Source organism: Thermoanaerobacterales bacterium (genome assembly GCA_030019475.1).
In the GTDB taxonomy this organism is placed as follows: Bacteria; Bacillota; Desulfotomaculia; order Desulfotomaculales; family JASEER01; genus JASEER01.
This window is the reverse complement of the sequence record JASEER010000018.1, coordinates 1-47,842: the sequence shown is the minus strand read 5'-3', so window position 1 is coordinate 47,842 and position 47,842 is coordinate 1. Positions and strand designations below refer to the sequence as shown.

At 64.5% G+C, this 47,842-nt stretch carries 43 protein-coding genes, 2 pseudogenes and 3 riboswitches; of the genes and pseudogenes, 7 read left to right on the top strand and 38 right to left on the bottom strand.

The window, feature by feature from the left end:
* The 16 genes and pseudogenes from QMC81_06480 to QMC81_06405 form a co-directional block, all read right to left on the bottom strand.
* Positions 1–593, bottom strand: a 593-nt coding sequence (locus tag QMC81_06480; GenBank protein MDI6907114.1) for a DUF4198 domain-containing protein, incomplete at its 3' end; no start/stop codon positions are given.
* A 2-nt stretch (positions 594–595) separates the two neighbouring features.
* A complete protein-coding gene (locus QMC81_06475; protein ID MDI6907113.1) occupies positions 596–1,249 on the bottom strand; it encodes a class I SAM-dependent methyltransferase in 654 nt (217 codons plus the stop codon).
* Positions 1,250–1,525: 276 nt separating this feature from the next.
* Positions 1,526–1,963, bottom strand: coding sequence for a universal stress protein (locus QMC81_06470; GenBank protein ID MDI6907112.1), 438 nt, complete (start codon positions 1,961–1,963; stop codon positions 1,526–1,528).
* A gap of 4 nt (positions 1,964–1,967) precedes the next feature.
* The gene (locus QMC81_06465; protein ID MDI6907111.1) at positions 1,968–3,158 is read right to left on the bottom strand and encodes a cation:proton antiporter; all 1,191 of its coding nucleotides are present in this window, start codon (positions 3,156–3,158) and stop codon (positions 1,968–1,970) included.
* Positions 3,159–3,215: 57 nt separating this feature from the next.
* A riboswitch (Fluoride riboswitch) is annotated at positions 3,216–3,275 on the bottom strand.
* Positions 3,276–3,348: 73 nt separating this feature from the next.
* Entirely contained in the window at positions 3,349–4,569 is a 1,221-nt protein-coding gene (locus QMC81_06460; protein MDI6907110.1) for an MFS transporter, read from the bottom strand.
* Between the two features lie 86 nt (positions 4,570–4,655).
* Positions 4,656–5,702 carry an inorganic phosphate transporter gene (locus QMC81_06455; protein ID MDI6907109.1) on the bottom strand — a complete coding sequence of 349 codons (1,047 nt, stop codon included), beginning with the start codon at positions 5,700–5,702 and terminating at the stop codon, positions 4,656–4,658.
* Positions 5,703–5,880: 178 nt separating this feature from the next.
* Positions 5,881–6,423, bottom strand: coding sequence for a hypothetical protein (locus QMC81_06450; protein MDI6907108.1), 543 nt, complete (start codon positions 6,421–6,423; stop codon positions 5,881–5,883).
* Between the two features lie 176 nt (positions 6,424–6,599).
* Positions 6,600–6,989 carry a HEAT repeat domain-containing protein gene (locus tag QMC81_06445; protein ID MDI6907107.1) on the bottom strand — a complete coding sequence of 130 codons (390 nt, stop codon included), beginning with the start codon at positions 6,987–6,989 and terminating at the stop codon, positions 6,600–6,602.
* Positions 6,982–7,701, bottom strand: a complete 720-nt coding sequence (locus QMC81_06440) for a DUF6062 family protein (GenBank protein MDI6907106.1) — start codon at positions 7,699–7,701, stop codon at positions 6,982–6,984. Before QMC81_06440 ends, QMC81_06445 begins: the two co-directional genes overlap by 8 nt.
* Positions 7,702–7,722: 21 nt before the next feature.
* Entirely contained in the window at positions 7,723–9,489 is a 1,767-nt protein-coding gene (locus QMC81_06435) for a dynamin family protein (GenBank protein ID MDI6907105.1), read from the bottom strand.
* 74 nt (positions 9,490–9,563) lie between these two features.
* Positions 9,564–9,626, bottom strand: a riboswitch (Fluoride riboswitch).
* Positions 9,627–9,807: 181 nt separating this feature from the next.
* Entirely contained in the window at positions 9,808–11,550 is a 1,743-nt protein-coding gene (locus tag QMC81_06430) for an NADH-dependent [FeFe] hydrogenase, group A6 (GenBank protein ID MDI6907104.1), read from the bottom strand.
* A 30-nt stretch (positions 11,551–11,580) separates the two neighbouring features.
* A complete protein-coding gene (locus tag QMC81_06425; protein MDI6907103.1) occupies positions 11,581–11,883 on the bottom strand; it encodes an NADH-ubiquinone oxidoreductase-F iron-sulfur binding region domain-containing protein in 303 nt (100 codons plus the stop codon).
* 37 nt (positions 11,884–11,920) lie between these two features.
* A complete protein-coding gene (locus QMC81_06420; GenBank protein MDI6907102.1) occupies positions 11,921–13,669 on the bottom strand; it encodes an NADH-dependent [FeFe] hydrogenase, group A6 in 1,749 nt (582 codons plus the stop codon).
* Between the two features lie 12 nt (positions 13,670–13,681).
* Positions 13,682–14,068: an NADH-ubiquinone oxidoreductase-F iron-sulfur binding region domain-containing protein gene (locus QMC81_06415; GenBank protein ID MDI6907101.1), complete on the bottom strand. Its 387-nt coding sequence runs from the start codon at positions 14,066–14,068 to the stop codon at positions 13,682–13,684.
* Positions 14,069–14,127: 59 nt separating this feature from the next.
* Positions 14,128–14,451: an NADH-ubiquinone oxidoreductase-F iron-sulfur binding region domain-containing protein gene (locus QMC81_06410; protein MDI6907100.1), complete on the bottom strand. Its 324-nt coding sequence runs from the start codon at positions 14,449–14,451 to the stop codon at positions 14,128–14,130.
* A gap of 108 nt (positions 14,452–14,559) precedes the next feature.
* Positions 14,560–14,961 (bottom strand): annotated as a pseudogene (locus QMC81_06405) (hydrogenase iron-sulfur subunit).
* A 525-nt stretch (positions 14,962–15,486) separates the two neighbouring features.
* On the opposite strand from QMC81_06405, the gene QMC81_06400 reads away from it, so the two are divergent.
* From QMC81_06400 to metE, 7 genes are all read left to right on the top strand, one after another.
* On the top strand, positions 15,487–15,741 hold the full coding sequence (locus tag QMC81_06400) for an iron-only hydrogenase system regulator (protein MDI6907099.1): 255 nt from the start codon (positions 15,487–15,489) through the stop codon (positions 15,739–15,741).
* Positions 15,741–17,201 (top strand): aspartate ammonia-lyase, encoded by a 1,461-nt coding sequence (locus tag QMC81_06395; GenBank protein ID MDI6907098.1) that lies wholly within the window; start codon positions 15,741–15,743, stop codon positions 17,199–17,201. Before QMC81_06400 ends, QMC81_06395 begins: the two co-directional genes overlap by 1 nt.
* 104 nt (positions 17,202–17,305) lie before the next feature.
* On the top strand, positions 17,306–18,736 hold the full coding sequence (gene hydG / locus QMC81_06390; GenBank protein ID MDI6907097.1) for a [FeFe] hydrogenase H-cluster radical SAM maturase HydG: 1,431 nt from the start codon (positions 17,306–17,308) through the stop codon (positions 18,734–18,736).
* Entirely contained in the window at positions 18,720–19,067 is a 348-nt protein-coding gene (locus QMC81_06385; protein ID MDI6907096.1) for a hypothetical protein, read from the top strand. Before hydG ends, QMC81_06385 begins: the two co-directional genes overlap by 17 nt.
* Positions 19,064–20,356: a [FeFe] hydrogenase H-cluster maturation GTPase HydF gene (hydF, locus tag QMC81_06380; protein ID MDI6907095.1), complete on the top strand. Its 1,293-nt coding sequence runs from the start codon at positions 19,064–19,066 to the stop codon at positions 20,354–20,356. The genes QMC81_06385 and hydF overlap by 4 nt, the downstream gene beginning before the upstream one ends.
* Positions 20,357–20,360: 4 nt before the next feature.
* Positions 20,361–21,485, top strand: a complete 1,125-nt coding sequence (gene hydE, locus QMC81_06375) for a [FeFe] hydrogenase H-cluster radical SAM maturase HydE (protein ID MDI6907094.1) — start codon at positions 20,361–20,363, stop codon at positions 21,483–21,485.
* Positions 21,486–21,492: 7 nt separating this feature from the next.
* Positions 21,493–21,776, top strand: a riboswitch (cobalamin riboswitch).
* A 166-nt stretch (positions 21,777–21,942) separates the two neighbouring features.
* Positions 21,943–24,207 (top strand): 5-methyltetrahydropteroyltriglutamate--homocysteine S-methyltransferase, encoded by a 2,265-nt coding sequence (gene metE / locus QMC81_06370; protein MDI6907093.1) that lies wholly within the window; start codon positions 21,943–21,945, stop codon positions 24,205–24,207.
* Positions 24,208–24,297: 90 nt separating this feature from the next.
* Here metE and QMC81_06365 read toward each other — a convergent pair whose 3' ends face one another.
* The 22 genes and pseudogenes from QMC81_06365 to QMC81_06260 form a co-directional block, all read right to left on the bottom strand.
* A complete protein-coding gene (locus tag QMC81_06365; protein MDI6907092.1) occupies positions 24,298–25,386 on the bottom strand; it encodes a 4Fe-4S dicluster domain-containing protein in 1,089 nt (362 codons plus the stop codon).
* A complete protein-coding gene (locus tag QMC81_06360) occupies positions 25,383–25,673 on the bottom strand; it encodes an ArsR family transcriptional regulator (protein ID MDI6907091.1) in 291 nt (96 codons plus the stop codon). The genes QMC81_06365 and QMC81_06360 overlap by 4 nt, the downstream gene beginning before the upstream one ends.
* Positions 25,674–27,641, bottom strand: a complete 1,968-nt coding sequence (locus QMC81_06355; GenBank protein MDI6907090.1) for a CoB--CoM heterodisulfide reductase iron-sulfur subunit A family protein — start codon at positions 27,639–27,641, stop codon at positions 25,674–25,676.
* On the bottom strand, positions 27,628–28,944 hold the full coding sequence (locus QMC81_06350) for a CoB--CoM heterodisulfide reductase iron-sulfur subunit A family protein (protein MDI6907089.1): 1,317 nt from the start codon (positions 28,942–28,944) through the stop codon (positions 27,628–27,630). The genes QMC81_06355 and QMC81_06350 overlap by 14 nt, the downstream gene beginning before the upstream one ends.
* Before the next feature lie 9 nt (positions 28,945–28,953).
* The gene (locus tag QMC81_06345) at positions 28,954–29,436 is read right to left on the bottom strand and encodes a hydrogenase iron-sulfur subunit (GenBank protein ID MDI6907088.1); all 483 of its coding nucleotides are present in this window, start codon (positions 29,434–29,436) and stop codon (positions 28,954–28,956) included.
* Positions 29,437–29,758: 322 nt separating this feature from the next.
* A complete protein-coding gene (gene hybB / locus QMC81_06340) occupies positions 29,759–30,943 on the bottom strand; it encodes a Ni/Fe-hydrogenase cytochrome b subunit (GenBank protein ID MDI6907087.1) in 1,185 nt (394 codons plus the stop codon).
* 33 nt (positions 30,944–30,976) lie between these two features.
* A complete protein-coding gene (locus QMC81_06335; protein ID MDI6907086.1) occupies positions 30,977–31,744 on the bottom strand; it encodes a 4Fe-4S dicluster domain-containing protein in 768 nt (255 codons plus the stop codon).
* Positions 31,737–32,042, bottom strand: coding sequence for an iron hydrogenase small subunit (locus tag QMC81_06330; GenBank protein MDI6907085.1), 306 nt, complete (start codon positions 32,040–32,042; stop codon positions 31,737–31,739). Before QMC81_06330 ends, QMC81_06335 begins: the two co-directional genes overlap by 8 nt.
* A pseudogene (locus QMC81_06325) lies at positions 32,022–33,260 on the bottom strand ([FeFe] hydrogenase, group A). The gene QMC81_06330 and the pseudogene QMC81_06325 overlap by 21 nt, the downstream one beginning before the upstream one ends.
* A 179-nt stretch (positions 33,261–33,439) precedes the next feature.
* Positions 33,440–33,955 carry a hydrogenase maturation protease gene (locus tag QMC81_06320; protein MDI6907084.1) on the bottom strand — a complete coding sequence of 172 codons (516 nt, stop codon included), beginning with the start codon at positions 33,953–33,955 and terminating at the stop codon, positions 33,440–33,442.
* Between the two features lie 79 nt (positions 33,956–34,034).
* Complete coding sequence (locus QMC81_06315; GenBank protein ID MDI6907083.1) at positions 34,035–34,469, bottom strand: DUF3842 family protein; 435 nt, start codon at positions 34,467–34,469, stop codon at positions 34,035–34,037.
* A 288-nt stretch (positions 34,470–34,757) separates the two neighbouring features.
* Entirely contained in the window at positions 34,758–36,782 is a 2,025-nt protein-coding gene (locus QMC81_06310; GenBank protein ID MDI6907082.1) for a sodium-translocating pyrophosphatase, read from the bottom strand.
* Between the two features lie 115 nt (positions 36,783–36,897).
* Positions 36,898–37,125 carry a preprotein translocase subunit SecG gene (gene secG, locus QMC81_06305; protein MDI6907081.1) on the bottom strand — a complete coding sequence of 76 codons (228 nt, stop codon included), beginning with the start codon at positions 37,123–37,125 and terminating at the stop codon, positions 36,898–36,900.
* A 78-nt stretch (positions 37,126–37,203) separates the two neighbouring features.
* Positions 37,204–38,478 (bottom strand): phosphopyruvate hydratase, encoded by a 1,275-nt coding sequence (gene eno, locus QMC81_06300; protein ID MDI6907080.1) that lies wholly within the window; start codon positions 38,476–38,478, stop codon positions 37,204–37,206.
* Between the two features lie 2 nt (positions 38,479–38,480).
* Positions 38,481–40,016: a 2,3-bisphosphoglycerate-independent phosphoglycerate mutase gene (gpmI, locus tag QMC81_06295; GenBank protein ID MDI6907079.1), complete on the bottom strand. Its 1,536-nt coding sequence runs from the start codon at positions 40,014–40,016 to the stop codon at positions 38,481–38,483.
* A complete protein-coding gene (tpiA, locus tag QMC81_06290) occupies positions 40,013–40,786 on the bottom strand; it encodes a triose-phosphate isomerase (GenBank protein MDI6907078.1) in 774 nt (257 codons plus the stop codon). Before tpiA ends, gpmI begins: the two co-directional genes overlap by 4 nt.
* Before the next feature lie 46 nt (positions 40,787–40,832).
* On the bottom strand, positions 40,833–42,014 hold the full coding sequence (locus QMC81_06285) for a phosphoglycerate kinase (protein MDI6907077.1): 1,182 nt from the start codon (positions 42,012–42,014) through the stop codon (positions 40,833–40,835).
* A gap of 104 nt (positions 42,015–42,118) precedes the next feature.
* Positions 42,119–43,156: a type I glyceraldehyde-3-phosphate dehydrogenase gene (gap, locus tag QMC81_06280; protein ID MDI6907076.1), complete on the bottom strand. Its 1,038-nt coding sequence runs from the start codon at positions 43,154–43,156 to the stop codon at positions 42,119–42,121.
* 54 nt (positions 43,157–43,210) lie between these two features.
* On the bottom strand, positions 43,211–44,638 hold the full coding sequence (rpoN, locus tag QMC81_06275) for an RNA polymerase factor sigma-54 (GenBank protein MDI6907075.1): 1,428 nt from the start codon (positions 44,636–44,638) through the stop codon (positions 43,211–43,213).
* On the bottom strand, positions 44,638–45,576 hold the full coding sequence (whiA, locus tag QMC81_06270; protein MDI6907074.1) for a DNA-binding protein WhiA: 939 nt from the start codon (positions 45,574–45,576) through the stop codon (positions 44,638–44,640). The genes rpoN and whiA overlap by 1 nt, the downstream gene beginning before the upstream one ends.
* A gap of 107 nt (positions 45,577–45,683) precedes the next feature.
* The gene (gene rapZ / locus QMC81_06265) at positions 45,684–46,550 is read right to left on the bottom strand and encodes an RNase adapter RapZ (GenBank protein ID MDI6907073.1); all 867 of its coding nucleotides are present in this window, start codon (positions 46,548–46,550) and stop codon (positions 45,684–45,686) included.
* Positions 46,551–46,648: 98 nt separating this feature from the next.
* Positions 46,649–47,713: a bifunctional phosphoglucose/phosphomannose isomerase gene (locus QMC81_06260; GenBank protein ID MDI6907072.1), complete on the bottom strand. Its 1,065-nt coding sequence runs from the start codon at positions 47,711–47,713 to the stop codon at positions 46,649–46,651.
* Positions 47,714–47,842: the final 129 nt, after the last annotated feature.

The window sequence follows — 47,842 nt, the reverse complement described above, 5'->3', positions numbered from 1 at the left end:
ATCATCCAGTTCCCGTCCCTGAACGGAAAGCTTACCACCCCCTCCGCGTCCGTGCCAGCGGTACGGGGAAATGAGCTGCCGGAACAAAAGGCTTGCACCCTGGCCCCACCCAAGGGACGGCCCTCGTAGAGAACCGCCAGCTCCAGCCGCTCCTCCGCGGGAGGCCGCGGCACGATCTCAAACTCCGCGCCCGACGGCCCCGGCCAGGGACCGTCCCGTTCCACGACGACCAAAGCCTTGGCGTACTGGTAATAATAGACCGATTTCACGATCGTTACGTCCGGATGGTCGGCGCGGGGACCGCGCAGGTGGCGGCCGTCCGAACCGATACTCCAGATCTTCCCGTCATACTCGGCCAGAAGAGTGTGCACGCCGATTTCGGCAGGCCTAAAAACGGCAGTCAGGTCCGCCTCCCCGGCCTCCACGGCCAGCGGGATTCTGTTGCCTGCCGGGGAAATCAACCAGGTCCTGGTGCGTAACGGGTCCGCTTTCCCCTGCACGACAAAATCGTGGCCGAACCTGATGCGGGCGGTTAACTCCTCTCCGGGACGCGCCCGGTACGGGCACTTGATCCAGATGTTGTGCGGCGCCACCCTTACACCTCCCGGGGCCTGAACCCGCTGATGAGACAGGTGACTCTATCGCTGCCGGGATCACGCGGGAGAGGCTCGACATCCACACCGGCAAACCCGGCGTTCACAAAAAGCGCGGCCACTTCCCCCGGACTGACATCTCTGTTCAGGGGCAGCCTCTCTTCGATTTCCGGAGGGTAATGATGGCCCTTCTCCCCCGGCCGGCGGGGGGAGAAGTCGGCCAGCACCCGCCCGCCCGGCCTGAGCACCCGGTACCACTCGGCGATGGCCCGCTCCGGTTCCGGCAGCGTCCAGAGCACGTGCCGGGCCGTCACGGCATCAAAAGACGCGTCCGGAAAAGGAAGCGCCTCTATTTCCCCCTCGATGAAGGCCGTCTCCAGGCCCGCCTCCCGGGCCTTCGCCCTGGCCTGGTCGAGCATGGTCACGGACCAGTCGACTCCCGTTGTGCGGTGTCCCAGCTCGGCCAGGATCAACGCCACGAATCCGGTGCCCGTTCCGATATCCAGCACATCCAGCGAACCGGGTCCCATCCGTGCCAGGATGTTCCGCCAACGTTCCTTCTCGGCGGGGCTTTTCGTACCGTGAGCGTCGGCATGTTCGTAATGACGGCCCTTGGCGTTCCATCGCGCCCGCATCGTCTCCCGTAAGTCGTTCATCCGACTGCATCCCTGCCTCCCGTGAGATGAAATTAAAAGACCACGGAGCCTTTGACCCCCGCTTCTGCGGGGTTAAGGTCTCCGTGGCCTTAATTGTTTACGCGATGCCTTTTCAGAGTGCCTTACGCTCTACAGCGTAACTACCTGTATATCCACCACGGCGGCTTCGGCCGCCATTTCCGGGCTTTATTCGACGCTTCCTCCAATAGTTCCTGCCGCTCGTCAAAAAACTTCCCTGTTTCGGCTGCCGCGACACATTATGACTGGATGGCCGGGCTACGATTGATGCGGCTTCTCCTTGACCACCAGCACCGCGCAGGGGGCGTGGCGGGAAACGAACTGGGAAACGCTGCCCATAAGCAGTTGCTGCAGGCGGCTCAGCCCCCGCGCTCCGACAACCACCAGGTCCATCTTCTCTTCCTCGGCGTGGCGGACCAGGATCTGGCCGACGTGACCGAAGAGGAGGTGCGTCCGCACCTGGACCTCGCTCTTGCGCGCGAGCCATCTGACCTGCTCGATGCTCTTTTCGTAGAAGGCCTGGGCCTGCGCCTTATGGTCCTCGACCTCCCCCACGGTGCCGGCGTAGTCCGGCAGGTCGGCGACCATCACCGCGTCCAGCGTCGCGCCGTACCTTTCCGCCAGGTTCAGGCCGGCGGCGAAGGCCCGCCGGGCGTGCTCCGAACCGTCGTAGGCGACCATAATCTTCTTGAACACGTTCCTACTCTCCTTCTGCAATTTTCTGTAACGGCTCCGCGGAAGTCCGGGTAACCGTTCGGGATCCGTTCTCCTCTTCGCTCTCCGGTTGCGGCCGGAAGAAGGCCTGGGCGATCAGCGTCGGCACCACGGCGCTGCCGATGACCACCGTGACCAGGACCGTGTACTGGCTCTGGTTAATAATGCCGTGCGACAGGCCGAACAATGAGGAAATCGTCCCGAACGTTAACCCGGTGGACATCAGCAGGGTGGTGTACATCCCGTCGCGGGGCGTAAACCAGAAAGCCCGGGTCAGCGGCCAGACGCCGAAGAACTTGGTCACCATTTTGACCCCCAGGAGGATCGTAATAAGAAGCAGGCCGGAGACCACCGCCGGCAGGGAGACGAAGAGCCCGGCCTTCAGGAAGTAGAAGGGCGTGAGCACGGCGAAGGCGATCGCCCGCAGCCGGGAGAGAAACTCCTTCTGCTCCATGAAAAACCCCGCCGCCGCCAGCCCGATCAGGTAGGCCGGCAGGACCGGCTCGCTGTTGGCCTTCAGGGCCAGCCCGCCGAGCAGGAACAGCAGGAAGAAAAAGTACTTCGCCTCCATCTGGCTGACCCGGTTCCCGTAGCGCCCGGTGAACCAGCGGGTCAGCTTCGGGGTCGCCGCCAGGACGACGGCCGACACGCCGATGAAAACCCCCAGCCAGACGTTGAAGTTGGCGAAGAAGACGCCGAGGGCCAGGACGGTCCCCAGGTCGGTCACGAAGCAGGCCGCCAGGATGATCTTCCCCAGTTCCGTTTCGTTCAGGCCGGTCTCGACCATCACCGCGTAGACCACGGCCACCGAAGTCGTGGAAAGGGCGATGCCGGCGATCAGCGAGGCGTCCATCGTCCAGCCGGCCACCCAGTAGGCGTAGGCGAAGGCACCGGCGAACGGGAAGAGGAAGGACGCCGTGCCGATAGACACGCTCTCCTTGAATTTGTCGCGCAGCACGACCGGGTCGACCTCCGCGCCGGCCAGGAAGGTCAGGAAGACGCTGCCGAACCCGGCCAGCATCTGCACCCAGGGCACGACCTCCAGGTGCAGGAAGTTGCCCCCGATAACCCCGAACATGATCTCGGTAAGTGCCACGGAGATCCCCAGGCGCACCGAGACCAGGCCGGCCGCCAGGGCCAGGCCGATCCAGACCGAGGCCGTCAACCACTCGTTCATTACTTCCCCTCCCGCGATGCTCAGGCAGGACCGCGACAAAAAATGGCCCCACCCATGGATTGGGTAGGAGCCATTAGCGTCGTCGCGTTTAAGGCGAGCTCCATCGCCGAGCACTATTGTATCCAGACAGGCCACCGGGCGTCAAGACAAAACTCAACACTCCCGCCGTTTACCACCACGTCCGCCAGTGTTACCCCTGACCAGCCAGTAGATTCCGGCGCACCATCAAAATAAGGGGCAGGGATAATATTTCCAGGGCCACGGCAAACGCTATGGCGTAGGGAATGGCGATACCGTACAGGACGCCCATCAGGCTGCTGCCGAGAAACCAGGCGGCCCCGTAGCCGGTGTTGAAGATTCCGTAGGCCAGGCCGCGCCGCCCCGGAGGGATGATGGCGGCGATGGCCGCCCGCATGATCGTCTCCTGGATACCCATGGCCGCGCCCCAGAGGACGACGCCCAGGAGAACCGGGTAATAGGCCTTTGAAAAAGCCAGGAAGGGGATCGGGATCGTAAGCAGGGGCAGGACGGTCAACGTGAGGAGGCCCTTATTGTCGAACAGGCGGCCGACGGGCAGGGCCACCAGGGCGTCCACCCCCATGGCCACGGCGAAAAACACGGGAATGTGGGCGTCGGGCACAATTCCCTGACCCTTTAAATGGTAGGATATGAGCTGGAAGTGCGCGAAGCCCCCGATACTGGTTACCGTAAACAGGATGTAGAGCCAGAAAACCCGGGGCAGTTTTTGTCCTTCGTGATAGGACCGCACATCGCCGTGGGTGACCTCCAGCGATTGCGGATCGGGGTAAAGGTACCTGGCGGTCAGCAGGATGACGATAGCGATCAGGGCCGGGATAAGGAGAACGGCGAAACCAGCCCGGTAAGACTCGTTACGGAAAAGTAAGGCGGCGGCGACGATCAGCGGGCCGGTGACGGCGCCGATCTGGTCGAGGGCCTCGTGCAGGCCGAAGGCCCAGCCCCGCCCGACGCGCGCCGCGGCGTGGGAGAGCATGGCGTCCCGGGCGGGGGTACGGATGGCCTTGCCGAAGCGCTCGGCCACGATCAGGAAGGCGGCCGCCTCCCAGCGGCCGGTCACGGCGAGGAGGGGCACGGCCAGCAGGTTGATGCCGTACCCGGCGATGGTGATCAGCCAGTAGCGCTGGGTGCGGTCGGCCAGGTAGCCCGAAACCAGGCGCAGGGCGTAGCCCACCAGTTCCCCGAAGCCGCCGACGAAGCCCACGACAGCGGCGCTCGCCCCCAAGAGAGACAGGTACGGGCCAGTGATACTGTGGGCGCCCTCGTAGGTCATGTCGGCGAAGAGGCTCACCACGCCCATCAGGACGATAAAGCGTAGAGCATTCTTTGTCCGAGCTTGACGTTCGCTTTGAGTCTCACGCTTGCTTTCCGGCAATGTTACTTACGACCCCTTTCTCTTGTCTTCCTTGGCCCTAAAAAGCCCTAAACATCCTTTAGGTTTAAAATGCAGAACCTGTCACGTTATTTTACCCCCAGCAGCCAGCTCAGCAGGGAATATAAACAAAAAGCCACGATACCACCAACAACAGGCGTAAGGAACCAGGAAATGACAATCTCTTTAATTGCTTTTAGATCGATAGCCTTGATACCCCGGGCCAGTCCGGCGCCTGCTATGCCCCCTATCATCGCCTGGTTCATGGAGGTGGGATAGCCGAGAAAAGCCGCGACGTGGGCGGTAATTCCCTGGGCCAATTGGGCGCCTATGGCGCTGTTGAGGTCCAGAGAGACAATGTGGAGGCCGACTTTCTCTAAAAGGGGTCGCCCCCACGTAAGGGCGCCAATGGCTATGACAATTCCGCCAACGAAACCCGCCATCATTTCGGACTTGAATGCTCCCGTGCCAAAGAAGACTCCCACGGCGTTGCCCGTGTTGTTGCACCCCAAAGTGTAGGCGGCATAGCAGCATACAAGGATTAAGAAATAACCCCAATATCTCTGTCTCTTTTCACTAGTTTTGTCTGAACCGGACTTATCGACCATTGTGGTCCCGTTGCTGGTTTGATATACTGCTGCAACTTCAGACGCCTTAAGCGCATTAAGTCTATCCATCATTTTGGTTAAGATGAAGCCGAGGATGACCCCAAGGATCGGGGTTCCTACCCAGGTGATGGCCAGGGCTAAAATGGTGGTTTCCCAGGATACCTTGACCTGCATTGCCAGGCCAGCGCCAACGACGGAAAAAACGGCCAACTGAGAAGTGGAAACCGGTAGCTTGAGCCAGGTATTGGCGGCGGTAACCAGCGCAGCGGTAAGCATCATGATCATGGCGCTGAAGACCGTCATATCCTTGGCTTCAATGATGCCAGTACCTATAGTCTTGACAACGTTGTGACTTTCCAGTGTGGCCCCCAGAATTACGGAAAAGGCAATGAGAAGGGTGGCGTTTCTTGCGGTGATCAGTTTCGCCCCGAATGCTGTGCCCATAACCGCCCCGGTATAATGGGAACCGATTGTCCAGCCGAAAAAAAGCCCGGCGATGATCATTCCGACCAGGTATGCAGTCTCCATAATCCTCACCCTTTCGTTAAATAATGAATTGACAAGTAATAATGTTGGGGTCTGCCTATGCAGGCCCCAACATCTTCTTGGCCTGCATCATCAATGGAATCGCCGCTGGGCCCCGGATTGGGAGTATTGTCTGCCGTTTCTCCGGCAATTCAGAGTGACTAAAAGGGATAATAGCCCACTATTCTTTGTTCCCTTCGCTGGCCGCAAACACCCGGGCCGCGAAACCATCCAGGGCATCCCGGCATTCCGCCAGGCGCGCCTGGGCTTCTCCCGCCCTGGCGGCGCCGAAAAAGTCCCGGTTCTGTACCTTTTCAAGCCAGCCGACCAGCCTTTGCAGGCCTTCGTCGTTCTCCTCCAGTTCGGCAAACATGAAATTCTTCCGCTCCGTCTCCTGGCGTATTTCTTCCAAGAACGCCGCACACTGCTCAACAATCTCCCCGTATTCGACATCGCGCTCGGCGTTGAACCGCTCGACCACCTTTTCCTGCTCCGCCGGGTTGAAAGCCCGCGCCAAGAGCAACAGGCTTTCGCCGCCGGCCTCCCCGATCTCCCCGGCCAGGCCTTCAAAGAGATCACGGTTGACCGGAGAATCCGGCAGAATACAGACCGAGTTCTGCAGGTAAACGGCTCCCGCCCCTTTCAGGCGCCGCCAGGTGGCGACCCGGTAGCGCGAAGGTTCAGGCGGGATTTTATAGATCAGGAGCAGCCAGGCGTCAGCCATAATCACCACCTCTTGTAACAGCCGTTACGCCGAGTATATCATGTAACAGTAGTTACATCAAGGGCAAAATAAAAGAGAGAGCCATATTTGTACTCAGGCTCTCTCTCTTTCTCGGGTCGGGTATGTATTTATATTACTTTACCGTCAGTACTTCTTAGATGTCCCCCGCCGTCTTTTTATAATCCTGCTTCCCCCAGCGCCGCGGCGGCCGCCTCGCGCACCACCGCGCTGGGATCGGCCCGGGCGGCCTCGCGCAGCGCCTCCCGGGCCGCCGCGCCGCCGAGGCGGCCCAGGGCGCGGGCGGCCTGGACGCGTACCGGCAGGTAGGAAGAGCGCAGTAATTCCGTAAGCGTACCCAGGGCCCGAGGGTCGCCGATAAGCCCCAGGGCCTCAACGACCGTCTCCAGGAGATAGGGATCGCCCGCGTTGGCCGCGACGGCCGCCAGCAGGGCCTCCACGGCCCCCGTTTCGCGCCGCCGCCCCAGGAGCCAGGCCGCCCGGCGCCGGACGGCAGGGTCGGGGTGCTCCAGCGCGGCGATCAGCTTTTGGGCATAGGTTTCAGCCATGAGCCTCACGGTTGCCGACCAGCAGCCGTACCGCCCTGATCCAGGCGTCCTGTTCCGGCCCCTTAGGTTCATTGCGGAAGCGGTAGTCGTGTTTGCGAATGTACTCCCGCAGTTCGCCGACCAGGCCTTCTATCTTTCGCCTCTGCATCGCTATAACAGCCGCCCTCTCGGAGGCACCGGGCATCAGGTCCAGCGTGCGGATAAAATGCGGCAGGCACAGCCCGTCTGAGGAAACATAGGCGTCGCGGTAGCTGCCGTTCACCCGGTCGGCCGTGCGTTTGCAGTAGATGTGCGTAAAGCTCTCCAGGTGCGCGCAGACCGCGCAGGGCTCACCCGGGCGAAGTGCCCCGGCCGGGAGGCCGGCCTCTTCTTTTGCCCGCCGCCTCAGCCACCGCCGCCGCGATGGTCGTCCCTCCGATTGTTCCAAGTCTTCTTCCAGGAGAGACAGAAGAATATCCTCCTCCAGGATGGCGTTGCTCATACCGTCGCCAAACTCCCGCGCCTCCAGTTCCTGGAGCGCCCAGGCGTGACGGTGACACAGGCCGCGCCCCCGACGGAGACGGGCCCTGACGTATGCGTCGCAGATCCCCTCGCGGAGCAGCGAGCGCAGGTAACGGTCCTCGATGCTGACAAGCAGCGTGCACACGGGACAGCCGGGGAGCTTCATCGCCCCCATGATCTCCGTGTCAATGAGATCTATATCGGGATCCACGGCCAACCTCCATCCGGTTGTTCAGAAGGCCCCCAGGACGGCCTCGACGGTTTTCCGCAGGCGTCCGAGGCGCTCGAGTTCGGCCTCGCACTTGACGAGGGCCTTCGCCCTCTCCTCCGCCCCCGCCTGCCGGTCGGCCATCGCGCGCTCGACAGCGCCCTTCAGGCCGAAGGCCACGGCGTCGGCACGCAGGCGCAGTTCCCCGGCCACCTCCCGCACCCGCTCGGTGAGGCCGGTCACCAGGTCGGCGCGCACCCGGCCGCAGTTGCGGTCCAGTAGTTCGGCGAGCTTGTCGCGCGCCTTATCCGTCACCTTTTTCCTGAGCAGCGCCTTCGGGAGCATCGAGACCACCGTCAGGTCCTCGAAGGCCGGGATGAAGGTCGGGTGCTCCCAGAAGTGGAAGTAGAAGTAGCGGTCCCCGAGGATGTACTCCTTGTACTCCGTCCTGTGCACCGGGACGTTGAAGATCTCGGCCGAGACACTCATCATCCGGTCCACGATAGCCTCAATGCGGGCAAAGAAGCGTTTCGCCACTGCTTCGAAGTCGTTCTTGATCTTCTCCCGGAGCTGTTCTTGCTCCGCCTCCAGGGCCTCCAGGACGATCTTTTTCGTGAACTCCTTGGCTTTTTCGGCCACCTCTTTGACCGAGCTCCGCGGCCAGACCTCGGCCAAATATGCCTCGAGGCGCGCGGTCAGTTCCGGCTGGATCTTTTTCTTGAAGTTTTCGATTTCCTCGCCCACCCAGGCGCCCAGTTTCTCGACCTCCCGGTAAAGCAGGTAGATGCTATCCTCGCGCTCCTGTTCCAAAACCCCCAGCTCGGCGGTGAAGGCGTCCATCTTCTCCTGCAGGCTCTCCAGCGATTCGTCCATTCCCCGCCGCCACAGCTCAAGCCCCAGCGTCAGTTCGTTGATGACCCGCTGCGCCCGGGATGCCGTCGCCGAAAGGATCAGGGAGGCCTTCTCCTTCTCGGCCACCGCGCGCAGCAGGCCTTCCAGCTCCGGCATGCGGCTCTGGCGGTAAAGGGCCTCATCACCGGTCAGCTTCCCCTCCAGGGCCTGCTTCGCCGAGATCGGGAGCAGGGTGATCTCCGGCACCTCGAGGTGCTCGCGCAGGGTGTCGCGCACGAAACGGAAGGCCTCGTCCAGGTCGGCCCCCTGCGCCAGGTCGGCCTTGTTCAGGATGAAAACCATTTTGCCCACGTACCGGCGGATATCATGCAGGTAGGAGAGTTCGGTCTTCCCGAGCGGCGCGTCCACCGAGACAATGAAAACGCCGGCGTCGGCCCGCGGCAGGTAGCCGTAGGCCGCCTCCGTGTTGTGCTCGTAGACCGAACCGACCCCCGGCGTGTCGACCAGGATCACCCCGCGGGCCAGGTAGGGGGAGGGATGGGTCAGCACCACCTCCCGCACCCCTTTCTTGTTCCCCGGGTTGCCGCGTTCGGTGACGAACGAAGGGATGTCCGGTACGGGAATCGTTTCCTCCCGTCCGTCAAGGTAAAAGACAGTCGCCCCGGTTTGCGCCCCGTGGCGGATAATGGTCGGGATGGCCGTCAGAGGGACGATGGCCGTGGGCAGGACGTTATCCCCGAGCAGGGCGTTGATGAAGGTGGACTTGCCGCGCTTGAACTCCCCGAGGACGACCAGGGTGATCGTTTCCTGCCGGAGGCGGGCGGCGCTCTCGTTCAGCAGATCCCCGGCGAAGCGGTTGCCTTTCTCCGCCACGATGGCGATGAGTTCGTCCAGAGCCCCCTGCAAGGCCGCTTTATGCCCGGCGTAGCCGTTGCTCATTGTGGCATTCCCTCCTTCGGTAAAACATTCCGGCCGGGGCGGCAAAATAAAAACCCCTACCGGCACAACCGTTCTTTCCGGTAGGGGTTATCAACCACTGCGTGGTGTTTCGGGCGAACCCCATCGCCCCTTATGTTCCCGCCTTCACGTTCTGCCATAATGATACGGTTTCCCGCGCACCCTGTCAAGACACGGACAAGGATCCCGCTGATTCCCAAGCCCCACCTGCAACGCATAAAAAAATCCGGCAGGATGATGTTCCTGCCGGTAGGAGAGCCCCTGTATAATCAGGGGCGGGAATGGCTTCACAACGAAAGGCTATTCCACCCGCGGTTGCCACCCACGGGCGACGTAAGTGGTGTGGAGCAGTTCGTGCGATCGATGGCCCAAGGGCTTTTCCAGGTACTCCTCGTAGAGCTTCGTGACCTGGGGGTTCTCATGCGACTTGCGGTACTGCAACGCCTTGTCGCGGGCATAGGTCCCGCCGATGCGGCGCTCGCGCGAAAGGGTGCCGGTCGGAATCGGCTGGCCGCCGCCGCCGATGCACCCGCCCGGGCAGCACATGATCTCGATAAAGTGGTAGTCCTTCAGTTCCCCGGCGCGGACCTTCTCCATAAGGATGCGGGCGTTGCTCAAGCCGTGTGACACTAACACCTTCACGTTCAGGCCGTTGACGGGTACCGTCGCCTCCTTGATACCCTTCAGGCCCCGGACCTCTTCAAAGTCAATCTGATCCAACGTCTTGCCCGTAACCAACTCGTACGCGGTGCGCAGCGCCGCCTCCATCACGCCGCCCGTGGCGCCGAAGATCTGGGCGGCGCCGCTGCCGACGCCCATCGGTTCGTCGTAGTCCTCGTCGGGCAGGTTGGCGAAGTCCAGGCCGGCCTCCCTGATCATCCGTCCCAGTTCGCGCGAGGTCAGCACGACATCGACGTCACGGTAACCGGAGGCGTTCATCTCCGGGCGCTGCGCTTCGAATTTCTTGGCCGTGCAGGGCATAATGGAAACCACAAAGATGTCCTTCGGATCGATGCCCCTCTTCTGCGCGTAGTACGTCTTCGCCAGCGGCCCCAGCATCTGCTGCGGCGACTTGCAGGAGGAGACATGCTCCAAAAGATCCGGATAGAAGTGTTCGATGTACTTGATCCAGCCGGGGCTGCAGGACGTAAACTGCGGCAGGACGCCGCCATTGTTTATCCGTTCGAGAAGCTCGGAACCTTCCTCCATGATGGTCAGGTCGGCGGTGAAGTTGGTGTCGAAGACCGCGTCGAAGCCCAGCCGCCGCAAGGCGGCCACCATCTTCCCGGTGATGTCGGTTCCCACCGGCAGGCCGAACATTTCGCCGATGGAGACGTGCGTCGCCGGCGCCGTCTGCACCACCACGTGCTTCTGCGGATCGGCCAGCGCCGCCCAGACCCTGCCGGTCTCGTCGCGTTCGTAGATGGCCCCCACCGGGCAAACCAGGATACACTGCCCGCACTGCACGCAGTTGGTTTCGGCCAGCGGCACCCGGAGTACCGGGGCAACCGCGGCCTCCCCGTCCACCTTCGCAAACTCGATGGCGCTCACGCCCTGCACCTGCTGACACACCGTCACGCAACGGCGGCAGAGGATGCACTTGTTGGGGTCACGGATGATCGCCGCCGAGGAATCATCGATCGGGTAGACGGGCCGCGTGCGGGGGAAACGCACCTCGCGGATGCCGAAGGTCGCCGCCAGGTCCTGCAGCTCGCACAACCCGTTCCTCACGCACGCCGGACACTCCATGGGGTGATTCGCCAGAATCAGTTCCACGGTGACCCGGCGCGTCTCGCGCACCGCAGCGGTGTTGGTGCGCACCACCATGCCCGCCGCCGCGGGCGTGTTACAGGCGGTCTTGAACTCCTTTTCTCCTTCGACCTCGACGACGCAGACACGGCAGGCGCCGACGTCGTGACCGATGTCCTTCAGATAGCACAGGGTGGGAATCTTTATCCCCACGCGCGCCGCCGCTTCAAGAATCGTGGTCCCCGGCTCCACCTCGACCCGCAGGCCGTCGATGGTCAGCGCGAACGTGCTCATCTTCCCGTCCCTCCTTTATCGTCAAGATTCTCATTGAACGCCGGACTGAAACAGCGAAGGATAGCGCGCCATCAGGTCCAGAACCAGCCTTCCCCCGATACGTCCCACCCCGCATTTCGCGCTTTGGCCGACGGTACGGGCCAGCTCGCCCAGCGTTGCCGCATCCTCGGCGCTGACCGTGCCGCCGTTGCCGATCCTGTCAAGCACGGCCGCGATCTGTTTCACCCCATGCCAGCACGGCAGGCACTCCCCGCATGACTCGTTGCGCACCAGAGCCATCAGGGAACGGGCCATCTCCGTGACAACTTTCGCCTCGGCGTTGTCCAGAGACATGTTCTTTCCGCCTCCTTCGGACAATAGTTTCACCCCGCTACGACCTCGCTGTGTAATGAGTGTGAAGCAGCTCGTGCGACCGGTGACCCAGGGGTTTTTCCAGGAACTCCTCGTAGAGCTTCTTCAGCGCCGGGTTTTCGTGCGACTTGCGGTACTCCATGGCCGCGTCCACCCGGTACAGCCCCGCGATACGGTTTGCCCTCACTTCCGTATCCGTCGGGATCGGCTGGCCGCCGCCGCCGATGCACCCGCCCGGACAGCACATAATTTCAATGAAGTGATAGTCCTTGAGTTCGCCGGCCTTCAGCTTCTCCATCACTTTGCGGGCGTTGCCCAGCCCATGCGCCACCATCACCTTCAGATCGATCCCCTTCAGCGGTACCACCGCCTCCTTGATGCCCTCCAGCCCACGCACCTCCTCAAAATTGATTTGCTGTAGTTCCCGTCCGGTAACAACCTCGTAGGCCGTGCGCAAAGCAGCCTCCATCACGCCGCCGGTGGCCCCGAAGATCGCCGCCGCCCCGGTGGAGACACCCAGTGGTTCGTCGTACTCCTCGTCCGGCAGGTTGGCGAAGTCGATCCCCGCCCGCCGGATCATCCGGCCGAGTTCCCGTGATGTGAGGACGACATCGACGTCACGGCTCACCTCAGGGTTGTTCCAGTAACGCTGTGCCGCGTCCATTTCCGGCCTGGCCGCCTCGAACTTCTTCGCGGTGCAGGGCATGACCGACACCACGAAAATGCTGGCCGGATCAAGGCCCTTCTTTTCGGCGTAGTAGGTCTTGGCGACCGCCCCGAACATCTGCTGCGGCGACTTGCAGGAAGAGATGTGCGGCAGAATCTCGGGATGGAAATGCTCGGCGTACTTGATCCATCCCGGACTGCAGGAGGTCAACTGGGGAAGCGCTCCCCCTTCGGTCAGCCGCTTGACGAGTTCCGAGGCCTCCTCCATAATCGTCAGGTCGGCGGTGAAGTCGGTATCGAACACGGCGTCGAAACCGAGCCGGCGCAGGGCGGCCACCATCCTGCCCGTCACCGGCGTCCCCGGCGGAAGACCGAACATGTCGCCGATGGTGACGCGGGTGGCCGGCGCCGTCTGCACCACCACGTGCTTTTCCGGATCGGCCAGCGCCGCCCAGACCGCATCCGTTTCATCCTTTTCCGTAATCGCCGCCGTGGGACAGACCAGCGCGCACTGCCCGCACTGCACGCATCGCGTGTCGGCAAGCGCCAGCCCCACGGGCGGTCCGATGAAGGCCTCGAAGCCGCAGCCCTGCAGCGTGATGACGCCCACGTCCTGGACGTCGCGGCAAACGCTGATGCACCGCCCGCAGAAAACGCACTTCCGCGGATCGCGGACGATGCCGGCGCCGGAGTCGTCCGGCGGCAGGGCGGCGTGGGTCGCCCCGCTTACCCGCACCGCGCGCACGTTCAGCCGCGCCGCCAGCGTCTGCAGTTCGCAGTTGCCGTTCCGGACACAGGTCAGACACTCCATGGGATGGTCGGAGAGGATCAACTCCAGCGTCATCCGCCGCGCGGCGCGCACCGCCGGTGTATTGGTCCGTACCACCATGCCCTCTTCCACCGGCGTGTTGCAGGACGTGACAAACTCCGCCCGTCCTTCCACCTCCACCACACAAATGCGGCAGGCCCCCACCTCGTTGATCCCCTTGAGGTAGCAGAGGGTGGGAATCTTGATCCCTATCCGCGCCGCGGCCTCCAGAATGGTGGTCCCGGCGTCCACTTCAACCGTCTGCCGGTCGATGACCAGCGCGACCTTGCCCATATGTTCGCCTCCTTAAACAGCGGTAGCCCCCGCCCGGGCGTTCGCCCCTCCGATCCCAAGACGCTCGCCCCGCGCGTGGGCCTCGTATTCGAAACGGTGGTGCTCCACGGACCGCGCCACCAACCTGCCGATCACCCTTCCCAGATGGCATCCGGACGAGGCGCCGACCATCCCCGCCGTATCCGCCAGCTGGGCCAGCAGATCGTCGCCCCCGGCCGCACCCCGCCCGCGCAAAACACCGTCGACAAGCTCCAGCATCCGGGTTGTGCCCAGACGGCACGGGGTACACTCGCCGCACGAAGCCTCCCGGGCCAGATCCAGGAGTTCCCGCGTTACGCCGACCGGACCCGGTTCTTGTGTTCCAACCCGGAACACCAGGTCACGCATTACCGACGACAATCGCAAAAGCCCCTTGTATTCCGCGTTACTCCCAACCATCGGCCCGGCTTCCCCAACACCTATTCGTCCTGGCCGATGACGGCCTGCCAACCCGGGTTGGCCTCCACCGTACCCGGACAGGTACCCCCAAGGTGCGCCAAAAGCTCGTCGCGGCCGTACCTGGCCACACCCGCCGCCGCCCGGCCCGCGACACGCCCCAGTTCGCACTTGGCCGCATGGCCGACCGCCTCCCCGACCTCCGCCAACAAGGCCATCTCGTCCTCATCCATTTCGCCCCGCAACACCCGTTCAAAGGCTTCCAGCAGGCGTTTCGTCCCAACGCGGCAGGGGGCGCACTCGGCGCAGGATTCTTGCTGCGCATACGCCAAAAGATGTTTGGCCATGTCCACTGTGCAGATGTCCTGCTCCGCAATCAGCCGGCCGACCGATCCCATCGCCGCCGCCACCCGCGCCAGGGACTCGTACTCGTAATCCTCATCCGCAACACGCCGGGGGTTCGGGCCGAGGTCTCGTAAATGAGCCGTGAACTCCGATACGACCTGCGCAAAACGCCCCCCCTCGGCGGCGGACACCCAGCGCAGCCGCAGCCTTTCGCGCTCGATGCCCAGCCACTCCAACAGCCGCCGCGTGATCTTGATCCGCCGTTCGGCATAATAATTGCCCTTGATATAGTGGCAGTCACCGGGGTGACAACCCCCGACCAGTACTCCGTCCGCGCCGTGCAACAACGCTTTAAGAATGAAGCCGGGGTGAATCCTCCCGGAACACATCACCCTGATCACCCGGATGTTCGGCGGGTACTGCAGCCGGCTGACCCCCGCCAGGTCCGCACCGGCGTAACTGCACCAGTTACAGAGAAAGCCGACAATTCTCGGCTCGAAACCGTTTGTCATGCTCCTGCTCCTCCTCCTTCCTGACCGTCACACCATCCCAAACCCGGTCGTGTGCGTCATGCGCTGTTTCCTATACCACCCCACCCCCGGAAAAAGAAAACCACGAAGGTCTTTCGAACCCTGGCGGTCGACCTTCGTGGTCCTTCTTCGCTATTAATTTTTCGCTGACCGGTTAACCTCACACCGGCTTACGTCCACGCCTGAAGAGATGGTGGCTTCGCGCCACCGCTGCTTCGCTACGTGTCTTATTCGCGGTCCCTTAAAGATATCCTGCCGGTCTATAATTTTTTTTTGGCCGCGGCAGGAAGTTCGCCGCCCCTATTGAATAGAAGAAACTATAAAGGACCACGAAGGTCTTTGCTCCCCGGCGAGCGGGGAGCAATCCTCGTGGTTCTTTTTCTGTTTATTGCCATATACCGTATACCGACGTCCTGCGCAGGAGGGGTTTATCTGACGGCAAGGGATGGCAAGCCCACCCCTTTTGCCGGGTGGGCTTCTGTATCTAAGGAGGAGAGGAAGGCGCCGATGGAAACGCGGATCGGGGTTCTGGGCATTGTGGTGGAAAACCGGCGGGCCATGGCTCCCAAAGTCAATGAAATCCTGGGAGCGCACGCCGATATCATCGTCGGCCGCATGGGCATCCCCTACCGGGAGAAGAACCTTTCGGTCATTGCCCTTATTGTGGACGGAAGCACCGACGCCATCGGCGCCCTGACGGGCAAGCTGGGGGCTCTGCCGGGCGTCAATGTGAAAAGCGCCCTGACGGGGAGGCGCACCTGATGTCGGGAAACAGTGTGACGAACTCCGTCGGATCAAGGGTCGAAAAGGACGCGCTGGGGCAGGCGGACATACCTGCCGGGGCTTATTTCGGCCTCCACGCCCTGCGGGCGCGGGAAAACTTCGCCGTCTCCGGGACACCGGTCCACCCGGAACTCATCTGGGCGCTGGCCCTGGTGAAAAAGGCGGCGGCGCTGGCCAACACGGAAATCGGTTTGCTGGACGCCCGCCGCGGAACGGCTATCGCCCGGGCCGCGACGGAACTGGCGGAAGGCCTGTGGCGCGACCAGATTATCGTCGATGCCTTCCAGGGCGGCGCCGGCACCTCGACCAATATGAACGTGAACGAGGTCCTGGCCAACCGGGCCATTGAAATCCTCGGCGGGGAGAAGGGAGATTACCGGATCGTTCATCCCCTGGACCATGTCAACCTCGGGCAGTCGACCAACGACGTCTATCCCACCGCTCTCCGGGTGGCGGCGATCAAGCTGGCCCGCCGGTCGGCCCACGCCCTGGCGGCGTTGCAGGGAGCGCTGCAGGCCAAGGAGAGGGAGTTCGCCTCCCTCCTGAAGATCGGACGGACCGAGATGCAGGACGCCGTTCCGGTCACCCTGGGACAGGAGTTCGGCGCCTGGGCCGAGGCGGTGGCCCGGGACTGGTGGCGGATCTATAAAGCGGAAGAACGCCTCCGCCAGGTGAATCTCGGCGGAACGGCGGTCGGCACGGGGTTGAACGCCGACCGGCGGTACATCCACCGCGTGGTCGAAATCCTGCGCGAGCTGACCGGTTTCGGCCTGGCGCGCGCCGAGAACACCTTCGAGGCCACGCAGAACGCCGATGTCTTCGCCGAGGTCTCCGGGTTTCTGAAAGCCGCCGCGGTCAACCTGGCCAAGATCGCCGGGGATTTACGCCTTCTTTCCTCCGGACCGCGCGGCGGGATAGCCGAACTCAAGCTTCCGCCGGTGCAGGCCGGCTCATCCATCATGCCGGGTAAGGTCAATCCGGTCATCCCGGAGATGGTCACGCAGGCGGCCTACCAGGTGATGGCCAACGATGTCGCCGTCAATATGGCCGCCGCGTCCGGTCAGTTGGAACTGAACGCCTTCTTGCCGCTGATCGCCCATAATTTGCTGCACTCCCTCACCATCCTCGCCAACGCCGCCGAGATTCTCGCCGACAAGTGCGTCCGTGGGATTCAGGCCGACCCGCAGCGCTGCCGGGAGCTGCTGGAGGCCAGCCAGGGCGTCATTACGGCCTTTGTCCCCTACATCGGGTATGAAAAGGCCGCGGCGTCGGTCCGCCGGGCCGTGGAAACCGGCCGCCCGGTGGCCGAGGTGCTGGTCGACGAGGGCCTGTTCACCCGGGAGGAGGTGGAGGCCGTTCTGCGCCCCGAGGAGCTGACCACCCCCGGCGTGGCCGGAGCGCGCCGTTTCCGTTCCAAGGGAGGTGGGGCGACTGGTTGAGACGGAGAACAGACCCGTGAACGGATGAGCCATGTCTTGCACAGAAGGAGGGCTTAACCATGCTGACACCCGAGGAGAAAGCCTGGCGGGAGGAACGCCTGGCGATGATCAGCCGGTACGAGGAAGCGGAAAAACGGGTGGATTTCATCAATGACGAGGAAATTCAGCGCCTCCTGGAACGCAAGGCCGATCCCGAGCCCGCCGAGGTGCGGGAGGTTCTGGCCAGGGCGAGGGAATTGAAGGGCCTGACGCCGGAGGAGACCGCCGTCCTCATAAACTGCCGCGACGCCGATCTCTGGGAGGAGATCTTCGCCACGGCCCGCTGGATCAAAGAGGAAGTCTACGGCAACCGGATCGTTCTTTTCGCCCCGCTGTATATTTCCAACCCCTGCGTCAATAACTGCGCCTATTGCGGCTTCCGCCAGACCAACGAGGAGATAACCAAGAGAACCCTCTCTTTGGAGGAATTGGAAAGCGAGGTAAAGATCCTCACCTCGAAGGGGCACAAGCGCCTGATCGTGGTCTACGGGGAGCACCCGGCCAGCGACGTCGACTTTATGTGCCGCACCATCGAGAAGATCTACGCCACCAGGAACGGCAACGGCGAGATCCGGCGGGTGAACGTCAACGCCGCGCCGCTGACCGTGGAAGAGTACCGGCGCGTGAAGAACGTCGGCATCGGCACGTATCAAGTTTTTCAGGAGACGTACCACCACGGCACCTACCGGAAGGTGCACCCGTCAAACACGCTCAAGGGTTCGTACCTGTGGCGCCTGTTTTCCCTGCACCGGGCGCAGGAGGCGGGCATCGACGACGTGGCCATCGGCGTCCTCTTCGGGCTTTACGATTGGCGGTTCGAGGTGTTGGGACTCCTCTATCACGCCATGGACCTCGAGCGTGAGTTCGGCGTGGGCCCCCACACCATATCCTTCCCGCGGCTCGAGCCGGCGCTGAACACGCCGCTGGCGGCCAGTCCGCCGTACCGGGTCGGCGACGAGGACTTCAAGAAGGTCGTCGCCGCCCTGCGCTGCGCCGTGCCGTACACCGGTCTGATCCTTACCTGCCGCGAGCGGCCGGAACTAAGGCGGGAGGTCATTGCGCTGGGCGTCTCGCAGGTCGACGCCGGCTCCCGTATCGCCGTGGGCGGGTACGCTGAAATGGAACGGGAACATATCCCCGACCGCGAGCAGTTCCAGCTCGGCGACACCCGCTCCCTGGACGAATTCATTCATGAACTCTGTGACGACGGATACATTCCATCCTTCTGCACGGCGGGTTACCGCGCCGGGCGCACGGGGTGTCACTTTATGTCCTTCGCCAAGAAGGGGCTCGTCAAGAACTTCTGCGTTCCCAACGCCGTGCTCACCTTTAAGGAATACCTGCTGGACTATGCCGCGCCCGAGACGCGGGAGGCCGGGGAGGATACGATCACCCGCTACCTCGCGGAATTGGAGAAACGCCTGCCGCAGAAGACGGACAGGCTGAAGGAGTTCCTGACGCGAATGGAGGCCGGGGAACGTGATCTCTACTTCTGATGCCGGTAACGGCGCCGTCACGCCCCGCCCGCCGGATGCAGGGGATGTCCCGGCGGAGCTGGAGAGATTGTGCCGTTGGGCCTGTGCCCGTTTCGGGGTGAAAAAAATCTACTTTGCGCGGGCCCTGGGTCGGCGAATGCACTATCTCGGCGGTTTCGGCGAGGAAACCTACCTGCCCCCCGAGGCGATGCGGGTGGGGCCCGACCTGTGGGCCTTCATCGAGGGAACCGAGGATTTGCCGCCGGAGGAAAGACGGACCTTGAGGCACCTGCTGGAAACGGCCGGGCGGCGCCTGGCCGCTTCCGGCAGGGAAGGAGAGGAACCGCAATGACGGATCTCAACGCGACCCCGCGCGGCCAGCGCCTGCACATCGCCATTTTCGGACGGCGGAACGCCGGCAAGTCCAGCCTGATCAACGCCCTGACCAACCAGAATCTGGCCATCGTCGCCGACGTCCCCGGCACCACCACCGACCCGGTGGCCAAGGCCATGGAACTGCTGCCGCTCGGCCCGGTGATGCTTATCGACACCGCCGGTCTCGATGATACGGGTCCCCTCGGGGAACTGCGGGTCAGGAAGAGTCTGGAGGTGCTACCGAAGACCGACCTGGTGCTCCTGGTGGTCGACCCGGCGCAGGGCCCCGGCGCGTGCGAGGATGACGTGGCGGCCCTGGCGCGCGAGCGCAAAATCCCGGTCATCGGCGTGGCCAACAAGGCCGACCTGTACCCCGACCCACCCCTCGCCGCCTGGTCGGCCCGGCTGCCCGTGCCCTGGACGGCGGTGAGCGCCCTGACCCGGGACGGCATCGAGCACCTGAAGCGGCAGATCATCGAGCTTGCCCCCGGGGACTGGGCGCTGCCGACCATCGTCGGCGATCTCATTGCCCCCGGGGACACGGTGGTGCTGGTGATCCCCATCGATAAGGCGGCGCCCAAGGGGAGACTCATCCTGCCCCAGCAGCAGGTGATTCGCGACATCCTGGAACACGACGGAGTGGCCGTGATGGTCAAAGAACGGGAGCTTCGCCACGCCCTGGACGGCATGGTCAGGCGCCCGCGGCTCGTGGTGACCGATGCCTCCGCGTACCTTAAGGCCGTCGCCGATACCCCGCCCGATGTCCTCTTCACCTCCTTCTCGATCCTGTTCGCGCGCTACAAGGGGGACCTCAACACCCTGGCGGCGGGGGCGGCGGCGGTGAGCAGACTCCGGCCGGGAGACCGGGTCCTCATCGCGGAGGCCTGCACCCACCACCCTGTGGAGGACGACATCGGGCGGGTCAAAATCCCCCGCTGGCTGCGGCAGACGGCGGGCGGGGAGTTGCAGTTCGACGTCCGCGCGGGAGGCGGCGCGCTGCCGGAAAACCTCGCCGACTACAAACTGGTCGTCCACTGCGGGGCCTGCATGCTGAACCGCCGGGAGATGCTCTCCCGCATCCTGCAGGCGCGGCAGGCGGGGGTGCCGATCGCCAACTACGGCGTCCTGCTGGCCCGCATGCACGGCGTCCTGCACCGGGCGCTCTCGCCCTTCCCGGCGGCCCTGGCCGCGCTCGGCGCCGCGACAGGGGATGATGACGGCGAGGACGCGCCGCCGGTCCGCTTCCGCGGGCCGGTCGGAGAGTGATATGTTGCGGCCGGAGTTCGCCGCCGCGCTGTCGCGGGCCACAAAGGCCCACGCGCTCGCGCGGGAGGAGATCGTTCTGCTCCTCGGCGCCGAAGGCGAGGATGCCGTAGCGCTGTTCCGGGCCGCCGACGCCGTGCGGGCCCGGCACCTGGGCGAGGCCGTTCACCTGCGGGCCGTCATCGAGTTTTCGAACCATTGCGTCAAAAACTGCCATTATTGCGGCCTCCGGCGCGACAACCGCCGCCTCGCCCGCTACCGCATTACGCCGCAGGAGGTCCTGGCCGCCGCCCGCTGCGTCCGGTCCCAGGGATACCGTACCGTGGTGCTCCAAGCGGGCGAGGATCCCGCTTATCAAACGACGGATCTGGCCCGCCTCGTCCACCGCCTGAAAACCGAGCTCGACGTGGCGGTGACGCTCTCCCTGGGCGACCTGACGCGAGAGGCCTACCGGGAGCTTCGCGCCGCCGGGGCCGACCGCTACCTCTTAAAGCACGAGACGGCCAACCCGGCGCTGTTCGCCCGCCTCCGCCCCGGCACCACCCTCGCCGGCCGGTTGGAACGACTCTCCTGGCTGCGCGAACTCGGGTATCAGGTGGGAAGCGGCAACATCGTGGGTTTGCCCGGGCAAACGCTTAAGACGCTGGCCGATGACATCCTGCTGCTGAAAAAAATGGACGTCGAGATGGCCGGCACCGGCCCCTTCATCCCCCACCCGGCGACGCCGCTGGGCGCTTTCCCGCCGGGTTCCCTGGACCTGACCCTGAAGGTGCTGGCGGTCACCCGCCTCCTGCTCCCCCTGGCGCACCTGCCGGCCACCACCGCCGTCGCCACCATCCACCCGGACGGGCGGCGGAGGGCGCTGGCGGCCGGCGCCGACGTGGTGATGCCGGACCTCACGCCGGCCGCATACCGGCGATACTATGAGATATACCCCGGCAAGAACGGCCCCGCCGGCGAAGGCCGGGACTCATCCTTCGCCTGGTGGGAGGAGGAGCTGAAGGATTTGGGCAGGACGGTGGCCCGGGACTATGGGCATAGCCCGAAGACGTCCGCCGGCCGCCACGGCCCGGAAGAGCCGCCGAACATACGGCGGGTCTTGACACCGGGCGACGCGCCCGTGTTAGAATAGCATCCAAAGCAATAGCGGACAGGCGGGTGCCCCCGGCGGGGGCTAAGAGGGAATCAGGTGCAAATCCTGAGCAGTCCCGCTACTGTGAGCGAGGAGTCGCCCCCAGAAAGCCACTGCCCAGCACTCAACCCGGGGAAACAGGAAGCTTGTGGTGAATACCGGAAGCTTGTATGTACCGAGCGGTAACGGTTGACCAAAGACGCCTGTGTCTCTGGGTTGAGTGCCGGGCGGGAAGGCGGGAGGCGACGATGACCGTAAGCCAGGAGACCTGCCTGCCTGTCATCGCTCCCGCACGCCTTCGGTCGAGAGGCGGGGAGTGGCATAGGTGAAAGTTCCGCGTCTCCCTCTATTTGCGCGCCTGCGGAGCGCAAATAGAGGGAGACGCCGGGTGTCTTTATGCCGACCCCGCCCGCTTCCCGGGCGGGGTTTCCAGTTTGATGAAGGAGATGGTTTATCGATGTTGATCAGCAACCTCGGCTATCCCCGCATAGGTCGGGAGCGAACCCTGAAGAGGCTCCTGGAAGCATTCTGGCGGGGAGAGCTGGACGAGTCCGGTCTGCTGGACGGCGCAAACAGACTGGAAGAGGCCCACTGGCGCCGGCAGGTCCGCCTCGGCGTGGAGCTTGTCCCGGTGGGTGATTTCTCACTGTACGATCACGTTCTCGACACCGCCGTGACGTTCGGCCTTGTGCCGGAGCGGTTTCAAAACCTCTCCTCCGATCTGGCCGTCTACTTCGCCGCGGCGCGCGGTATGCCCAACGCCCGGGCGTGCGCCCTCAAGAAGTGGTTCGACACGAATTATCACTATGTCGTGCCCGAGTGGGACAGGACACCCTCCCTGGCCATAAACCTGCCGCTTCTGGCCTACCGGCGCGCCAGGGGCGTCCTGGGCGACAGGGCCAAGCCGGTTGTCCTGGGTCCGTTCACCTTCGTCAAGCTGTCTAAAAACGCCCCGAACCTGCCACGGGCGCTCGACGAACTGGCGCCTCTCTACGCCCGGTTGCTGCTGGAACTGGAGGCGGCCGGAGCGACGTGGGTGCAGGTGGACGAACCGTGGCTGGTGTGCGACGTGACGGAAGAGGAAATGGACTGCCTCGCGGCGGCCTACCGGCGGATAACCGGGGATCTGGGCGGGCTTAGGATAATGCTCCAGACGTACTTCGGCGCCCCACACCGCTACACGTCCCTGGCGGCGTTGCCGGTCCAGGGCCTGGGGCTCGATTTCGTGCGCGGGGGCCGGGAAAACCTGGCCAACCTGGAACGGCACGGCTTTCCCCGGGACAAGCGGCTGGGCGCAGGGGTCGTGGACGGGCGCAACATCTGGCGGACCGACCTGCGCCAGGGGTTGGCCCTAGTACAAAAGCTGCTGTCCTACGTGCCGGAAGACAGGCTGTGGCTGCAGCCTTCCTGCAGCCTTATGCACCTGCCCGTGACCACCGCCGGCGAGTCTCACCTCCCTCCCGCCCTGCACGAAGCACTGGCTTTTGCCGACGAGCGCCTGGCGGAACTGGGCGTCCTGGCCCGCGCCGTCAGAGAGGGCGAAGGGGCGGTCGCCGCCGAGTTGGCGGCCTCGGACCGGGCGCGGCGCGCCCTTGAGGAACTCGACGGGCGGGCGGTGCCCGCCGTCCGTGCCCGTACCGCCGCCCTCAGCGAGGACGATTTCGACCGGGCCGTCTCCTTTGAGGAACGCCGCCGGCGGCAGGCGGACCGTCTTGCCCTTCCTCTGTTCCCGACGACCACGATCGGCAGTTTCCCGCAAACGTCCGAGGTACGCCAAAGCCGCGCGCGCCGCCGGCGCGGCGAATGGAGCGAGGAACAGTACCAGGCCTTTATCCGCGGTCAGATCGCCGAATGGATCCGCCTCCAGGAGGAACTCGGGCTCGACGTGCTGGTGCACGGCGAGTTCGAACGCAACGACATGGTGGAGTACTTCGCCGCCAGGCTGCGGGGGTTTGCCGTCACCGCCGACGGCTGGGTGCAGTCTTACGGCTCCCGCTGCGTCAAACCGCCGGTCCTTTGGGGCGACGTCTACCGCGACACGCCGCTGACCCTTGCCGAGGCCGTCTACGCCCAATCGCTGACGCCGCGGCCGGTAAAGGCCATCCTGACCGGACCGGTGACCATGGTTAACTGGTCGTTCGTACGCGAAGACCTCGACCGGGACCAGGTCGCGTACCAGGTCGCGCTCGCCGTCCGCGACGAAATCGCCGGTCTGGAGAAGGCCGGTCTGCCGATCGTACAGGTTGACGAGCCCGCCATCCGCGAAGGGCTGCCGCTGCGGACAGAGGAAAAAGCATCCTACCTGTCCTGGGCCGTGCGCGCCTTCCGCCTGGCCACCGCCGGGGTTCGTCCCGAAACCCAGATTCATACCCATATGTGCTACAGCGAGTTCGGTGATATAATCGAAGCCATCGTCGCCCTGGACGCCGACGTCATCTCCATCGAAGCCGCCCGCGGCGGCGACGCGTTGGAACTCTTCAAACACCGCGCCTATCCCCGGGACGTCGGCCCGGGAGTCTTCGACGTCCACACGCCTCATGCGCCGACCGTCGAGGAGATGGCGAGGGTTGTCCGGGAGGCGCTGAAACTCTTCCCGGCCGAGCGGCTCTGGGTCAACCCGGACTGCGGCTTGAAGACGCGACAGAAGGAGGAGGCCGTCACCGCACTGGCCCGGATGGTAGAGGCGGCGCGCCGGCTGCGCGCCGAACATACGGCCGGCTGAACAAAAGGGAACCCGCCGCCCGGGAAAAGGCGCTCCCCGGCGAGACACCTCGCCGGGGAGCGCCTTTATCGTCACCGGGACGACACGCTTTCACTTCCCGGATTGGGCCCGGGTCTGAGCCCGGGCCACACAGAGGGCCAGGAAGCGGTAAGCGGCGTGGGCGAACTTGGTGCAGGGCGCGGCCAGGATCAGGAGCGCCACCACGACCAGGTGCGCCGCATAAAGGGTGTAGCTCGCCGGGGGCAGGTTCAGGTAGGCCGTTCCCTCCAACAAAAGCCCGGTCAGACCGGCCAGGAAAAGCAGGGTGAGGAAGGTCCAGTCGGTGAAGTGGGTGAAAACCTCCCTCCCCGCCAGGCGCCGCCAACCGGCCACGAGAGCGCCCCCCAAGAGAGCGATCCCCCCGAGGGTGCCGAGCCCCCGGATCGGCGCGGGCAGGTTTTCCGGCGCCCCGCCGGAGTTAAAAATGAAGGCCAGGGCCGTGGTGAGACCGAGCGCGATGAACCCGTTGACGATGGCCAGGTGCATCCACCGCCTGGTCTTGTCCTCGCACTGCCGGTACCGCTGCTGGATCAGGACCTCCTCCAGAAAGGTGCGCCACACATCCCCGGCCCCCAACCGTACCGGCACCGGCGCCGCCGTCGTCAGGTGCCGGTACATCCGCCGCAGGCTGAGGGCCACGCACCCCAAGACAAAGCAACCCAAGCCTACCCCCCCGACCTCAATCAGGCGGGTGGGAATAAAGAGGCTTAAGCGAACGGTCTCGCGGTCCACCGGTCCGTGGAAGAGAACGAGTCCCAGGCCGAAGAAGACCGCCGCCGACAAGTAAAAGAAGAAGGTGAACATTTTGGACGTGTAAAGCTTGCCCGCCGGTCGCGGCCAGCTGTACCGGGCGATAGCCCAGCGCCTGAGGGCCATAATGACCTCGCCGGGATCAGCCAGGCGGGGACACATGCTGGTGCACTGGCCGCAGTGATAGCAGAGCCAGATCCCGGGGCTCGCAAGGATTTTCTCCCCGGCCCCGAGCTGCGCGTAGCGGAGCAACCGCCGCGGGTAAAAGGAATCGGTCTCGGCCAGGGGGCAGATGGCCGAGCAGTTGCCGCAGTTGAAACACGCCCGGCTTTGCGCGGCCCCCAATCTAATCACTTCCGCCGTAAATTCCGGCTGCGCCGCCATGCTCATTCTTCTTTCTTCCCCTCCACAACCGCATAGGTGTAGTAGTCTCTCTTCAAGAACTCTTCCCTCACTTGCCCGTACTTTCTCAAGGAGGCAAGATGGCGCATCACTTTCTCCGGAGCCAGGCCCGTTCCCTCCGCTATCTGCGGGACGGTAAGAGAGGCCCCCGCCTTTTTGAGCAGGGCGACGATACTGTTTTTCTCGCCGCGGGCCCGGGCGAGGGCGCGCCGCCTTTCCTCCGGCACCGGCCGCCGGGCGCGCATCGTCGCCACCGTGCCTTCCCTATCACCCATCTATCGCACCCCCTCCGCCACGGCCGCGTCGACCATCGCCGCCATTTGTTCCACGGTATAACCCCGGACCCCGAGGGCCCGATGGGGGCAGACGGCCGCGCAGGCGCCGCACCCCTTGCACAGGGCTTCGTTAACCCGCGCCAGGCCTTCGACCACCGCCAGAGCCCCGAAGTCGCACTCGGGGAGACAAAGACCGCATCCGTCGCACCTGTCCGCCCGCACCTTGGCCACGAAGGGCTCGAGCTTTACATAGCCCCGCCCCAGCAGGACGGAGGCCCTGGCCGCCGCCGCGGAAGCGGAGAGGACCGTCTCGGTGATATCCTTGGGTCCCTGGGCCGTTCCCGCAATAAAGAGCCCCTCGATCCCCACCTCCACCGGCCGCAGCTTGGGGTGGACCTCCAGGAGAAAGCCGTCGTTACCCGTCGGAAGCCTCAGTTTCTCCGCCACCTCTTTCGCTCCCCGGCTTAACTCCATCCCGGTGACCAGGACCACCAGGTCGGCCGGTACGGACACCGTTTCCCCGAAGGTGAGGAGGTCCCTGGCCGTGACCCTCAGACGGCCGTCCTCGCTTGTCACCACAGGAGGCTCCCGCAACTTGTACCGTATAAAGAGGACACCGTCCCGGGACGCGCCCTCGTAGTAGTCCTCACAATCCCGGCCGTAAGTGCGGATGTCCCGGTAGAAAAAGGAGATCCGCGCGCCGGGGCAGCGCCGTTTCATCTCCTGCGCCGCCTGCAGCGCCGCCGTGCAGCAGTACCGGGAGCAATACTGGTTGGCCCTTTCCCCTTCCCCCGGCACCTGGCGGCTGCCCACACACCCGATGAAGACGATGTTTTTTAAGTCTTTTCTCTCCCGGCCGGGCAGCCGCAACTCGCCGCCCGTGGGCCCGTTGGCCGCCAGAAGCCGCGTCAACTGCGGCAGGGTCAGGACATTCTCGCAGACACCGAACCCGAATTCGCCCTCCCGTGGTTCATAGGGGTCGAAACCGGCGGTGACAACGATCGCCCCCACGGTGAGCGTGACCACCCGTTCCTCAGCCGCCGGATTGATCGCCCCGGTGGGACAGGCCGCCGCACACCGGCCGCACCTGGTACACGCGGCCGCATCGATGGCATAGCGGGGCGGATGGGCCCCGGGATAAGGGAAGTAGATCGCCTTGCGGCGGGCGAGGCCTTCGTTGAAGGAGTCGGCCGTCTCCACGGGGCAGACCGCCGCGCACCGGCCGCACAGGTCGCACTCCTGACTCACAAAGCGTGGCTCTCTCCTCAGGGTGACGTGCCAGTTGCCGACGAAGCCGTCCACCGCATCCAGGACGGTTGACGGGTACATCTTGATCCGCGGGTGCCCCGCCACCTGTTCCAGTAAGGATCGCAAGAGTGCGGTCGCCCCTTCTTCGGTCGGGTAGACTTTGTCAAGCTGCGCCATTCGCCCGCCGAAGAAGGGGGTCTTCTCCACCAGGTGCACCGTAAGCCCCCGCTCGGCCAGGTCGAGGCCGGCGCGCAGCCCGGCGACCCCTCCCCCTACCACAAGGACACGGCGGCGGGACTCCACACGGATTTTGGCCAGTGGCTCAAGGAGGACGGCCTTCGCCACCGCCATGCGGATGAGATCCTTGGCCTTCTCCGTGGCGCGGCGGCCGTCCCCCGCGTGGGCCCAGCTGCACTGCTCACGAATGTTGGCCATCTCGAAGAGGTAAGGGTTCAGGCCTCCCCGGGCCAGGGCCTTGCGGAAGGTGGGTTCGTGCAGGCGCGGCGAACAGGAGGCCACCACCACGCGGTCGATCCGTTCCTCCCTTATGTCCTCTTCGATCAGCTCCTGCCCCGGGTTGGAACACATGAAGATATAGTTACGGGCCACCGCGACCCCCTCCAGAGAGCGCGCGTAAGCCGTGACTTCCTCCACGTCGATGACGTCGGAGATGTTGCCCCCGCAATGACAGATGTAGACGCCTACCTTAGGCCCGGTCACTCGCTTCTCTCCCTCCGTCCCCGCGCGCCGCGAGGTAGCAGGAAACCCGCATGGCCGCGGCACCGGCCTGCATCACCGTGTCCACAATATCCTTGGGGCCCTCCGCCACCCCCGCCACGAAAACCCCCGGAACGTTTGTGACGGTCGGATCGAGTTTCGGGGATACCGTCCGCACGAAGCCGTAATCGTCCACGGCCAATTCCGGGAAAAGGCGCCTAAGCTCTGTCTGGGGACGGATCCCCAGGGCCAGGACCACCATCTCGTACTCCTCTTCCACGATCCGCGAATCCTCGCCGATGATTTCCGCCCGCAGGACAAGGTTCTTGTTCTCCTTTTCGTTTATGGATGCCACCCGGCCCTTGACAAAACGCACCCCCGCTTCCTCGGCGCGCCGGTAGAATTCCTCATACCCCTTGCCGTAGGCCCGGATATCCATGTAATACACGTCCACCGCCACCTTTTTCAGGTTCAAGATGGTCGACTGCGCCTGGCGGGCGGTGTACATGCAGCAGACACGGGAACAGTAAGGGAAGCCGAGGCGCGGGTTGCGGCTCCGCGAACCGACGCAGAGAATAAAGGCCACCCGCCGGGGGATTTTTCCGTCGGAGGGCCGCACCACCGCCCCGTAGGGGCCGTTGGGAACCAGCAGCCGCTCCATCGTCAGCGAAGGGATGACATTGACAAACCGCCCGCCGCCGAAGTTTTCCAACCTTCGAAGATCGAAGAGCCTGAAACCGGTGGCCAGCACGACCGCGCCCACCTCCACCGTCACCGTCTCCGGCTGCCGGTTGAAATCCACGGCCTTGCTGCGGCAGACGCGCTCGCACGTCCCGCACAGCACGCAGTTCTCCAGGTCCACGAGCGCCACCTTCGGCACGGCCTGGGCGAAGGGGATGTAGATCGCCTTGCGGACGCCCAGACCGTTTTCGAACTCGCTGGGAACGTCCACCGGGCAGACGTTCTCGCAGAACCCGCACCCCACGCAGCGCTCCTCATCGACATAGCGTGGCTTCTTCACCACGTTCACGATAAAACCCGTCCCCCGCCGCGTCACCGACTCCACCTCGGCGTAGGTCAGCAGGTCGATCCCCGGATGGTTGGCCACGTTCACCATTTTGGGCGTAAAGATGCAGCTCGGGCAGTCCAGGGTGGGAAAGACCTTCTGCAGCTGGATCATCCTTCCACCGATGCTGGGTTCCTTCTCCACCAGATAAACCTTAAACCCCTGGCCGGCCAGGTCCAGGGCCGTCTGTACGCCCGCGATCCCGCCGCCAAGGACCAGGACACTGTTCATTGCCGTCATATTTCTCTCTCACGCCTCCCCGACCGCCGGCTCACCGCGCCGGTGACTGTAAGGAGTCGGGCCCAGCAGCGACAACAGCTCGGTCATCTCTTCCGTGACCTGCTTAAAAACATTGGTGCAGATGCTGCAAACGGCCTCCACCCGCAGACGGTCGGCCTCGATCCCCATCTCACGAAGTGCGGGCGTGAGACTTTTCATTCGCTCCCGCGTTCGCTCCACTCCTCCACCGTAGGCGCAGTCCTGGGGATAGCAGGTACCGATGATAATCCCGTCCACCCCTTTGCGGAAGGCCTCGAGTACCAACGACGGCGGAACCATGGAACAGCAGCGCACCCGGATGAGCCGGATATTGGGCGGATAGCTTATTCTTGTCAGCCCGGCCACGTCCGCGCACGGATAGGCGCACCGCTCCGTGGCGAACATTAGAATCAACGGTTGGTACTCCTCTTCTTCCGGAGCCCGGTCTCCCTGCTGTCCTTCTTCTGCAAGCAAACGCAACCCTCTCCTTCCCCCCTGAAAAGTAAGCAAAAGGCCACGAAACAGGCATCCCCCCTTCGTCAGGGAAGACCAGCGCCTTCGTGGCCCTTACTTTACTTACTCTAGACTGCAACCACGGATTCAATTATCCTATTTCTCATAGTGTAGCTATTTTCTTCCCGAAGTGTCAATGGTTTGGGCGAAGGTTTTTGTAATTTTGGCAATATTCATACTTTGCTCTTCGGCCCAAAGGATGAAGGGGTCCCCGGCGAAAGAGCCGCCGGGGACCTCAATAGGAGGGAGAGAAAACCTCAGCATGAGGTACGGGCACAGGGCACTAAGCTTGGACCTGCGCCGTACCGTACCGGTGGGTCTTGTTGATCGCCGCCTGTTTCTCCTGGTCCTCGTGGAAGATCGCGAAGTTCTCCACGATGAAGCAGTAGAGCAGGACGCCGACGGTGACAAGCCCGATGGTTACCGACCACTCCATCCAGTGCGGGAAGTAGCTCCCGCCGGAGGCCCCGGCCATCCCGGTGAACACCACGTTCATGCGGTTGAAGATCACGCCGGCCACGGTGAGGATGGAAGCGGTGAGCAGCCCGCCGGCGCTGTTCCGCACGCCGGGCATGAAGAACATGATCATCGGCACGAGCACGAAGACGATGGTCTCGAGCAGGAACATGTTGCCCTCGAAGGAGCCGTTGAAGGCAAAGCCCCAGGCACCCCGCCAGGTGAGGTCGACGACCTTCATTACGAGGTAGAGGAGCATCAGCCAGGCGGTGACCTTCACCAGGCTGCCGAGGACCGGCACCTCATGGTTGAAGTCGCGCTTGTAGGCCTTGGCGGCCAGCCAGCCCTCGAAGGTGCACATCGCCGGCCCGACGAAGAAGGCGGAGGTCAGGAAGAAGATCCCGATCCACAGCGACCACCAGGTCGGGTACAGGCGATCTACGGCGACGATGTAGAGGTTGCCCAGGGACTGCTGGTGCAGGGTCGGGAGCATGATACCGACCACGAACAGGATAGGCAGGATGCCGTCGAAGAGCTTCTTCAGGCTGGGAGCCTTGACCCGCTCAAAGGCGATGTGTCCGAACTCCAGCATCTGGACCATGGTGTACAGGGAGACGCACCAGAAGACTTCAAACAGCACCGAGTGGTAGCCCCAGTAGAAGAAGGGCCGCCAGAAGTTGTACCATTTCCCGATGTCCAGGAACAGTCCGCCCAGGACCAGGTTGTAGCCGATCAGGGACGTCAACAGGGCGGCGCGGGAAATCGAGTGGTACTTGTGCTTGTGCAGGATGTGTACGATCAGCGCGGTGGAGAACCCGCCGCCGGCCAGGGCGACGCCGGTCAGGACGTCGAACCCGATCCACAGTCCCCAGGGCCACTGGTCGTTCAGGTTGGTGGCCGCGCCCAGGCCCATCAGGAGCCGGTAGACGGCGACACCGAGGAACACGGCGACGATCGCCACCCCGACCGCACGTAACCCGGACCATCTAAAAGTCCATCTTTCCAGACTCATAGCCGTACCTCCAATCTCACCTTAATGTCGCCCTTAATGTCCCTCTTCCACGTCCGCGCGCCGCTTGGTGTAGAGGTAGAGCGCGGTCAGGACGGCGGTCCAGCCCACGGCGACGTACGGCGTCCACTTGAGCACCTTCCAGGTGTAGGACGGGATGCTCTCCTGCGAAACGTCCGTGCGGAAGCCGAGTTGGTCAAAAGGAACGTCCGACAGATAGAGTACCGAGGTCCCGCCGTACTCCTTCTCGCCGAAGACCTGGTTAACGTACTTGTCGGGGTTGTCCGCGATGCGCTTGTGCGCTTCGTCCAGCAGTTCCTTGCGGGTACCGAACTTGTTCGCTCCCGTCGGGCAGGCCGACGTGCAGGCCGGCTGCATGCCCTCCTGCAGGCGGTCATAGCAGAAACGGCACTTGCGTACGGCCGGGAAGGCCTTATCCCACTCGTACTTGGGCACCTGGAACGGGCAGGCCAGCATGCAGTACCGGCAGCCCACGCACAGCCGCTCGTTGTAGACAACCGGCCCCTCGGGAGTCTTTTGGATCGCCTTGACGAAGCAGGCGGAGGCACAGGCCGGGTCAAGACAGTGGAAGCACTGGGTCTTTACGAAACGCCACACCGCGCCGTCCTTGCCTTCGGCGACATGCTTCCTGACCACGGTCCAGTTCTCGGAGCCAAGCTGCGCCTTATCGCCGATGGGCGACGCGCCGCTCTCCCACTTGAGGCCGTTGTAGAGCTTGCACGCCACCGCGCAGCTACCGCAGCCGACGCACCTGGTCAGGTCTACCAGTACGCCCTTACGCATTCCGGGCCAACCCCCTTTCCTTTCCACCCGTCGCCTCACGCATATCCAGGGCGTGCAGGTGCCGCCCGCGCGAGACATATTCGGTGTGCAGCAGCTTTTCAGCCAGTTCGCTCATCGGGTGTTCCAGGAATTCTTGATAGATGGCCAGAATCTCCGGGTTCTCGTGGCTCTCCCGTATCACCCATCGGGCATCGGCGCTGTACAAAGCCGCGATGCGCCTGGCACGCACTTCATCCGTGGGCGGTACCGCCGTGCGCGGCTGGCCGCCGCCGCTGATGCAACCGCCGGGGCAGGTCATAAACTCCACGAAATGCCAGGGCGCCCTGCCTTGACGCACAGCCTCCAGTACCTGACGCCCGTTGCCCATACCATGGCAGACCGCAACGCGTACGGTCCCGACGCCCGGCACATCCACCGCCGCCTCCTTGACCCCCGCCAGGCCGCGGACCGGGGTCAGGTTCAACAGCCCGGCCGGCGGCTCTTGACCGGTGATGAAGAAGTAGGCCGTGCGGACGGCGGCTTCCATAACGCCGCCGGTGGCGCCGAAGATAATCGCGCCGCCCGTGCACTTGCCCATCAGGGGATCGTAATCCTCCTCGGGAAGCCGCGTCAGGTCGATACCCCTCTGTTTGAGCATCCTTGCCAGTTCGCGGGTGGTGAGGACGACGTCCACATCCCGCAACCCGCTGTCGTTCATCTCCGGGCGCTGCGCCTCAAACTTCTTTGCCGTGCATGGCATGACAGAAACGGAAACGATCTTCGCGGGATCAATGTTTCTCTTTTTCGCGTAATAGGTCTTTACCAGGGCGCCGAACATCTGCTGCGGCGACTTGCAGGTAGAGATGTGCGGGAGCAGGTCGGGGTAGAAATACTCACAGAACTTGATCTATCCCGGGCTGCAGGAGGTGAACTGGGGCAGCGGCCGCCCCGGCATCTCGCCTTTGATGCGCTTGATCAACTCCGTCGCCTCCTCCATAATCGTGAGGTCGGCTGTGAAGTTGGTGTCCAGGACGGCGTCAAAGCCCAGGCGCCTCAGGGCGGCGACCTGCTGGCCCATAACCCATGTGCCGGGCGGCAGGCCGAACTCCTCGCCGAGCGCCACGCGCGTCGCCGGCGCGGTCTGCACCACGACAAACCGGTCGGGGTCTTCGAGCGCCCGCCGGACCTTTTCCGTATCGTCTCTTTCACTGATGGCCCCGGTGGGACAGGCCAGAGCGCACTGGCCGCAGTTGATACAAACGATATCATCCACCACGGGGAGCCCGTAGTATCCGAAGACCGATTGCGTGTGCTGGCAGACTTCCAGGCACTGCCCGCAAAGGATGCATTTTTCATCGTCACGCACGATGGCGGGGCTGGCCGGGTCGATGGGCACCCGCCCGCGGACTTGCGCCGGCCAGGTGCCGGCGGCTTCATACTGATAGGGGATCCACCCCTCCCCGCCGGTGTCCCCCACGGGAGAGTGCAAACAACCGCCACAGCTTGCGGCCAACCCGGTCAGGCCAAGTCCGCCCATCAGCTTCAGGAAGGCCCGCCGGGTTACCGCTTTCTCCCGCTCGTGACCGCTTGTCATGATCATTTCCTCCTCTCAATGGCTCGTACACCGCTGACCGCCAAACCACATCAACCACACCTTTGCGCCGTTACTCCCTCCTCTCTCCGACTGATAATTAAACCAACATCTTCCTCTACTCCCTAGACCGTCATTTCAAGCAACTCCAACCGGTAACGCAGGGGGACCACCGGCGACGCGCATAGATACCCACGCTGCTCAAGGTCCTTCTTTATTAAACGCGTGGCTTTCCGAATGGCGTACCGTACGTTCTTCGAAATTCCCACACCTTCGCACACCATTTGCGGCTCGATAAAGACAAACGTCACCTCCGGCGGCATAACACCAAACCGTTCCATCAGACCAAGCCTCTCCAAAACCGGCCGCAGGCATGGCGGGCTCTGTCGTGAACGCTGCAATTCCCGATACGCCACCTGGGAAACATGCCCGCCGGGATACCCCCGCGCCAGAGCCTGTACCAGAATCCCGTAATCCCTTCCGTAAAGGTGCATTTCCAGGTCGGTCAGCCTTAAACCGATGTCCGCCAGCTCAATGTTCAACCCCGGTCTCTCCTGGAGCAGGGCTTCCACAACGTACGGGCCGGCGCCCCTGTCACCCAGGAGCGGGTCCCCCAGCCCAATAACGACCGCGCTTTTCACGAGTGTCATCCCCCAGTCGTGATCCTGGAAATAAAACATCGCGAAAGCCGGGCTTCGTGTCCGGAATTCGCGATGTTACTCAGCGGGATTCTTCCTGCTTTTTTATGAGGTCTCTAACCCGTTCTATAAGCTTATCCACCAGGTGCGGCAACGGCTCGGCGGGTACACCGACCACTTCGATACCCGATCGGTTGAGGTGCAAAAGGACTTTTGTCGCGGGGCTCCGCGCCACCGCCTCGGCCATCGCCGGGGTGAATTCGCCTGACATGCCGTGCGCCGCCAGTACGGAAATGGTGCCGACGATAATATCGACCCGGGAAACGTTGTACACGATCGCATTTTCACCGCTGGCCCCTTCACTGGCGCCGGCTTTGACCATCGCCGCCGTGGCCAGGGCGTTTGTCCCCAGAGCAATGATTTCCGCGTCTTTGTAACACAGGACATGCGAAAGCTTTTCCACCAGAAGCCTACCAATGCCACCGCCCTGGCCGTCGATTACGGCGATACGTATCATGCTTCCTCCCCTGGAATCGCAGATTGAGAGCCCGGTGTTCCGTAAAAAAAACCACAAGGGACTCTGCTTCGACAGAGTACACTCCTCGTGGTTTCCATCCGTGGTACAGCGTTAACCGCCGGGGTGGCTCCGAGCCACCCTTTCTTATGATGTTAGCCTCATTATAATCAGGCTGCAGGATTTTGTAAAGCAGAATCGAGGCCTTTCACAACCTGGTCACCGCCCATGCCGGGCGCGCCAAAAAGAACCCCTGCCCGTATGAGCAGGGGTTCCGTTGGATTCCGGCGTTTAGCGCACGATGTTGGCGATCAGCGGGACGAGCAGGAGGGCGACGATGTTCACGACCTTGATCATCGGGTTGATGGCCGGGCCGGAGGTGTCCTTCAGCGGGTCGCCGACGGTGTCACCGGTGACCGCGGCCTTGTGGGCGTCGGAGCCCTTGCCGCCGTAGTTGCCCTCTTCGATGTACTTCTTGCCGTTGTCCCAGGCGCCGCCGCCCGAGGTCTGGAAGATAGCCAGGAACAGACCGGAGACGATAACGCCCATCAGCAGGCCGCCCAGGGCGTCACGGCCCAGAGCCAGGCCGACGATGATCGGCGCCGCGACGGGGATGATGCCCGGAAGCATCATTTCCTTGATCGCACGCTTGGTAACGATATCCACGCAACGGCCGTACTCGGGCTTCGCGGTCCCTTCCATAATACCCTTGATCTCACGGAACTGCCGCCGCACCTCGTTCACGACGTCGAAGGCCGCGCGGCCCACGGCGCCCATCGCCAGCGAGGAGAACAGGAAGGGCAGCGACGCGCCGATGAACAGGCCGGCCAGCACCCACGGGTTGTTGATGGAGAAGGTGAGCTGCTCGGCCGGGACAAAGTCCGCCAGGTGGTGCGTGTAGTCGGCGAAGAGCACGATCGCCGCCAGGCCCGCGGAGCCGATGGCGTACCCCTTGGTGACGGCCTTGGTGGTGTTGCCCACGGCGTCCAGCGGGTCGGTGATGTTGCGGATCTCGGCCGGCAGTTCGGCCATCTCGGCGATACCGCCCGCGTTGTCGGTGATCGGGCCGTAGGAGTCGATGGCGACGATGATGCCGGTCATGGAGAGCATGGCCATCGAGGCCACGGCGACGCCGTAAAGGCCGCCGCCCTCGACCGCTCCGTTACCGATGACATAAGAAGCCAGGATGCCGCCGACGATGGTCAGGGCGGGCAGGACGCTGGCCTCCATGCCGATCGAGAGACCGGAGATGATGTTCGTCGCGTGACCGGACTGGGAGGCGTAGGCGATCGACTTAACCGGCCGGAAGCCGGCGGAGGTGTAGTAGTCGGTCAGGTAAACGATAATCATGGTTACCGCGATACCGACCAGGGCCGGCCAGAACCAGACCGCCGTGCCGAGGACCGCGGTGGTGATCGGGTAGAAGGCGATCAGGGCCAGGATGGCCGCCGCCCACATGCCCTTGTAGAGAGCGCTCATGATGTTGGTGCCGCCGCCCATGCGGACGAAGAAAGTACCGATAATGGAGGCGATGATCGCGGCCGCGCCGAGGATGATCGGGTAGACCACAAACGCGGTTTGGCCGGGGAACAGCAGGAAGCCGAGCAACATCGCGCCGACGGCCGTCACGGCGTAGGTCTCGAACAGGTCGGCCGCCATACCGGCGCAGTCACCGACGTTGTCACCGACGTTGTCGGCGATAACGGCCGGGTTGCGCGGGTCGTCCTCAGGGATCCCGGCCTCGACCTTACCGACGAGGTCGGCGCCCACGTCGGCGGACTTGGTGTAGATGCCGCCGCCTAGACGGGCGAACACGGAGATCAGGCTACCGCCGAAACCAAGGCCGACCAGGGTGACCGGGTCCTGGAAGATGGCATAAATGCCCGCCACACCGAGGAGGGCCAGACTGACGCACATCATACCGGTGACGGCGCCGCCCTTGAAGGCCACCTGCAGGGCATGGCCCATACCTTGCCTGGCGGCTTCAGCGACACGGGCGTTGCCCCGGGTCGACACGGTCATGCCGACGTAGCCGCAGAGACCGGAGAAGGTTGCCCCGACGAGGAAGCCGAGGGCGGTCTCATAACCCAGGCCAAGCCAAATGATGATCGCCACCGGGATACCGACCATGGCGATGGTCTTGTACTGCCGGCTGAGGTAGGCCATGGCGCCTTCCTGCACGGCGGCGGAGATCTCGATCATCCGCTGGTTGCCGGCGGGTTTACTAAGAACCCATGAGATCAGGTAGGCGGCGAACAGGATGCCGACGCCGGCGGCGATGATCCCCACATAAGGGATTGTCTCCGGACTGAACAAACAGGGTCACCTCCATAAGATCTTATAAAGGATGAAACCAGAAAGATTGCGAACCGGTTCAGCGCCAGAGTATCTTGACCATCACCTCCCGCCTGCGTCCAAAACTAGGAGGCCACTATTTCCAGACTACGAGAACCAGGGAGAGTAGCCCGAAAATAATGGCCACGATCACCGTGACTTTGGCAAACCATTCGTCCAGCCCCTTCTTCTTGCCGAAGAAGGTTTCCGCGCCGCCGGCGATGGCCCCGGACAGGCCGGCGCTCTTGCCCGATTGCAGAAGGACAACCGCAATCAAGGCCAAGGCGATCAGAACCTCGATCACCATTACCACTGTTTTAAGCATGGGAAGGCCCTCCTCCACAACTTGGTGATAATTATAGCATGTTGGGGACACGCTGACAACGATTTAATGCTCGTGATTTCACAAACGCAAGGGGCCGGCGTAGCGGGCGATGTCCCCCAGCTCCTCCTCGATGCGCAGCAGTTGGTTGTATTTGGCGACGCGTTCGGTACGCGCCGGGGCGCCGCTTTTGATCTGCCCCACGCCGGCGCCGACCACGAAGTCGGCGATGGTCGTGTCCTCGGTCTCCCCGGAGCGGTGGGAGACGACGGCGGCGAACCCGGCGCGGCGCGCCTGTGCGATGGTGTCGAGGGTCTCGGTGATCGTCCCGATCTGGTTGAGCTTGATCAGGATGGCGTTGGCCGCGCCCTCGGTGATGCCGCGCGCCAGGCGCCGCGGGTTGGTGACGAAGATGTCGTCGCCGACGAGCTGCAGGCGGCCGCCCAGCCGCCGGGTCATCTCCCGCCAGCCTTCCCAGTCGTCCTCGGCCAGCCCGTCTTCAATGGAGACAATCGGGTACTTGTCCGCCAGGGCCGTATAGAAGTCGATCATCTCACCGGAGGTCAGGATTTTTTCCTCCCCCTTGAGGTGGTACCGCCCGTCCTGGTAGAACTCGCTGGCCGCGGGATCCAGGGCCAGGGCGATGTCCTCCCCGGGGGTGTACCCGGCGGCCTCGATGGCCTCGACGATCAGGTCCAGGGCCTGGGTGTGGGACTCCAGAAAGGGGGCGAACCCTCCTTCGTCGCCGACGGTGGTGGCCAGGCCGCGCTTGTTGAGCACGCCCTTCAGCCGGTGGTAGACCTCGGACCCCATGCGCAGGGCCTCGGCGAAGCTCGGCGCTCCCACGGGCATGATCATAAACTCCTGCAGGTCCAGGTTGTTGTCGGCATGCTTCCCGCCGTTTAAGATATTCATCTGCGGCACGGGCAGGGTGTGGACGAAGACGCCCCCCAGGTAGCGGTAGAGAGGGAGGCCGAGGGCCTCGGCCGCGGCGCGGGCCGCGGCCATGGAGACGCCCAGGACGGCGTTCGCTCCGAGCTTACTCTTGTTCTCGGTGCCGTCCAGGGCGATCATGGCCTCGTCGATCCCCACCTGGTCGACGGCGTCGAGGCCGGTGATCTCCGGGGCGATGACGGCGTTGACGTTGGCCACCGCGCGGGAGACCCCCTTGCCCAGGTAGCGGCCGGGATCGCCGTCGCGCAGTTCCACGGCCTCGTGGGTACCGGTGGAGGCGCCGGAGGGCACGGCCGCCCGGCCCAGGGTACCGTCCTCCAGGACGACATCGACCTCGACGGTGGGGTTACCGCGGGAATCAAGGATCTGTCGGGCAAAGACATCGGTGATGGTCGTCGACATTTCTAGGCCTCCTTGACGATTAATGAACGGCCGGTCATTTCCTCCGGCCGGGGAATACCGAGCAGGTCCAGCATGGTCGGCGCCACGTCCTCCAGCCGCCCCGGGCGTAGGGAAGTCTTTTCCGTTTCGGGGGCAATGAGGACGAAGGGTACGGGGTTGCTGGTGTGGGCGGTGAAGGGCCGCCCCTCCTCGTCCAGCACGTGGTCGGCGTTGCCGTGGTCCCCGGTGAGGAGTACGGTCCCCCGCCGCGCCAGGACGGCCGGCACCACCCGGCCCAGGCAGGCGTCCACGGCCTGGACGGCCTTGACGGCCGCCTCCAGCCGCCCGGTATGCCCGACCATATCCGGGTTGGCGTAGTTCATGATCACGACTTCAAAGCGGCCGAGGTTCTCCAGGAAGGCTTCGGTGACCTCGAAGGCGCTCATCTCTGGTTTCAGGTCGTAGGTGGCCACCTTCGGCGAGGGAATCAGGATCCTTTCCTCCCCCGGGTTGGGTGCCTCCACCCCGCCGTTGAAGAAGAAGGTTACGTGGGCGTACTTCTCGGTCTCGGCCAGACGCAGCTGGCGGATGCCGTGGCGGCTGAGGACCTCGCCCAGGGTGTTGACGATCCTCTCGGGTTTAAAGGCCACGGGGGCCTCTATCGTCCTGTCATACTGGGTGAAACATACGAAATGCACGCGCGGCGGGGACGGCCCGCGGTCGAACTCCTGGAAATCCCGGTCGACGAAGGCGCGGGTGATCTGCCGCGCGCGGTCGGGGCGGAAGTTGAAAAAGATGACGCTGTCCCCGTCGCTGACCGTGGCTGACGGCCGCCCGTCGCGGACGATGACCGCCGGCTGGACGAACTCGTCGGTCTCCCCGCGGGCGTAGGCCGCTTCCAGCGCCTCAATAGGCCGCGCGGCCTGCAGGCCCTCGCCTTTCGTCAGGGCGAAATACGCGCGCGCCGTGCGCTCCCAGCGGCGGTCGCGGTCCATCGCCCAGTAACGGCCCATGATGCTGGCCACCTCCCCGCGCCCGGCGGAGCGCATCCGCTCCTCAAGGGCCGCCAGGTACTCGCCCGCGTTGGCCGGCGGCACGTCGCGCCCGTCGAGGAAGGCGTGGACGCAGACGCGCTCCTGGCCGAAGCGGCGGGCCATCTCCAGGAGGGCGAAGAGGTGGTTGATATGGCTGTGCACGCCGCCGTCGGAGAGGAGGCCCATCAGGTGGACGGCGGCGTTGCGCTGCCGCGCCCGCTCGAAGGCCTCGACCAGCTCCGGGTTGGCGAAGAAGCTGCCGTTGGCGATCGCCCGGGTGATGCGGGTGAGATCCTGGTAGACCACGCGGCCGGCGCCGAGGTTCAGGTGGCCGACCTCGGAGTTGCCCATCTGCCCCTCCGGCAGCCCCACGTCCTCCCCGCCGGCGCTGAGCAGGGTATGCGGATACTTCTCCAGGTAGGAATCCCAGTGCGGGGTCTTCGCCCGGGTAATAGCGTTGCCCGGGGCGTCCCCGGCGACGCCCCAGCCGTCGAGAACCACCAGGACCAGCGGACCCGGGCTCACGGCCGGTACACCTCCTCGGCGGCGCCAACGATCCGGGCGAAGACCGCCGGGTCGAGGCTCGCCCCGCCGACCAGCGCCCCGTCGATATCGGGCTGGCGCATCAGCCCCGCCGTGTTTTCGGGCTTCACGCTGCCCCCGTAGAGAATGCGTACCGCGGCGGCGGCCTGCGCCCCGGAAAGTTCCTCGACCGTACGGCGGATGAGGCCGATCACCTCCTGCGCGTCCTTCTCCGAGGCCGTGCGCCCGGTGCCGATAGCCCAGACCGGCTCATAGGCGATGACCAGGCCGGCGATCTTCACCCCGCCGAACTCGGCCAGGCAGCCCCGCACCTGCCCGGTCACTACGTTCTCCGTAACTCCCGCCTCCCGCTGTTCCAGGGTCTCCCCGACGCAGACGATGGGTATCAAACCGTTCTCCAGCGCCACGGCGGCCTTGCGGTTTACGCCCTCGTCGGTCTCGCCGAAGTACTGCCGGCGTTCGGAATGGCCCAGGATGACGTAACGGCAGCCCGCGTCCCGCAGCATGGCCGCCGAGACTTCGCCCGTGTAGGCCCCTTCGGGCGCCCAGAACATGTTCTGGGCGCCGAGGGCGATGCCGCTGCCCGCCAGGGCGCGCGACACGTCCACCAGCGCCGGGAAGGCCGGGCAGAGGGCAACCTCCGCCGTCCCGGCGAACCCCGCCGCGGCTTCACGGAAGGCGGCCGCGAAGGCGGCCGCCTCCGCCGGGGTCTTATACATCTTCCAGTTGCCCGCGATCAGCGGCCGGCGCAAAGTATCACTCCCCGGAATCAGTAATTGGTAATTGTAATTTCTAATTTCACTTGTCCCCCAAGGCGGTCACGCCGGGCAGTTCCTTGCCCTCCAGCAGCTTCAGCGACGCCCCGCCGCCGGTGGAGGCATGGGTCACCCGTCCGGCGTAACCGGCCTTGTCCAGGGCGGCCACCGTGTCCCCGCCGCCGGCGATGGTCGTGGCGCCCGACTCGGCCACGGCCTCGGCGACGGCCAGGGTGCCGCCGTCGAAGCCCACCGTCTCGAAGACGCCCATCGGGCCGTTCCAGAAGACGGTCCGGGCGCTCTTGATCCGGTCTTTGAAAAGCTCCACCGTCCGGCCGCCGATGTCGAAGGCCTTCCAGCCCTCCGGCACCTGGTCGGCGGGCACGGTTTCCCGCTCGCCGGGGGCCTCGATGTCCGGCGCGACAACGAGATCGACCGGCAGGAGGAGGGCGACGTTTTTCTCCTTCGCCTTCGTCAGTAACGACCGCGCCACGTCCAGGCGGTCGGCCTCGACCAGCGAGTTCCCCATGTCCAGCCCCTGGGCGGCGAGGAAGGTGTTCGCCATTCCACCGCCGATGAGCAGGCTGTCCACCTTGTCGAGCAGCCGCTCCAGGACGCCGATCTTGTCCGAGACCTTCGCCCCGCCGATCAGGGCGACGAAGGGGTGTTCCGGATTGGCCAGGAGGCCCCCCAGGACCTGCAGTTCGCGTTCCATAAGAAAACCCGCTACGGCGGGTATATAGGCAGCGATGCCGGCCGTCGAGGCATGCGCCCGGTGCGCGGTGCCGAAGGCGTCGTTGACGTACAGGTCGGCCAGAGCCGCCAGGCGGCGGGCGAAGTCGGGGTCGTTCTTCTCTTCCTCGGGGTAAAAACGGATGTTCTCCAGCAGGAGCACGTCGCCGTCTTTCAGGCGGGCCGCGGCCTCCTCCGCCTCGGGCCCGACGGCCTCGGCCGCCAGGGGCACCTTCCGCCCGAGCAGTTCGCCCAGGCGTTCGGCCACCGGCGCCAGGCTGAAGCGTTCGTCACGCTTTCCCTTGGGCCGGCCGAGGTGGGACGCCAGGATGATGCGCGCCCCCCGCTCCTGCAGATACTCGATCGTCGGCAGTGCGGCGCGGATACGGGTGTCGTCGGCCACCCTGCCGTCCTTGACGGGCACGTTGAAGTCCACGCGGACGAAGACGCGTTTGCCGCCGACATCCACGTCCCGCACGGTCTTTTTGGCCACAACTGCACCTCCTTCAAGGTCGTATCATCTTTTTAGTACGGGCCAACGTTATGGAACAAACCCGGAGACCGTTCAAAAGCGAGCATGGCGAGGAACAAAGTTTTTCAACGGTCTAGGCCGCGGGAGGCGATATAAGCGGCCAAGTCCAGCACCCGCACCGCGTAGGCCCACTCGTTGTCGTACCAGGCCAGCACCTTGACCATCCTCCCCTGGGTGACCATCGTCGCCGGGCCGTCCACGATGGCCGAATGCGGGTCGCCGACGTAGTCGGAGGAGACCAGGGGCAGGTCGGTATAGGCCAGGATGCCGGCCAGCGGTCCTTCCGCGGCCTCCTTGAAGGCCTGGTTGACCTCTTCCACGCTCGTCTCGCGCTCCACCTCCAGCACGAGGTCGACCAACGAAACGTCCGGCACCGGGACGCGCAGGGAGCAGCCGTTCAGCTTCCCGGCCAGTTCCGGCAGCACCTTGCCGATAGCCGCCGCGGCGCCGGTGGTGGTGGGGATGATCGAGAGGTTGGCCGCCCGGCCGCGCCGCGGGTCCTTGAAGGGCATATCCAGGATCTGCTGGCCGTTGGTGTAGGCGTGCACCGTGGACATCAGGCCCCGGACGATGCCGAAACGCTCATGCAGGACCTTGGCCACCGGGGCGAGGCAGTTCGTGGTGCAGGAGGCGTTGGAGATCACGTTATGGCGTGCGGGGTCGTAGATCCCCTCGTTGACGCCCATCACGACCGTCACGTCGTCGTTCTTGCCCGGGGCCGTGATGACGACCTTCTTCGCCCCCGACTGCAGGTGCCGCGCCGCCTCGCGCACCTCGCGGAAGCGGCCGGTGGACTCGATGACGATGTCCGCCCCGAGTTCGCCCCAGGGCAGGCGCTCGGGCTCGGCCTCGGCGAAGACCGGAACCTTGCGTCCCTCGAGGAGCAGGTTCATCCCCTCGCCGCCCACGTCCCGGTTCAGGCGTCCGTGGACCGAATCGTACTTAAGGCTGTGGGCCAGGGCCCGGCCGTAGTCGGGGGTGACCGCGATGCGCCGCGACTTGTGGTTTACCCCCACGACCTCCAGGTCGTCCCGCTCCAGCGCCGCGCGCAGAACCAGACGCCCGATGCGACCGAACCCGTTGATGCCCAGTTTGACCGCCATTAACCGCCCACTCCTTCCCTAAGTATTTGCCGACGTTATCTCTGTCTTGCGTTTTTAATTCTCTTTAGTGCCCGGGGTCAGGGGCCTCCCCTCCTTCGCCGCGGTGCCCCGGGTGTTGCAGCCCCGGCGCCGCGCGGCGGGCGCAATGTGCATCTCGTCACGGTATTTGGCCACCGTCCGCCGGGAGACGTCCATACCCCGCCCGGCCAGGATCTCGGCGATCTGCCGGTCGCTCAAGGGCCGCCGCCGGTCTTCGCCCCGGACCAGGTCGGCGATGACGCTCTTTACGGCCTCGGCCGTCGTCATGCTCGGGCCGGAGGCGAAGAAGAACTTCAGGGCAAAGGTCCCTCGCGGGGTCTCGGCATACTTGTTGGCCACCGCCCGGCTGACGGTGGACTCGTGGAGTCCAAGCTCGTCGGCCACCTCCTTCATCGTCAGCGGCTTCAAGTATGCCCGGCCACCGTCGAGGAAGGCGCGCTGCCGGTCCGCCAGGACACCGCAGACCCTGGTCAGGGTCAGGCGGCGCTGCTCGATGTTCCTGATCAGCCAGCGCGCGGCCGTCAACCGCGTGCTGATAAAGCGGCGGGTCACCGTGTCGCCCTCGCCCAGGAGCCTCTGGTAAGTGCGGTTTATGGTCAGGTGGGGGATGAAGTGGTCGTTCACCAGGACAATGTACTCCCCGCCGACCTTCCGTATTATAACATCCGGAACCAGGAAACGGGTGCCATCCGGGCCGGAAAAGTTCCGTCCCGGGCGGGGCTCCAGACTCCGCAACAGGGTCATGGCCGCGTCCACCTGCTCCGGCGGGACATTGAGGGCGCGGGCCACCCTGGCCGTATGGCCCTCGGCCAGATCGGGCAGATGCTCGGCGATCAGGCGTTCGAGGACTTCATCCACGATCCCCCGGCGTACCAACTGCAGGCGCAGGCATTCGGCCAGGTCGCGCGCCGCCACGCCCGGAGGGTGGAAGGTCTGCACCAGGGAGAGGACGCGCTCCACGTCCGGGACCGGCACCCCGAGCTGACGCCCGGCCGTCTCCAGGTCCACCTGCAGGTAGCCGTCCCCGTCCAGGTTGCCGATGAGGTAGGCGGCGATGCGCCGGTCCCGGGGCCGCAGGGGTGTCAGGCGCATCTGGGCGAGCAGGTGCTCCTGCAGGGTCGCCCCGCGGTCCGCCACCCGCTCCACCGGATCCCAGGCGCGGTCGGGCGCCGGGGTCACCCCGGTATCGCTGGCGTCTTCAAAGTACTGGGACCAGTCCGGTTCGCCGTCCTCATCCGCTCCGGTCTCCCCTTCCGGCCCGGGCGTCTCCTCATCCCCGAGTTCCTCGGCCTCGAGCAGGGGGTTCTCCTGCAGCTGCTGGTTGACAAAGACCTCCAGCTCGGTCACGGGAAGCTGGAGGACGGCCATGGCCTGCCGCAGTTCGGCCGTCAGCACCAGCTTGTGGGTCTGGACCTGGTCGAGACGGACATCCTGGTGGACCATCAACGCGCCCCCCGGCGTGCTTCGCCACGGGCGCGGAGCTGTGCGGCAACGGTCTCCAGGCGCCGCATGCGGTGGTTGATACAGGACTTGGAAAGGGGCGGATCGGCCAGTTCCCCCAACTCGCGCAGGCTGACGTCCGGATGGCGCTGCCGCAGGAGGGCCAGTTCGCGCAGGGCGGGGGGAAGCTTCTCCAGTCCCATGCCCTCCGCGATAACCCGGATGCATTCCTGCTGGCGCACCCCGGCGTCCACCGCCTTGTTCAGGTTGGCGGTGTCGCAGTTTACCAGCCGGTTGACGCGGTTCCGCATCTCCTTGAGGATACGGGCGTCTTCAAAGCTTAGGAGCGCAGCGTGCGCCCCCATCAGGTTCAGGCAGTCGACGATCTGCGTCCCTTCCTTAATGTATATCGTCCAGCCCTGGCGCCGGGGGCTGACTCGCGCTTCCAGGCTCAGGCGCTCCATCAGGGCCGCCAGGTCCCGGGCCAGGACCTCGTCCTCGACCATAATTTCCAGGTGGTAGGGGCCCCGCGGACTGGCCACCGAACCCCGCGCCAGGAAGGCGCCGCGCAGGTAGGCGCGGCGGCAGCAATTGCGCCGGACCAGGCTTTTCTTGATTCCCCGTTGCTCCAGGCCGAGCTTCCGCATCGCCCCTTGCGGGTCGGGCTCCAGCGGGAGCCGCACCTCGTAGCGGTAGCTTTTGCGCAGGCGGGCATTGCGGCTGACCGCCGTCCGCGCCGGCAGCCCGAGATCCTTCGCCAGCCGGTAAGCCTTGCGCGCCACGGCGGCGTTCTCGGAGACGATCACCAGGGAAGCCGGCTGTGACCCGGCCATCCCAAGACGCCCCCCGACCCGCGCCAGGGCGGAGATCTCAGCCAGAACGCAACAAGGCCGCCCGAACACCCGGGACAGCTCATCCTTGGTGGAAACGGAAAAGGTCAACCCAATCGGGCCTCCGCTGTTTTATTATTATAGCACAATGGTACCAAATATGTCCTACTATTTGACGGAGTGGGGTTTTTTAAGATCTTAGTCGACCGGGGGCTGATTTATTCCCGGTTCAGGTCGCGGTGACGGACCGCGACGCGGTGCCCGTGCGCCCGCAGCAGTTCGCCCAGCCGGTTGACCAGGGACACCGAACGGTGCATGCCGCCCGTGCACCCGACGGCCACGGTCAGAGTGGCCTTCCCCTCCCGGACGTAATGCGGGATCAGGAACTCCAGCATATCCACCATCCGCTCCAGGAACTCCCGGGTGATATCGAAGCCGAACACGTAGTCGCGTACCCGCGGATCGTGGCCGGTCAACGGGCGGAGTTCGGCGATGTAATGCGGGTTGGGCAGGAAGCGCACGTCGATGACCAGGTCGGCGTCCAGGGGGATCCCGTGCTTATAACCGAAGGAGACGACCGTGATCGCCAGGCGCTCCTGGTCCGCCGTGTCCCCGTACAGGTTGGCGATCTCCAACTTGAGCTGGTTCACCGTCATGTTGGAGGTGTCGATGATCTTGTGGGCCAGTCCGCGCAGTTCCCGCAACTGGGCGCGTTCGGCCGTGATCCCCTCGACGATCTCCCCCGACGGGCTCAAGGGGTGCGGGCGGCGGGACTCCTTAAAGCGCCGCACCAGCGCCTCGTTGCTGGCCTCCAGGAAGAGGATCGTGTAGGGCACACCCTGCTGCTTCAGGTCCTTCAGGACTTCCACCAGGTCCCGGAAGAACTCCCCGCCCCGGACGTCGATGACCAGGGCGACGCGGTTGATCTTGCCGGCCGTCTGCGCGCAGAGTTCGGCGAACTTGGGGATCAGCTGCGGCGGGAGATTGTCCACGCAGAAGAAGCCCAGGTCCTCAAGCGAGCGGACGGCCAGCGTTTTGCCGGCCCCCGAAAGGCCGGTGATGATCACCAGGCGGGGGGAAGTCATCCGGAAAACCTCCAGAAAAAGGGTCCAAAGCTCTCACTGCCGGGGTGCGGCCCGGCCGGCGTCTTCAGTAAGGGGTCCGCCCCCTCACCTCACACTTCTCACATCTCACTTCTCACAAGTGCGGCCTTTAAGCGGTCGATCGCCGCGACCGGCCCGGGGTCGATCCCGTACCGGGCCGCCAGATAAAGGCTGGCGTAGTCGCCGAGATAGATGAGGGAGTATATGCGCGCCAGGCGCCCCTCGCCCCCGGCCTCGAACTCGGAAACCCCGGCGGCCGTGCCGACCATCTCCCTGGTGATCGCGAAGCGCAGCCGCACCCGCGGGTGGTCGTTCGGGTCGCGCAGGAAGACCAGCCAGATCCTCTTCAGGAGGTCGGCCGGCGCCTCGAAGCCGACCACCTCGTTGTGGTTGGCCTCGGGCAGGACGTTCCAGTAGGCCGGGGCCTTGGCGTTCTCGTTGATCTGCCCCTTCCAGCGTTGGGCGACGACCTCGGTGGTGCCGCTCGCCCCCCAGATGACCGGCAGGCGCCCTTCGAAGTCCATCGCCAACTGCTTCGCCTGGTTATCGGCGAGGGGTGTCTCGACCCCGTATCTTGTTGTAAGTTCTTGAAGGTGGGCGGTCATTCCTTCCACTTCCGCCGCAATCCCCGCGACCAGGCCCAACCGTTCCAGGACGACCAGGGTCGGCAGGAAGAGGTAACCGGTGGCCGAGCGCGGCATGATACCCCCGGGGACCGTGATGAGGGGAACCCTGTCCTCCCGCGCGCGCGCCGCCAACTTCCCGCCGCTGGTCAGGGCGACGACCGCCGCCCCCCGCGCGCGGGCCTCGCCGTAGGCGCTCAAGGTCTCCTCGGTGTTCCCGGAAAAGCTGACGGCGAAGACGAGGCTGCCGGGCCCCACGAAGCGGGGCAGGGTATAGTCGCGGTTGACGATTACCGGGATCTCCAGGCGCCCGGCGGCCCAGACGCGCAGGAGATCGCCGCCGATGGCCGAGCCGCCGAGGCCGGTGACGACGATGTTCTCGAACGGGCCTTCCGGCAGGGGCACGTCGGCCGCCAGGTCCAGGGCGCGCCGGCACTGCTCCGGCAGTTCCCGGGCGGCGCGGAACATGCCCATGCTGTCGAGGGCTTCCAGCGCCCGGACGTCGTCGAGGTCGATGGCCAAGATGAACACCTCCTCTTTAAGTAAGGGGTCAGGCACTTTACTTAAAAGGTCTCTAAGTTAGTTTTAAGTAAGGGGCCTGACCCCTCGTATAATTCAGTTGGAAACTCGGTCTGAACAATTGAGTTGAGG

Coding starts and splice junctions, on each gene's coding strand:
- QMC81_06475 (MDI6907113.1), bottom strand. CDS start 1,249: ATGAACGACTTACGGGAGACGATGCGGGCGCGATGGAACGCCAAGGGC.
- QMC81_06465 (MDI6907111.1), bottom strand. CDS start 3,158: ATGAACGAGTGGTTGACGGCCTCGGTCTGGATCGGCCTGGCCCTGGCG.
- QMC81_06455 (MDI6907109.1), bottom strand. CDS start 5,702: ATGGAGACTGCATACCTGGTCGGAATGATCATCGCCGGGCTTTTTTTC.
- QMC81_06450 (MDI6907108.1), bottom strand. CDS start 6,423: ATGGCTGACGCCTGGCTGCTCCTGATCTATAAAATCCCGCCTGAACCT.
- QMC81_06445 (MDI6907107.1), bottom strand. CDS start 6,989: ATGGCTGAAACCTATGCCCAAAAGCTGATCGCCGCGCTGGAGCACCCC.
- QMC81_06435 (MDI6907105.1), bottom strand. CDS start 9,489: ATGAGCAACGGCTACGCCGGGCATAAAGCGGCCTTGCAGGGGGCTCTG.
- QMC81_06430 (MDI6907104.1), bottom strand. CDS start 11,550: ATGAGCACGTTCGCGCTGACCATCGACGGCCTGCGGGTCGAGGTGGAG.
- QMC81_06425 (MDI6907103.1), bottom strand. CDS start 11,883: ATGTCTCTGGACAACGCCGAGGCGAAAGTTGTCACGGAGATGGCCCGT.
- QMC81_06420 (MDI6907102.1), bottom strand. CDS start 13,669: ATGGGCAAGGTCGCGCTGGTCATCGACCGGCAGACGGTTGAAGTGGAC.
- QMC81_06410 (MDI6907100.1), bottom strand. CDS start 14,451: ATGGCCAAACATCTTTTGGCGTATGCGCAGCAAGAATCCTGCGCCGAG.
- QMC81_06400 (MDI6907099.1), top strand. CDS start 15,487: ATGGAAACGCGGATCGGGGTTCTGGGCATTGTGGTGGAAAACCGGCGG.
- QMC81_06395 (MDI6907098.1), top strand. CDS start 15,741: ATGTCGGGAAACAGTGTGACGAACTCCGTCGGATCAAGGGTCGAAAAG.
- hydG (MDI6907097.1), top strand. CDS start 17,306: ATGATCAGCCGGTACGAGGAAGCGGAAAAACGGGTGGATTTCATCAAT.
- hydF (MDI6907095.1), top strand. CDS start 19,064: ATGACGGATCTCAACGCGACCCCGCGCGGCCAGCGCCTGCACATCGCC.
- metE (MDI6907093.1), top strand. CDS start 21,943: ATGTTGATCAGCAACCTCGGCTATCCCCGCATAGGTCGGGAGCGAACC.
- QMC81_06365 (MDI6907092.1), bottom strand. CDS start 25,386: ATGAGCATGGCGGCGCAGCCGGAATTTACGGCGGAAGTGATTAGATTG.
- QMC81_06360 (MDI6907091.1), bottom strand. CDS start 25,673: ATGGGTGATAGGGAAGGCACGGTGGCGACGATGCGCGCCCGGCGGCCG.
- QMC81_06350 (MDI6907089.1), bottom strand. CDS start 28,944: ATGACGGCAATGAACAGTGTCCTGGTCCTTGGCGGCGGGATCGCGGGC.
- hybB (MDI6907087.1), bottom strand. CDS start 30,943: ATGAGTCTGGAAAGATGGACTTTTAGATGGTCCGGGTTACGTGCGGTC.
- QMC81_06335 (MDI6907086.1), bottom strand. CDS start 31,744: ATGCGTAAGGGCGTACTGGTAGACCTGACCAGGTGCGTCGGCTGCGGT.
- QMC81_06330 (MDI6907085.1), bottom strand. CDS start 32,042: ATGACCTGCCCCGGCGGTTGCATCAGCGGCGGCGGCCAGCCGCGCACG.
- QMC81_06315 (MDI6907083.1), bottom strand. CDS start 34,469: ATGATACGTATCGCCGTAATCGACGGCCAGGGCGGTGGCATTGGTAGG.
- secG (MDI6907081.1), bottom strand. CDS start 37,125: ATGCTTAAAACAGTGGTAATGGTGATCGAGGTTCTGATCGCCTTGGCC.
- eno (MDI6907080.1), bottom strand. CDS start 38,478: ATGTCGACGACCATCACCGATGTCTTTGCCCGACAGATCCTTGATTCC.
- gap (MDI6907076.1), bottom strand. CDS start 43,156: ATGGCGGTCAAACTGGGCATCAACGGGTTCGGTCGCATCGGGCGTCTG.
- rpoN (MDI6907075.1), bottom strand. CDS start 44,638: ATGGTCCACCAGGATGTCCGTCTCGACCAGGTCCAGACCCACAAGCTG.
- rapZ (MDI6907073.1), bottom strand. CDS start 46,550: ATGACTTCCCCCCGCCTGGTGATCATCACCGGCCTTTCGGGGGCCGGC.